Genomic DNA, 55,791 nt, shown 5'->3' with positions numbered 1-55,791 from the left:
GAACACGTCCAGCACCTCGCCGATCAGGATGCCGGCGTCCAGCGCCACGGCCTCGCCCGGCTCCAGATAGACCTGAACCCCATGACGCGCCTGCAGATCGCGCACGAAGGCGATCAGGTCGTCCCGCTGATAATCGGCGCGGGTGATGTGGTGGCCCCCGCCCAGGTTCAGCCATTTGATCCCGCCCAGCAGCGGCTGGAGCTTGGGCTCCACCGCCGCCCAGATGCGCGACAGGGGTTCGAAATCCTGCTCGCACAGCGCATGCATATGCAGGCCATCGACGCCGATCAGATGCTCGGCCGTCAGCTGAGACACCGGAAAGCCCAGGCGCGAACAGGGTTGGGCCGGATCGTATTTGGCGACCTCGCCTTCCGAATGTTCGGGGTTCAGCCGCAGGCCGATCTCGAACACTTGGCCGTCTGTCCGCGCCGCCGCGATCAGGTCGGCGAACCGGGCGATCTGGGCCGGGTTGTTGAAGATGACGTGGTCCGACAGACGCAGGATCTCGGGCAGGTCCTCCGCCGTATAGGCCGGCGAATAGGTCGTCAGTTCGCCCTTGTAGAACTCGCGCGCCAGCCGCGCCTCCCACAGGCCCGAGGCGCAGACCCCGTCGAGGTATTCGCCGACCACATCGGCCAGCGACCACATCGAAAACGCCTTCAGCGCCAGAAGTACGCGCGCCTCCGCCCCGTCGCGCACGCCCTTCAGCACGGACAGATTGCGACGGATGGCCGCCTCGTCCACCACGAAGGCGGGCGAGGCGACGCGGTTCAGGTCGAAATGCGCAAAGGCGCCCGGATCGCCGGCCTGGGTCTGCATTCAGCGGCTCCGATCAGAAGTCCAGAGGGGCGTCCAGGTCCTGAACCTTCCACGGCAGGCCGTGCTGGTTCAGCATGTCCATGAAGGGATCGGGGTCCAGCTGCTCCATGTTGAACACGCCGTCGCCCTTCCACTGGCCCGTCACCATCAGGGCCGCGCCGATCATGGCCGGAACGCCGGTGGTATAGCTGACGGCCTGGTTGCCGGTCTCGGCATAGGCCTCTTCGTGGTCGCAGATGTTGTTGACGTAAACCGTCTTCCTGACCCCGTCCTTCAGGCCGGTGGCGATGACGCCGATATTGGTCTTGCCCTTGGTGATCGGACCCAGCGAGGCGGGTTCCGGCAGCAGGGCCTTCAGGAACTCGATCGGAATGATCTCGCGGCCCTGGAACGCCATCGGCTCGATCGAGGTCATGCCGATGTTTTCCAGCACCTCCAGGTGCTTCAGATAGCTGTCGCCGAACGTCATCCAGAAGCGGATGCGCTTGATCTCTGGATAGAATTTCGCCAGCGATTCCAGCTCCTCATGATACATGAGGTACATGTTCTTCTGACCCACGCCCTCGAAGTCGAAAGTCTGTTTGTGGCTCAGCGCCGGGCCCTCGACCCACTGGCCGTTCTCCCAGTGACGCGAGTTGGCGGTCACTTCGCGCAGGTTGATCTCGGGGTTGAAATTGGTCGCGAAGGGCAGGCCGGTGTCGCCGCCGTTGCAGTCCAGGATGTCCAGCGTCTCGATGGAATCCAGCAGGTGCTTCTTGACGTAGGTGGTGAAGACCGAGGTCACGCCGGGGTCGAAGCCCGAACCCAGCAGCGCCATCAGGCCGGCGTCCTTGAAGCGGTCCTGATAGGCCCACTGCCACTTGTATTCGAACTTGGCCTCGTCGCGCGGCTCGTAGTTGGCGGTGTCCAGATAGTCGACGCCCGCCGCCAGACAGGCGTCCATGATCGACAGGTCCTGATAGGGCAGGGCCAGGTTCACGACCAGTTGGGGCTGGACCGACTGGATCAGCGCCGTGGTCGCCGCCACGTCGTCGGCGTCGATGGCCGCCGTGTCGATGGTCACGCCGAAACGCGACTTCACGGACTCGGCGATGGCGTCGCACTTGGACTTGGTGCGGCTGGCCAGGGTGATATGCGAGAAGATGTCCGTATTCATCGCCATCTTGTGGACGGCCACCGAACTGACGCCGCCTGCGCCGATAACCAGCACCTTGCTCATTCGTGCTTCTCCCGAAGTCTGAAACCCTGGCGACAACGCCGCCCCTATAAAGGGCGCGGCTCTTAGCACGATGATGACAATCCGCTAAATGCCTTGGCGCGCACCGGGCTTATAGCGCGATTGACTCGCCGTGGTTGCCTTCTCGCCTGTTTTCCTTCATAAGCCGCCGCTTCCGACGCAAGTGAACCTCGCGTCTCCACCCACACGACAGCTTTTTTGTCGTGCTACCGCGCTTCGCGCTGCTTGAGCACAGCCCTCTCGGGCTCAAGCAGGCCGCAAGGCCGATAGCCCGCAAAAAGGAACGAGGTGGGCGAGAACCCTCCGCCGACGTGATCGTCGCCGGGGGCCGTTGTCGTATGGAGCCGTTTCACCCGTCGATATGAGGTAGTGAATGTTCGAGGCTCTGAACGAGCGGCTGACAGGCGTCTTCGACCGGATCACCGGCCGCGGCGCCCTGTCCGAAAAGGATGTCGCCGAGGCGATGCGCGAGGTGCGCGTGGCCCTGCTCGAGGCCGACGTCGCCCTGCCGGTCGTCAAGGAATTCATCGCCTTCGCCACCGAACGCGCCACCGGCGAAGAAGTCATCCGTTCGGTCAAGCCCGCCGACCAGGTGGTCAAGATCGTCTATGACGGCCTGATCGAGATGCTGGGCGGCGAAGAGCCTGTCCCTCTTAATACCAACGCCAATCCGCCCGCCGTCGTGCTGATGGCCGGTCTGCAGGGCTCGGGCAAGACCACGACCTCGGCCAAGCTGGCGCTGCGCCTGACCAAGTTCGATCGCAAGAAGGTCATGATGGCCTCGCTCGATACGCGCCGTCCGGCCGCGATGGAGCAGCTGGCCACCCTGGGCAAACAGATCGAGGTCGCGACCCTGCCCATCGTTCAGGGCGAGAGCGCGGTCCAGATCACCAGGCGCGCCCTGACCGCCGCCAAGCTTCAGGGCTTCGACGTTCTGATCCTGGACACCGCCGGCCGCATCACCCTGGACGAAGGGCTGATGAACGAGGTGGCCGAGGTCGCCGAGATCTCCAAGCCGGTCGAGACCCTGCTGGTCGCCGACAGCCTGACCGGCCAGGACGCGGTCCGCACGGCCAAGGCCTTCCATGAGCGCCTGCCCCTGACGGGTCTGGTCCTGACCCGCGCCGACGGCGACGGGCGCGGCGGCGCCATGTTGTCGATGCGAGCCGTCACCGGCCTGCCGATCAAATATCTAGGCGCCGGCGAAAAGGTCGATGCGCTGGACGTCTTCGACGCCCGCCGCGTCGCCGGCCGCATCCTGGGGCAGGGCGATATCGTCGCCCTGGTCGAAAAGGCCAGCCAGGACCTGGATCAGGCCAAGGCCGAGAAGATGGCCAGGAAGCTGGCCAAGGGCCAGTTCGATCTGGACGATCTGGCCGGTCAGCTTCAGCAGATGAAGAAGATGGGCGGTCTTCAGGGCATCATGGGCATGCTGCCCGGCGTGGCCAAGATGAAGAACCAGATGGCCGACAGCGGCATCGACGACCGCATGATCCTGCGTCAGGAAGCCATCATCTCCTCCATGACCAAGGCCGAGCGCAAGAAGCCGGACCTGCTGAACGCCAGCCGCAAGAAGCGGATCGCGGCGGGCGCAGGGGTCGATGTGCAGGACGTGAACCGGGTTCTGAAACAGCACCGCCAGATGGCCGATGTGGTCAAGTCGATGGCGCGCGGCGGACCCAAGAAGATGCAGCAGATGGCCGCCATGCTGGGCGGTCTCGGCGGCGGAATGCCCGGCATGGGCGGCGGCGGCCCCGACATGGCCCGCCTCAAGGCGCTGGGCGGCGGCAAGATGGCCGAACCCTCCGCCGACGATCTGAAAGCCATCCAGGACCGGCTCGCCGGGCTTGGAAACCCTCTCGGGGGCGGCGGACAACTTCCGGGAGGCCTTCCGGGCCTTCCCGGCTTCCCTCCCAAGAAATAACGACTTCCTAGAAAGAGACTTGAAATGCTGAAGATTCGTCTGGCCCGCGGCGGCGCCAAGAAGCGCCCCTACTACCACATCGTCGTCGCCGACTCGCACTCGCCCCGCGACGGCAAGTTCATCGAGAAGGTCGGCTCCTACAACCCGATGCTGCCCAAGGACGGCGCCCAGCCGCGCGTCGCACTGAAGGTTGAACGCATCGCCGAATGGCTCGGCAAGGGCGCCCAGCCGACCGACCGCGTCGCTCGCTTCCTGTCGCAGGACGAGACCCTGGGCCAGAAGGTCAAGTGGACCCAGTCCAACAACCCGAACAAGGCCCAGCCCGGCAAGAAGGCGCAAGAGCGCGCCGCCGAGCGCGCCCAGCGCGAAGCCGACCGCCTGGAAGCCGAAGCCGCCGCCAAGGTCGAGGCCGCTGAAGCCGCCGCCCGCGCCAAGGAAGAGGCCGCCGCCGCCGCCGAAGCCGCCAAGAACGCCCCCGCTGCTGAAGACGTCCCTGCCGAAGAGGCCCCGGCCGCTGACGTCGCCGCTGAAGAGGCTCCGGCTGCCGAAGCCACCGAGGAAAAGGCCGAAGGCTAAGCCTTTCGGTTCGACGATGATCGAGGCGGCGTCTTTCGGCGCCGCCTTTTTCATGCGTTAAGGACAGAGATGACCACGGACAGCAGATTGATCCTCGTCGGCCAGGTCGGCGGCGGTTTCGGGGTGCGGGGCGAGGTGCGGGTGACCGCCTTCACCGCCGATCCCCTGGCCCTGACCGCCTATGGCCCGCTGCTGCGCGCCGATGGTTCCGTGGCCCTGACCTTGACCTCGACCCGGCCCGACAAGAACGGCGTCGTCGGCCGCGCCAAGGAGATCGCCACAAAGGAACAGGCCGACGCCCTGCGCGGTCTGAAGCTGCACGTGCCCCGCGACCGCTTTCCTGAGCCGGAAGAGGACGAGTTCTATCTCGCGGATCTTCTAGGCGTGGAGGTACGCGATGTCGCCGGCGCCGTGCTGGGCGCGGTGAAGTCGGTCCAGAACTTCGGCGCCGACGACATGCTGGAGATCGCGCCCGAGACGGGCGGCCCGACCTGGTATCTGCCCTTCACCAAGGAAGCCACGCCCGAACTGCATCTGGCCGACGGCTGGTTAATGGCGGCGCCGCCGACCGAGGTGGGCGAGCGCGAACCCGACTAGGGCAGGCTGCTTCGTCCTTATGCGTCCTCGACCGGCGCGTCGCCGACATGTTTCTTGATCGATTCGATCGCCCGTTTGGCGCCCGACTTGTCGGAATAGCCTTCGGTCGAGAAGATGATCTCGGAATTGTATTTGAAGCGGACGCGGTATTCGCCCGCCTTGTCCTTATAGACTTCGAACTTGTGCGCCATCGGGCGTCTCCATGACTTCGACCGACTGTCGGTCACGGCCAAGCTGGCGCCGCTGCGTGTGCGGTTCCAGACACAAGCGCGCGATCAAAACGGCGCCCAACGCGGTTGCTAAAGCGCGGCGCCCTACCGACATGGGAGGTTCAACCGCCAAAGGTTCGCCCCCATGACCGACCTGTCCGTCTTTCCGATCACCCGGCGCTGGCCCGCCCAGCATCCCGACCGCATCCAGCTCTATTCGCTGCCGACGCCCAACGGGGTGAAGGTCTCCATCATGCTGGAAGAGATCGGCCTGGCCTATGAGCCGCACCTGATCGACATCATGGCCAATGAAACCTGGGGACCGGAGTTTCTGTCGCTGAACCCCAATGGCAAGATCCCCGCCATCATCGACCCCGATGGTCCCGGCGGCCAGCCGCTGGCCCTGTTCGAATCCGGCGCCATCCTGATCTATCTGGCTGAGAAGAGCGGCAAACTGCTCTCGGCCGATCCCGCGACCCGCTACGAAACGATCCAGTGGCTGATGTTCCAGATGGGGGCCGTCGGCCCGATGTTCGGCCAGTTGGGCTTTTTCCACCGCTTCGCCGGTCGCGAATATGAGGACAAGCGCCCGCGCGATCGCTACGTCGCCGAATCCCGTCGTCTGCTGGGCGTGCTGGAGACGCGGCTGGCCAACGAGGGCGGCGCGCCCCGCGACTGGATCGTCGGCGACTATTCCATCGCCGACATCGCCACCCTGGGCTGGGTCCGCAACCTGATCGGCTTCTATGAGGCGGGCGATATCGTGGGGTTCAAGGATTTCCCGCACGTCGCCGCGTGGCTGGAGCGCGGGCTGGCCCGGCCGGCTGTGAAACGCGGGCTTGAGATTCCGTCACGAACATGAACCATACTGTTCCGGTTGCGTTAGTCCGCAACCTCAACAGGAGCCACTCCCCAATGGGCATCTTCTCTTCGATCTGGAACAAGATCACCAACCACAAGCCTGCGGCGGCTCCGGCCCCTGCACCGACCGCCGCGCCGGCAGGCGCTGCGCCGACTGCTGCGCCCGCGGCCCTGCCGCCTGTCGACGTCGAAGCCGTTCTGAGCGGTCTGGCGGCCAACAAGGGCGGCGGCGGCAACTGGCGCACCTCGATCGTCGATCTGCTGAAGCTGCTCGACCTCGATTCCAGCCTGTCTGCCCGCAAGGAACTGGCCGAGGAGCTTAACGTCCACGCTGGGGAACACGGCTCGGCCGAACAGAACATCGCCCTGTCCAAGGCGGTCTGGCGCAAGCTGGCCGAAAACGGCGGCCAGGTCCCGGCCTCGCTGCGCGACTAAGCCGGCCTCAAGCAGCGCGAAGCGCGGTAGGCCAAATAGTCGGCCTCAAGCAGCGCGAAGCGCGGTAGGCCAAATAGCCGGCCTCAAGCAGCGCGAAGCGCGGTAGGCCAAATAGCCGGCCTCAAGCAGCGCGAAGCGCGGTAGGCCAAATAGCCGGCCTCAAGCAGCGCGAAGCGCGGTAGGCCAAATAGCCGGCCTCAAGCAGCGCGAAGCGCGGTAGGCCAAATAGCCGGCCTCAAGCAGCGCGGAGCGCGGTAGGCCAAAGAAAGAAGCGACGCTGGGTCAGGCCGTCGGTCTGATCCAGCGCATCGCCGCCAGGGCGGCGAACCCCACGACCAGCCCCCAGAAGGCGGAGCCGATCCCGAACAGGGCGACGCCCGATCCCGTGGCGGCGAAGGTCAGGACGGCCGCCTCCCGCTCGTCCGGCTTGGCCAGCATGGCCCCCAGCGCCCCGGTCAGGGCGGCGATCAGGGCCAAGCCCGTTATGATCGCCAGCACCGCAGGCGGCATGGCTATGAACAGTCCGGCCAGAGGCGCCGCGAACAGCGCCACCACCACATAAAACCCACCATAGATGACCCCGACAATCCATCGTTTCGCTGGATCAGGATGGGCGTCCGGCCCGGTGCATATGGCGGCGGTGATGGCGGCCAGATTGACGCCGTGGGCCCCGAACGGAGCCGCGATCAGGCTGGTCAGGCCTGTGGCGAAGATCAGGCGGTTGGCGGACGGCTCATATCCGGCGGCTCTTAACACCACCAGTCCCGGCAGGTTTTGCGAGGCCAGGGTGACCAGAAACAACGGCAGACCCAGGCTGACCGCGACTGTCCAGTCGAAGGCGGGCATGACCGGGGACAGACCGCCGAACAAGCCTGTCCCCGGCGGCAGGCCGATCTCCCCCCTGAAACCCAGCGCCGCAAAGGCGACGACCAGCACGGCAGGCAGGGCCCAGGCGGGCCAGATCCGCCGCGTGACGATGAAGACGGCCAGCAGTCCGACCGCCAGGCCCATCTCTTCCGGCGCGACCTTGAACAACCTCAGCACGAACGGCAGCAGCACGCCCGCCAGCATGGCCGAGGCCACGGATGCCGGTATCCTCTGCGCCAGCCGCCCCAACACGGGTAGCAGCCCCGTCAGCACCATCAACAGGGCCGCAAACACGAAGGCCCCGACGGCGTTGGCCCACCCCAGACCCAGCGTGGAGGCCGCCAGCAGAGCCGCACCCGGCGTCGACCAGGCCAGCACGACCGGCATCCTGAACCGCCAGCTCAGCAGCATCCCCGGCAGGCCGATGCCCAGACACAGGGCCGTCACCATCGAAATGATCTGGTTGGGGCTGGCCCCCAGCACCTGACCCGCCTGGACGACCAGAGCGACCGTGCCGCCGAAGCCGATGACGGTGGCCACGGCGGCGGCGGAGAAGCTGGCGGGCGGGGGCAGGCGCGGCGTCGTCATGGCTCTACGGATAGGCGGGGCCGTGGCGCCCCGAAAGCAAAAAGGGCCGTCGGTGATCCGACGGCCCCTCCTTGTTCACCGATCCGTCCGGATCAGGCTTCGATGTCTTCCGGCAGGCCGACGGCGTGGAAGCCCGCATCGACGTGGACGACTTCGCCCGTGGTCGACCGGCCCAGGTCCGAGCACAGCCACAGGGCCGCGCCCGCGACGCCCTCCATCGAGGTCTCTTCCTTGATCAGCGAGAACTGCGCCGACTTGGAGTGCAGGCCGCGTCCGCCCGAAATCCCCGCCAGCGACAGGGTGCGCATGGCGCCCGCCGAGATGGCGTTGACGCGGATGTTCTTCGGTCCCAGGTCGCGCGCGATATAGCGGGTCGCGGCCTCCAGCGCGGCCTTGGCCACGCCCATGGTGTTGTAGTTCGGAATGACCCGTTCCGACCCCAGATAGGTCAGGGTGATCATCGAGCCGCCGTTGGGCATCAGCCTGGCCGAACGCTTGGCCACGTCCACGAAGCTGAAGGCCGAGATGTTCATGGCCAACAGAAAGCTGTCGCGCGTGGTGTTGTCGACGAACGAACCCTTCAGCTCGTCCTTGTTGGCGAAGGCGACCGAGTGGACGACGAAGTCGATCGTGCCGAATTCCTTCTCCAGTTCCTCGAACGCCTTGTCCATCGAGGCGTCGTCGGTGACGTCGGCCTGGATAAGCAAGCGAGCGCCGACGCTTTCGGCCAGGGGGCGCACGCGGCGCTCCAGGCTTTCACCCAGATAGGTGAAGGCCAGTTCGGCGCCCTGGGCGGCCAGTTGCGATGCGATGCCCCAGGCGATGGAGCTGGAGTTCGCGACCCCCATGATCAGGCCCTTCTTGCCCTTCATGAGGTCTCCGGTGGGCATGTCCCAGCCTTCGCTCGTCGCCATTGTATGTCTCCTGATGATTTGTCGGAGGGTTAGCAGGGGCGAGCAGCAGGCTCAACGCCCCACCCTCCCGCCGCAGGTGAGGCGTAAGGCGTGGCCCGGGCCTTAAAGCAGGGCCGAAATCGCCGCCCGCGCCGCTTCGCCCAGATCCGGGCGTTTCAGGGCCAGGGCGACATTGGCGCGCAACAGGCCGATCTTGTCGCCGCAGTCGTGGGTCACGCCTTCATATTCGACGGCGGTGAAGCTCTGCTGATGCATCAGCCGGTCCATGGCGTCGGTCAGCTGGATCTCGCCGCCGGCGCCCCGCTCCTGCGTCGCCAACAGATCGAAGATTTCCGGCTGCAGGATGTAGCGGCCCGCGATGGACAGATTGGACGGCGCCGTGCCCGGGGCGGGCTTTTCGACCATCCCCTTCATGGTGATCCGGTTGCCGTCGCGGCTTTCGGGATCGACGATGCCGTATTTATGGGCATCGGCGATGTCGACGGATTCGACGCCGACCAGATTGCCGCCGGTTTCGGCATAGACATCGACCAGCTGTTTCAGCGCGCCCGGCTGACCATCGACGATGACGTCCGGCAGAATGACGGCGAACGGCTCATGACCGATGATGTCGCGCGCGCACCAGACGGCGTGGCCCAGGCCCTTGGGCTGCATCTGGCGGGTGAAGCTCATCTCGCCGGCCTTGGCCAGTTCGGCGTTCATCATCTCCAGGATGGCCGTCTTGCCCTTGGCCTCCAGCTGGGCCTCAAGCTCGATCTGGTGGTCGAAATAGTCCTCGATGGCGCCTTTGGAGCGGCCGGTCACAAAGACGATGTGTTCGATCCCCGCCTCGCGCGCCTCTTCGACGATGTAGGACAGAATGGGTCGATCGACGACGTTCAGCAGTTCCTTCGGCGTCGTCTTGGTGCCGGGCAGAACCCGTGTGCCGAGACCCGCGACGGGCAGTACGGCCTTGCGCAGACGCGCGGGCGTGGAGGTCATCAATGTTTCCTGACAGTTATCCCGCCCCTTCTAGCCGGTGCGAGCCGGCGAAAGAAGGGGCGGCACGTCTGTAGGTTCCGCCCCTATTTGGCGGGGCGCGCCATCGGAGTCATGGCGGCGGCCAGAGCGCGCTGGGCCTGAAGCTGATCTTCCGGCAGTGGGATCAGGCCGCGATCGGCCAGATAGCCGCCCTTGCCGGCCGAACCTTCCGACAGGAACTCCTGCACGAACTGCTGCAGGCCGGGGATGACGCCGATGTGGGCCTTCTTCACATAGATGTAGAGGCTGCGAGACAGCGGGTATTCGCCGCTGGCGATGGTGTCGGCGGTGGGCGAGACGCCGTCGATGGTCTCGGCCTTCACCGTGTCCAGGTTCTGCTCCAGGAAGGAATAGCCGAACACGCCCAGGGATCCCGGCGTGCGGGTCAGGGTCTGGACGATGGCGTTGTCGTTCTCGCCCGAGTCGATCCAGGCGCCGTCTTCGCGCAGGGTGTGGGCGATGGCTTCGAACCGATCCTTGTCGCCCTCGATGGCCTTGACCCCCGGCACCAGCTTGGCGCCCGGCGTCATGCCCAGCTCCAGGAAGGCGTCGCGCGTGCCCGAGGTGGGCGGCGGGCCATAGACCTGGATGCGCTGGTTCGGCAGGCCCTTGTTCACATCGTTCCAGGTCTTGGTCGGGTTGGCGACGAACTGACCGTTGGCTCCGGGGACTTCCTTGGCCAGACCTTCATAGAGGTCGTTCAGTTCGAAGTTGAAGCCGTTGCCGTTGCGGGCGGTGGCGATGACGATGCCGTCGAAGCCGATCTTGATCTCGACGATGTCCTTGACGCCGTTCTTGGCGCACAGGTCGAACTCGGACGCCTTCATCTGGCGCGAGGCGTTGGCGATATCGGGCGTGTTGGGACCCACACCTTGGCAGAAGGCCTGGATGCCGCCGCCTGTGCCCAGCGATTCGACGCGCGGCGCCGCCCCGCTTGAGGTGCGGGCGAAGGTTTCGGCGACACGGGTGGCGAACGGGAAGACGGTGGACGAACCCGCCGCCCAGATGCCCGAGCGGGTTCCCGAGGACGAACCGCCGCCGCCGCTGCTGTCGCCGCAGGCCGCAAGCGCCAGAAGGGCGGCGGCCGAAGCCGCCAGTTTAAGGGTGCGGATCATCCAAGGCTCTCCTTGAGCATCGATTTCGCGACGCTTTAGAGCAGAGGATTATGACAGTCCCGCGAACGGAACCGCCGCCGTCACAGCAGGCGGCGGCGCATGACCTGCGACAGGGTGTCGATCAGGGTCACGGCGACCACGACGACGATCACGATGGCCGAGACGGCGCGGAAATCGAAGGCGTTCATGCTGTCGAACAGCACCTGGCCGATGCCGCCGGCCCCGATCAGACCCAGCACCGTCGCCGAACGGCTGTTGGATTCGAAACGGTACAGGGCGAACGAGGTCCATAGCGGCGCCACCTGCGGCAGCACGCCCCAGACGATCTCGTGCAGCTTGCCTGCGCCGGTGGCGCGCACGCCCTCGACCGGCCCCTTGTCGATGGATTCCACGGCTTCCGAGAACAGTTTGGCCAGCACGCCGGCCGTGTTCAGGGTGATGGCCAGCACGCCGGCCAGAGGCCCAAGGCCGACGGCCGTCACGAACAGCAGGCCGATGACCAGGTCGGGCACCGAACGCAGCAGGTTCATCACCCAGCGCACCGGCGTCACGATCCAGACGGGGGCGATATTGCGCGCCGCCGCCAGACCCAGCGGAATGCCCAGGATCACGGCCAGGAAGGTGCCCCAAAGGGCGATCTGGACCGTCTCCCACATCTTGGCGACGAACATCTTCCAGTCGGCGAAGTCGGGCCGCATCAGGTCGTGGACGAACAGTTTGGTGCTGTCGTTGCCCGCGAACAGGCGCGAGATGTTGCCCAGATCCACCGCGTCGATGCTGTAGAGCAGGACGGCCGCCACGCCGCCCCAGACCAGAATGTCGGCGACCCAGGCCAGGGTCGATTTCTTGGGCGCGGCCGGAATGGCCAGCGCGGGCGACGCGGCTGCGGTCAAGGCCGGACCTCGCGCAGGCTGCGCAGGCGTTGCAGTTCGCGTTCGGCGGCGGCCGTGCCGGCGGCATCGCCCTTGGCGCGGGCCTCGCCCAGCTTCTGGTCGGCGATCATCTCGCGGATCGGGTCCAGATAGCTGTCGTCGGCGGCGGCGAAGCGCGAATATTCCAGGTCCGCCAGGATTTTGCGCTGACGCTCGGCCTCGGCGCCTTCGCCCTGGCCATAGGTCAGGAAGAAGCTGCGGATTTTTTCCTTCAGCGCCGGGTCCAGATCCTCGCGCACGACGATGCCGCTCTCTGGGATGGGGGGTGAGGTCCAGATGTCCTCCACCTGGGCGGCCAGCTGCGGGTTCTCCTTGCGCATGAACAGGGTGTTGACGCTGTTGGAGGTGGCCACGTCGATCACGCCGGTCGCCACGCCGAAGGCGTTGGCCTGGTGGTTGGCCGAGCGCACCGTCTTGAAGCACTGGCTGGGAACCACGCCGCGAGGATTGAACAGGAAGGTCAGCGGCGCCAGCGTGCCGGACGTCGACTGGGCGTCGCCGATGCCGAAATTGTACTGCTTGCCGCACGCCAGAACCTTGTCCAGCGTAATGCCCGAACCCTTCTTGACGATCAGGGTCGACTGATAGCTGTCCAGACCCTCGCGGTTGACGGTGCGGGCGATGACCTCGGCGTTGGCGCGGTCGATGGCCTCGACCTCAGGCTTGGCCGAGAACCAGCCGACCTGGGTGTGGTTGCCGCGCATGGCCTCGACCAGGACCGTGTAGTTCGAGCCGAAATAGGGTTTCACCGGCACGCCGACGGCCTTGGACATGTCGTCCAGCAGCGGCTGCCACAGCGGGCCGGCCGAGGCCTGGCCTTCCGCCGACAGAATGGAGAAGGTCAGTTCCGTGGGCGCGCCGCCTGCGGTCTTCTTGTCGCCGCCGCCACACGCGGCCAGGCCCAGGATCATCACGGCGGCGCCGGCCGCCGCCATCAGACGGCGGGTGGGGGCAATACGGGACAGGCTCATGCCTTGGTCTCCCAGAACGCGTCCTCGAACTCGGGACCGTAGATTTCGATCAGGCGCTTTTGGTCCAGCGCCGTGGAAGGGCCGTCATAGACGATCTTGCCGCCCTGCAAGGCGATGACCCGGTCGCAGTAGCGGATGGCGTAGTCGACCTGGTGCAGGGTGACGATCACGCCCAGGCCGTCGCGCTTGTTCAGCTCGACCAACAGCTCCATCACCTTGCGGGCGGACACCGGGTCCAGCGAGGCGACCGGTTCGTCGGCAAGGATGGCCTTGGCGCCCTGCACGATGGCGCGGGCGATGGCGCCGCGCTGCTGCTGGCCGCCCGACAGGGTGTTGGCGCGCTGGGCGGCGTAGTCGCTGACGCCGACGCGGTGCATGGCCGCCATGGCCTTGTCCTTGTCCGCCTGCGGCCACATCCCCAGAAGTCCCTGCCACGACGGCAGGCGGCCCAGGGCGCCCAGCATGACGTTGGAGAACAGGCTGAGGCGGCCGACCAGGTTGAACTGCTGGAAGATCATGCCCAGCTTGCCGCGCGCCTTGCGCACGGCGCCGGTGACGCGGCCGTCCTTTTGAACGGTTTCGCCGAAGACCTGGATGGTTCCCTTGCCCGCGTCGATCGACTGCAGACCGGTGATGGAGCGCAACAGGGTGGACTTGCCCGACCCGGACGGCCCGATCAGGGCGACCATCTCGCCCGAGGCGACCGAGATCGAGACGCCGTCCAGCGCCTTTCGCGATCCGAAGGTCTTCGACACGTCACGCGCCTGGACTAGCCCGGGGGCGACGGCGGCTGCGGATGAACTCATGAACTCGCTAGGAGGCTGTGGCGAAGGGGCGCCGCATGACGCGACGAAGGCGTTTGGGCAAGTCTTAATCGCACGGCGCGAGGGATTTCGTCTAGCCTGCCCTTGTCCGGCCCCCGCCGCCGCAACGCCGCAGCCGTTCCATGTCCGCGACGTTGGCGAAATCCGCATCCTGCATCAGCCGCGCATCCATGGCCTGCGCGGCGTTCGACAGGACCGGATGAACGGACAGGGAGGTCAGCGCCTTTCGCAAACGAACCGCGCTGGTCAGATCGTGGGCGCCGTGGCGCACCACGGGGCCGAAGATGTCGTCCAGCAGATCGTCCGCCGACAAGGGCTCAGCCAGCACGCGGTCGCAGGGCGCCCGATCGTCCGGCGTCGTTTCGGCCCACAGGTCCAGAAGCCGCACCCCCGAACCGATCACGCCGACGACAGTGCCGATGTCGTTGACGGCGGCCGACAAGGCCTTGTCCGCGATCTCGCCCAGCACGATCAGGCCGTAGCGGGGATCCTGGTCGAACGACCGTTCGCGCCCCAGGGAGAAGGCCGTCTGCACCGCGTCCGCATCGACGGCCTCGCCGCTCAGCCGGGCCAGAGGCTCGCCGCGCATGACGAAGGCGCCGGGGCGGGCGATCACCTGTATCCGCCCCTCGGCCCGCTCGGCCGTGGCTTGCAGACGTTGAACGTCCACGTTCAGCACATAGCCGGTCTGGGGCGCGGTCACGACCGGCCCCTGGTCCAGGACGCCGGACGAGGCCCCCATTCGGGGTCGTCTCGCCTCGGCCGTCAGGGCGGCCTGGGCCTCGGCCTCGATCCGCTCGACCGTGTGGCTTAACCGCGCCAGCCGCGTCAGTCGGCTGACCCAGGTCAGCAGGCGAAACGCGACCAGGGCGACCACGACCAGGCTGAACACGAAGATGATCGCCCGGCCGCCCGGCCCGTAATACTGCGCATTGATCGCCGTGACCCCGACGATGGCGTAGAGAAAGGCGCCGACGAAGGTGGCCAGCGCCTTCTGGGTGCTTTCGTCGCCGGTGATCAGAGCGGCGGCGCGGGGCGTCGCGGCGCTGGATACGCTGGTATAGGCCGTGACCATGGCCCCCAGCGAAAAGGTCGCCACGGCCAGCAGGCTGGACGCCAGTATGGTCAGCACCGCCTCGACGGAATCGCCGCCGAACCGCTCGGCCAGCACCGGCGGCGCGAAGGGCGCGCCCCAGGCCGCGGCCAGGGCGGCGACCACGCCCAAGGCGGCGTACAGGCTGGCGCGCCACCACAGCTGGCGCGACATGCGTCGAAACAGGAATATCCAGCGGTTCATTCAGGCCTCCCCTGGTCTCAACGATGGCCAAAGGCCAAGGTTGCCCTTCGCGCACCATTACGAGGGTGGACGGACATTTGTGACAGTCCGGGCCGGGCCAAACCCAGGCCCTGCCATGAAATTACCGCTTTACATGACAGTCCACAGCCCCCATATCCCCGTTTCCGGCGGACCCCGTAGGTCTAACCGTTACGCGCTGCTAACGCCGGTCTGGGTTAACAATTAGCAGGGGGCTACGTGAATTGCGCACGTACCAACTTCCCCTGGACCTGGTCCGTGAGCGGCCTCCTGAACGTCCCGTCGCACTCGTGCGGCCGCGTTCGGTTTCCGTAGCGGCGCGCTGGTTCCAGGATAATTTAAAAGCCGACGTCTTCTATGCGGTGAAGGCGAACCCGTCGCGCTGGGTCATCGAGACCCTGGTCGAGGCAGGCGTTCGCGCCTTCGACGTGGCGTCCATCGCCGAAATCGAACTGGTCCGTTCGGTCAGCGATGACGCGCGCCTGGCCTTCATGCATCCGGTCAAGAGCCGCTCTGCGATCACCAAGGCCTATTTCGACCACGGCGTCCGCACCTTCTCGCTCGACTGCGTGGAAGAGCTGAACAAGATCCTCGACGCCACCGGCGGCGCGGACGACCTGAATCTGATCGTGCGTATGGCCGTTTCGGCCGACGGCGCCGCCTATACCCTGTCGGGCAAATTCGGCGTCTCGTCGGACCAGGCTCCGGCCCTGCTGCTGGCCACGCGCCAGGCGGTAAAGGAAGGGCTGATGGGCGTCAGCTTCCATGTCGGTTCGCAGTGCATGCGCCCCACCGCCTATCAGGCGGCGATGGCCCAGGTCGGTCGGTCGATCAGCCGCGCAGGCGTGATCGTCGACGTGGTTGATGTCGGCGGCGGTTTCCCCTCGGTCTATCCGGGCATGGTCCCGCCGGACATGAGCGAATACGCCGACGCCATCCATCGCGGCTTCAACGAGATGCCGGTGTCGGAAACGACCGAACTGTGGTGCGAGCCCGGCCGGTCGCTGGTCGCCGAATCCTCGTCGATCCTGGCGCGCGTCGATCTGCGCAAGGGCGACGCCCTGTATCTGAACGACGGCTCATACGGCTCGCTGTTCGATGCGACCCACTCGCGCTGGCCCTTCCCGACCAAGCTGGTCCGGGACGGGGAAAGCTCGGGCGAGCTGAAGGCGTTCCAGTTCTACGGTCCGACCTGCGATTCCATCGACCATATGCCGGGACCCTTCTGGCTGCCGGCCGATGTGCGCGAAGGCGACTTCATCGAGATCGGCATGTTGGGCGCTTACGGCGTCGCGATGTCGACCGGCTTCAACGGCTATGGCGAGCACGATCTCGCCGTGGTCGAGGACGCCCCCATGGCTTCGCTTTATGGTCTGGCCCCGCGCTCCATCCCCACCGTGCGCACCACGGCGGAAGAGAACGCCCGCAAGGTCGTGCGTCTGTCACGTCCCAAGGGTAAGGCCGGTCAGCGCAAGTCGCGCCGGAAGTAGGGCGCTTCAACCCAATCCGTCATCCTCGGGCTCGACCCGAGGATCGGGCCATCCGCGTCTTCTCTGTCGGAAGTCATGCGGCTGCGTATCCGACCCTCGGATCAAGTCCGAGGGTGACGGCTTGAGGTTGGGAGTCTATCGGTCCTGTCGGTCGCTCCGTCCCGGCACGTCTGCTTGTTCGACGGGCGCTCAAATCACAGGGTAACCGCCGAAATGAACGCTCCCGCCTCGTCCAACACCAAGGCGCAGTTGCTGCAGAACATCGTCGAGCATGTCGACATCACCAGCTTCGATGCGCGTCCGATCATCGATTCCATGCGCAAGATGTCGTTCAGCAGCCGGGACACCGCCCGCGCCGCCGACATCTTGTCGATGGCCATCGAGGATGCGGACTGCTCGCCCTGGCTGATCCTGGCCGGCTCGACTTCGGCCGGCGGCTGCATGGACGTGTACCGCGACATGGTGAAGTTCGGCATGGTCGACGCCGTGGTCGCCACCGGCGCCTCCATCGTCGATATGGATTTCTTCGAGGCCCTGGGCTTCAAACACTATCAGGCCGCCGGTCAGGTCGATGACAACGTGCTGCGCGAAAACTACATCGACCGCATCTACGACACCTATATCGACGAGGAAGAGCTTCAGGCCTGCGACCACACCATTCTGGAGATCGCCAATCGGCTGGAGCCGCGCGGCTATTCCAGCCGCGAGTTCATCTGGGAAATGGGCAAATGGCTGAGCGAGGGCAACGCCAAAAAGCCCGGCTGCCTGATCCAGACCGCCTATGAAGAGGGCGTGCCGATCTTCTGCCCGGCCTTCGTCGACTCGTCCGCCGGTTTCGGCCTGGTCAAGCACCAGAAGGAACGGGCGGCCGCCGGTCAGCCCTATCTGATGCTGGACGCCATCGCCGACTTCCGCGAACTGACCGACATCAAGATCGCGGCGGGCGTCACCGGCCTGTTCATGGTCGGCGGCGGCGTGCCCAAGAACTTCGCCCAGGACACCGTCGTCTGCGCCGAAATCCTGGGCGTCGAGGCCGAGATGCACCGCTATGCGGTCCAGATCACCGTCGCCGATGTCCGCGACGGCGCCTGCTCGTCGTCCACGCTGAAAGAGGCGGCGTCTTGGGGCAAGGTCCAGACCACCCACGAACAGATGGTCTTCGCCGAAGCCACCACCGTCGTCCCCCTGATCGCCTCCGACGCCTACCACCGCGGCGCCTGGAAGGCCCGCGACAAGCGCCGCTGGAACAAGCTGTTCGGCAAATAGTCGAAGATAGAAACCGCTGGAGCGATCCGGCGGTCTTAGCGTTTCCTCAGCCTTGGCCGCCATGCGTTGCGACCACGGATGACCAGAGCTTGGCGACTTCGCCCAGGCCGTCTTCGAACGCCTTGCGTTCGGCCCTCAGGCGCGCCGCCTCGATAGCGTTCTCGCTGCCCCAGACATTGGAACGCTGATCCTCGGTCGCCGTCGTCTCGCCTGTTCCGTAAACAAAGCCGGTTCGCACATCGATGAGGATGAAGGCGCAGGTGGCGTTCACGACCGCCTTCTTGCTGGGCAGAAAACCGAGAGCGATGGTTTGCAGGGGCCCCAAAGCTGCGCTCTCGGTGCGGAAGCGGGTGTCGATCGTATAGATGAGTATGACGTCCGCCCTCAGCTGGGCGGCGGCGGCGCGCAAGTCGCGGGTGTCCTTCAGGTCTGGCGAGACCAGAAGACGACTTACCGGGGCGACGCCGGAAATCCGCGGCATCTGCGCCAGCCGCGCGAGACTTTCGTCCGTCTCGATATCCCGTGTCGTGACGATGCCGAACGCGCCATTGCCGATGCTGCTGTTGGATGCGGTTCGATAGCCGGCTGAAGCGACGCGCGCGACGGCCAGCCGAGCGGGGAAGACAACGGCCGGTTGACGCGCAAAAGCCGCAGCGATGTCGCCATCCGCCTCGGTGATCGCGCCCAGTTCGACACCGGCGCCGGGCGTCGTATAGGTCGAACAGCCGCACAGCAGAGCCATGCAGGCCGCCAGAATCAATCGCTTCATGGTTTCTCTCCGCCTAACTCCAGGCTGCGGAGAGAGTGGGGCGGAAAAGTGGCGGGGCCGTTAGGCCGCGCAGGCTTCGAACCCCTTGCGCAGTTCGGCTTCGTCCAGATCACGGCCGATGAAGACCGCGCGGCTCCAGCGGCGTTCGGCGACGCCCCATTCGCGTTGCAGATCGCCTTCCAGGATCATGTGAACGGCCTGGAAGACCAGGCGGCGGTCCTCGCCCTTCAGGTCGATTATGCCCTTGGCGCGAAGGATGTTCTGGCCCTGCTCGCCCAGCAGCTTGTCCAGCCAGGCCGTGAACTTGCCCCCGTCCAGCGGGCGGTCCAGCGACAGGGAGATGCCCTTGATGTCGTCCTGGTGCGCGTGACCTCGCGCCCCATGAGCGTGGTCGTGGTCGTGGTGATCATGCCCATGGTCATGGTCATGATGGTGGTGGTCGTGGCCGCAGTGTTCGTCATGCACATGGCCGTCTGCGCCGTGGGGTGGGTTCACCCAGTCGGGCTTCACCTCCAGAATCCGGTCCAGGTCGAAGGCGTGCAGGCCCAGCACCTGGTCCAGCGGCACGTTGGAGCGTTCCGCGCGCACGATGGGGGCCAGCGGGTTCAGCGCCCGCAGACGCGCCTCGACCGCGTCCAGTTCGTCCGCCGTCGCCAGATCGACCTTGTTCAGGATGATCCGGTCGGCGAAGGCCACCTGTTCGCGCGCCTCTTTCGAATCGTCCAGCCGCGCCATCACATGTTTGGCGTCGACCAGGGCGGTGACGCTGTCCAACTGGGTCTTGGCCTTGACGTCCTCGTCGACGAAGAAGGTTTGGGCCACCGGGCCGGGGTCGGCCAGACCCGTCGTCTCCACGATGATGGCGTCGAAGGCGGGCTTTCCGGGGCGTTGACGCTTCATCAGGCCCGCGACGACGCGGATCAGGTCGCCGCGCACCGTGCAGCAGACGCAGCCGTTGTTCATTTCGAACACGTCCTCGTCGGCGCCGACCACCAGGTCGTTGTCGATGCCGATCTCGCCGAACTCGTTGACGATGACGGCGTATCGCTTGCCGTGGTCCTCGGTCAGGATCCGGTTCAGCAGCGTCGTCTTGCCCGCGCCGAGATAGCCGGTCAGGACGGTGACGGGGATTTTTCCGCTGGACGCAGCGGTCGAGGCGGGGGCGGCGAGGGTGTCGGTCATAGGCCGCTAGATGGCGGCTGCGTCCCCGCTTGAAAAGGGGGCTTTAGGCCTTCTTGACGAACTCGGTGCGCAGGACCAGGCCGCGCACCTTTTCCACATTGGCCTCGATCTCGTCGGGATCGCCGGTCAAGCGGATGTTCTTGACCATCGTGCCGCGCTTCAGCGTCACGCCGCCCGACCCCTTGACCTTCAGGTCCTTGATCAGGGTCACGCTGTCGCCGTCGGCCAGGATGTTGCCGTTGGAGTCTTTGGTCACGTCTTCGGTCATGGCCAAGCTTCTAGCGCCCGGCGGTCCGAATATCCATACGGCAAGCGCGGGATTTCGCCTCAGGCGTCAGGAACGTTCGCGTCCAGTTCGTCCAGCCACACCCGCGCATTGCCGTCCGACGGCGCCCGCCAGTCGCCGCGCGGCGACAGAGAGCCGCCGGTCACCACCTTGGGGCCGTTGGGCAGGGCCGAGCGTTTGAACTGGGCGGTCTGGAAGAAGCGGATCAGGAACTTCCTCAGCCAGGCCTTGATGGTCGCCAGATCATAGTCGACCTTTTCGTTCTCGGGCGTATTGGCGGGCCATTCGCCCACGGTCCGGTCGCCCCAGGCCTGATGCGCCAGGAAGGCGACCTTGGACGGCGCCAGGCCGAACCGGCTGATGTAGAAGAGGAAGAAGTCGTTCAGCGCATAGGGGCCGACCGTTCCCTCGGTCGACTGGATCACCCCGTCCTTGGCCGGCACCAGTTCGGGCGAAATCTCCGTGTCCAGAATGGCGTGCAGCGTCTCGCGCGCCGTGTCGCCGATCAGGTCGCCCCCCGCCACCCAGCGGATCAGGTGCCGGATCAGCGTCTTCGCCACCCCGCCGTTGACATTATAGTGGCTCATATGGTCGCCGACGCCATAGGTGGCCCAGCCCAGCGCCAGTTCCGACAGGTCGCCGGTCCCCAGGACGAACGCCTTGTTCTGGTTCGCCAGCCGGAACAGATAGTCGGTCCTGAGGCCCGCCTGCACGTTCTCGAAGGTGATGTCGTGGACCGGCTGACCCTCGGCGTAGGCGTGGCCGATGTCCTTGAACATCTGTTCGGCGGCGGGGCGAATGTCGATCTCGGCGCCCGTCACGCCCAGCGCGTTCATCAGCGCCCAGGCGTTGGATTTCGTCCCGTCCGATGTCGCGAACCCCGGCATCGTATAGGCCAGGATGCTGGTCCTCGGCAGGTCCAGCCGGTCGAAGGCGCGGCAGGCGACCAGCAGGGCCTGGGTCGAATCCAGCCCGCCGGACACCCCGATGACCAGCGACCTGGCCCCCGTCGCCGTCATCCGGCGCATCAGCCCCTGCACCTGGATGTTGAACGCCTCGTAGCAGTCCTGATCCAGCCGCCCGGCGTCGTCGGGCACGAAGGGGAAGCGGTCCAGCGGCCGGATCAGTTCGCTGGCCTCATGGTCCTCGCGCGCCAGGAAGGGCACGACGGTCGCCGCCTCGCCCTCGTTCCGGGCGCATTCGCTGAAGGTGCCGTTCCGCAGGCGGTCCAGCCCGATCCGGTCCACGTCCACGTCGGCGATCGTCAGATGGTTCTCCAGCGCGAACCGCTGCCCTTCCGCCAGTTTGGCGCCCAGTTCGTGGATCGTCGCCTGACCGTCCCAGGCCAGGTCTGTGGTCGATTCGCCCCAGCCCGAGGCGGCGAAGACATAGGCTGACAGGGTGCGCGCCGAATGGCTGGCGCTCAGCATCGCCCGCTCGTCCGCCTTGCCGATGACGATGTTGGACGCCGACAGGTTCAAGAGGATGCGCGCGCCCGCCAGCGCCGCGCGCGTCGAGGGCGGCAGCGGCGCCCAATAGTCCTCGCAGATTTCGACCGCGAAAACGAAGCCCGGCCGGTTCGCCGCCTCGAAGATCAGGCCCGGCGCGAAATCCACCGTCTCGCCGTTCAGACGGATCACGTCCTCGGTCCGCGCCGTCGCCGGGGCGAACCAGCGTTTCTCATAATATTCGCGATAGTTGGGCAGATAGGTCTTGGGAACCACGCCCAGCACCTCGCCCCCGCCCATCACCACGGCGCAGTTGAACAGGGCGTCGCCGCTGCGGATCGGCGCGCCGACCACGCAGATCAGATCGGCGTCCGCCGTCGTCTCGGCCAGCACGGCGATCTGCCGTTCCACCTCGTCCAGCAGGGCCGCCTGCATGTGCAGATCGTCGATGGCGTAGGCCGACAGCGAAAGCTCGGGAAAGACCATCAGGTCCGCGCCCTGTTCACCCGCCTGCCGGATCAGGGCGATATGTTCGGCGGCGTTGGCCCTGGGGTCGCCGACGTGGCTGATCGGGGTCGCCGCCGCCACCCGTACGAAGCCGTGGGTCTTGGGCGAATGGAAGGCGTGGGGTTCGGACATCGGGCTTTTCCGTTGATCCCGGCGCGCGCCGGTCCTCAAGCCCTCATATAGGCGAGAAACGGGCGCGCGGGCGAGATGCCCCACAGGCGGAAACGCCCCCCGGCCGAAACCGGGGAACGTCGGATCAATCCGCCAGCTCGGTGATGAAGATGGTGGCCGAGACGGGTTTGTCGGCATAGGCGCCGACCCAGATTTCATAAACGCCGCTGTCGGGGTTGTTCAGCCGGATGGCCGGGTCCACGCCGCCGCCGCTGTCGTCGTCGCAGTACCAGCGGCCGTTGGCGCCGTTGATGACCAGGGTGGTGTCTTCGCTGGAGCCGACCTTGATGACCAGGGGCAAGGAGCCGGCGTCATAGGTCAGGCGCATCCTTGGGGAAGAGGGCGTGGCGAAATGCCTCTGGCGCGCTATGTCCGTGCGGTCTTCTCGCGAATGCGGATGACGCGCGGCTCCGTCATCGCTAAAGCCATCCCATGACCGACACGCCGAAAAAAGGCTGGTTCCAGCGCCTGTCCGCTGGGCTCTCGCGCTCCTCCAAACAGATGACCGATCAGGTCGTCGCGACCTTCGTCAAGGAACCCCTGTCGGAGGCCTCGCTGGAGCAGTTGGAAGAGCATCTGCTGGAAAGCGATCTTGGCCCCGCCGCCTCGGCCCGCATCGTCGAGCGTTTTCGCGGCCTGAAGTTCGGCAAGGATGCGCCCGAACGCGAGGTCAAGGAGGCGTTGGCCGAGGCGGTCGCCGCCGAACTATCGCCGCGTCAGGCGACCTTTGACCCGCTGAGCGGCCCCAAACCCTATGTCGTCCTGTTCGTGGGCGTGAACGGCTCGGGCAAGACCACGACCCTGGGCAAGATCGCCGCCGACCTGACCGGCAGGGGCGCCAAGGTGATGATCGTCGCCGGCGACACCTTCCGCGCCGCCGCGCGTGAGCAGCTGAAGGTCTGGGCCGAACGGGCCGGGGCCGATTTCGAAAGCCGTCGCGACGGAGCGGACGCCGCCGGTCTGGCCTTCGACGCCTATCAGAAGGCGAGGGCCGAAGGGTACGACGTCGTCCTGATCGACACGGCCGGACGGCTGCAGAACAAGTCGGCCCTGATGGATGAACTGCTCAAGATTGTCCGGGTGCTGAAGAAGGTCGATCCCGAGGCGCCGCACGACACGCTTCTGGTCCTGGACGCCACCGTGGGCAGGAACGCCCTGGCCCAGGAGCAGATTTTCGGCCGCACGGCCTTCGTCACCGGCGTCGTCATGACCAAGCTGGACGGCACGGCGCGCGGCGGGGTGCTGGTCCCCGTGGCCCAGGCGTCCGACGCGCCCCTGATGCTGATCGGCGTGGGCGAGGGGGTCGAGGACCTGCAGCCGTTCGACGCCCGTGCATTTTCCCGCTCGCTGGTGGGACTGGAAGACTGAGATGACTGACGCCGCCCCCGTTCCCGCGCCCCCGTCCGCACCCAAGAACCGCCAGTGGATAAGGCAGGTCGTCGACTTCGGCGCCCTGGCCGCCTTCATGGTCAGCTATTTCGTCACCCGGGACATGATCCTGGCGACCTGGGTGCTGGTCTTCGCATCGGCCGTGGCCCTGGCGGTCGGGTTCGCGGTCGAGCGCCGGTTCGCGCCCCTGCCGCTGATCACCGGCCTGTTCGCCCTGGTGTTCGGCCTGCTGACCGTCTTCACCCACGACGACCTGTATGTGAAGCTGAAGCTGACGGTGCAGAACGGGCTTCTGGCCGTGATCCTGCTGGGGTCGATCCCGTTGAAGAAATATCCGTTCAAGGCGCTGCTGGGGTCGGCGATCAAGGTCAATGACGCGGCGTGGCGCAAGCTGACCCTGCGCTATGGGCTCTATTTCCTGACGGTCGCCATACTGAATGAGATCTTCCGCAGCCCCGCCGCCGTGACCGCCATCTGGCACGCCCTTGGCCGCGATACGCCGAACCCGAACGACGTCTGGGCCAGCTTCCGCGGCGTGCTGTGGATTTCGGCCTCGGTCTTTGGTCTGTCGCAGGTTCCGTTGATCATGAAGAACATGATCAAGGACGAGCAGCCGGGCCCCATCTCTCCTGACACCGGACTGTGAAATCCGCGTGCTGAAGGTCATCGCCCAGGACTTCATCAGGCCTGAACATATCGAGGCGGTCCTGCCGCTCTATCGCGAATTGATCGAGCGGACGCGGCAGGAGCCGGGCTGCATCGCCTATGATCTGTTTGTGGATCACAAGGACCCCGGCCATTTCGTCTTCATCGAGGAATGGTCGGACCGGGCGGCGCTGGACGCCCACTGCCGGACCGACCATTTCACGCGGCTGGTTCCGATGGTCGACGCTCATCAGTCCAAGCCCGGAACCTATATATTGATGGACAGGTTTGACGCCTGACGTGAGGTGGGACGGCTGCGACGCGCCTACAGACAAATTGTCGCACAACCTACATACTTCCCCCGTCAAAACGTAAAGCGTCGCTGGTACGGGTTCGGACGAAACATTCGGGGACGGTCTCATGGTCAAGGCGGGTAAGCTGGCGAAACGGGTGGGGCCGTTGGGAACCTCGCCCAGCCATCTGATGCATCGCGCCCTGCAGTTGGCGCTGGACATCTATTCGGAAGAGACGGGACCGGACGGGCTGACCCAGCGTCAGTTCGCCGTGCTGGAGGCGGTGTCCCTGAAAGCGGGTCTGACCCAGACCGAACTGGTCCGCATGACCGGCATCGACCGTTCGACCCTGGCCGATCTGGTCACCCGCATGACCGCCAAGGGCCTGCTGGAGCGCGAACGTTCGACCCTGGACGCGCGCGCCAAGGCGGTTCGCCTGTCGACGGAGGGCGCAGAGCGCCTGGAGGCCGCCCGTCCGCTGGTCGAGGCGGCGGACAAGCGGATCATGGGCCTGTTGCCCAAGGGGCAGCGCGAGAGCTTCCTGGCGCAACTGGCCGAGTTGGCCGCCGCCGCCGACGCCGCCCCCGACGCCGCCAAGGCCGAGGCCAAGGCCGCCAAGAAGGCGTTGAAGACGGCCGAGAAGGAAACAAGGAAGGCCGAAAAGGCGGCGCGCAAGGCCGACCGCCCGGCCAAGGCGCCCAAGGTCAAGAAGCCCAAGCTGAAGCTGGTGGAGCCGCTCTAGCTCGACCGCACATCCTTCCGGCGCCGAGCATCGCCGGGAAGCCGGGCTGTCGTCGCCCTGCCGACCGCTTCGGGCGCCCTGGAATGACGACCAGCCGAGCTGCGACGATTTCGACGCCGTCAGGTCTTCCTGCGCAGCCGTTTGGCGTTGGCCGTGGCGGTCTTGTGGATCGGCGCGACCGCATCGGCCTGGGCCCTCATCAGGGCGTCGTTCAACGTCAGGGCCTGGTTCGCCGCGCGGTTCCACCATCCCAGGGCATAGCGGAATTGCGCCTCGGCCGCCTGGGCCGGCGTGCGTGCGCCGCCGATCGCGGCGGCGGCCTGCAGCGCCAGGGCGCCTTCGTCCATTGCGGCTTGACCCAGACGTCGGCCGATGGCCCCGGCGCTGGCGGCGACGGCCCCGGCCGAGGCGGTCAGGGCCTCGGCCTTCTCGGAACCCATCAGCGACAGTTCCTTCAGGTCCTGACCCTTGGCGCTGGTCAGCCCCTGCGCCATCCGTCCGGTGCGGGCCGCGATCACCTCGGCGGAGGCGGCCAGCAGTTCGGCCCCGACGACGGCGGCGTCAGCGACGGTGGGGGTCCGGCGGCTCAGGACGCGACCTCCGGCTGGACTTCGGCGGCGAAGGCCGCGACGTCGCCGAGCAGGGCGGGGATGGCTGAATCGATGATCTGTCGGCCCTTTTCCGGGCTGGCCTGGGCGGGGTCCGAGCCGATCCGGCCGTCCGGGAAGCGGGCGCGATAGTCCAGGGCGTCGCGGATCGGGCCGCTGGGCGCGATCCGGGGGCTGTAGTCGGCCGTCTTGATGCGGTCGGGATAGGCGGCCTGCGTGACCGCGATCTCTGACGGGGTGGCGTGCATCCCATGGCCGGTCGGGAACAGGCGGTTGCACAGCCCATGCACGCCGGGCAGGTCCCACCAGTTCTTCAACTTGAGAATGAAGGGGGGTTGGTCCTCGACGAAGCTCCACTCGGCGTAGATTTCCGAGAGGGTCGCCTCGATGGTGGCGACGTTGCCGCCGTGACCGTTCAGGAAGTAGATCCGCTCGAACCCGTGTCGGCTCAGCGACGAGACCCAGTCGGTGATCGCCGCCATGAAGGTCGAGGGGCGCAAGGATATGGTGCCGGCGAAGGCCAGATGGTGCTGGGCCATGCCGATATTGAAGGTCGGGGCCACGATCAGGTTGGCATCGGTCTTCTCGGCCTCGTGGGCGATGATCTCGGGACACAGCCAGTCGGTGCCCAGAAGACCGGTCGGCCCGTGCTGCTCGTTGGAGCCGATCGGCACGACCACCGTCCTGGACAACGGCCCGCCATCGTTCAGTCGCGCGTCGATCTCGGGCCAGGACGACAGGTGGATCAGCATGAAGACGCTCTCAGGCTACAGGATGGGCGGAGTCTAGCGCGCCGGGATCAGGAAGTCTTCGCCTTGGACGACGGCTTATGGGCGGCCACGAAGATGCGCGCCGCCTCCCTGGCCCGCGCCGCGCGCTTGTCTGGCGCCAACTGCGGCACGTCCAGCATGGCGCGCAGATGGCCGTGGCCCAGCACCAGGCCGGAGAACATTTCGGCCGCCTGCTCGGGATCGGCCACATCCAGCCGGCCCAGCCGCGTCTGCTCGGCCAGCCAGGCCGCCATTTCCCTCAGGCTTTGGCGCGGCCCGGATTCATAAATGGCGCGCGCGATGTCCGGCGCCTCGACCGACACCAGGGCCACGCCGCGCATCGAACCCACCTTGTCGGCGCTGCACACCCGGTTCAGCAACGTCAGGGCCAGGTTTTCCAGCACCGTCTGCGGATCGCCGGCGGTGCGCAGGGGCGCCACGATGTCCTCCACCCGTTTGGCGGCCAGGGCCTGGGCGATCTCCAGCTTGGAGGCGAAACGGTTGTAGACCGTCTGTTTGGACACGCCCGCCCTTGTGGCGATCTCGTTCATCTTGGCCTGCAGACCCTTGTCGGCGAACAGGGCGGCGGCGGCGTCCAGGATCGCCTCGCTCTTCTTCTCGTCCACCTGTCCGCGACGGCGCGCCATCAGTGGGCGTCCGAGGGCGGGGCGCCGGCCTGGGCCTTGACCGGCTGGGCCAGCAGGGTGACGAAGGCCGCCCCCGCGCACATCACCCCCAACAGGGCGAAGGCGTCGCCGAACGCCATGGTCGTCGCCTGACGCTGCAGGATGCCATAGATGGCCTTCATCGCCGAGGCGGCCGGGTCGATGGTGCCGGCGAAGCGCTGGGTCATGCCGGCCAGCATCTGACGCACCGCCTGGTCGCCCTGGCCTATGGCGCTGGTCAGTTCGGTCATGTGCAGGGCGGTGTTGGAGGTCAGGCTGGTGTTCAGTATGGCCAGGCCAAAGGCCCCGCCGACGTTGCGCGCCAGATTCACCAGCCCCGATGCGTTCTTGATCATGTGCGGCGGCAGGGTGGCCATCGTCACCTGCTGCGAGGCGATCATGGCCAGCATTACCCCTATGCCTCGGAAGGCCTGGACCGAGGCGAACTCCCAGAAGCCCCAGGTCTCGGTGACGAGCCGCGCCTCCCACATGCCCCAGGCGCACATCATGAAGCCGCCGAACATCAGGATACGGGCATCCATCTTGCGCACCAGCCGTCCCGCAAAGGGGGCGGTGGCGAACATGGCCAGGCCGGAGACGACCATGGTGGTGCCGACCTCGGACGAGGAATAGTGCAGCACCCGACCCAGGAACAGCGGCAGCAGGAAGGTGCCGCCGAACAGGGCGAACCCGACGATGAAGGTCATGATGAAGCCGACCAGGAAGTTGCGGTTGGCGAAGGCGCGCAGCTCTACGATCGGCTGGCGATAGGTCAACGAGCGCCAGACGAAGATCGGCCCGGCGACCGCCGCCACCACCGAAAGCAGCAGGATGTGGGTGTCGTCGAACCAGTCGTTCTTGGCCCCTTCCTCCAGCACGAACTGCATCGACATCAGGAAGGCGGCCATGAAGCCCAGCCCCCACCAGTCGAACCCCTTGGCCAGGGACGGATCGCCCTTGTCGAAGTTGGCGTAGCGGCCGACCAGGAACAGCACGATCAGGCCCGGCCCGACATTGATGAAGAACAGCCAGCGCCAGCTCAGCCATTCGGTCAGGTGCCCGCCCAGCGTCGGGCCGACCGTGGGGGCCAGGGTGACGATCAGCCCCATGACCACGCTGGCCGTGACCCGCTTGTCGGGGGGGAAGGCGGTGAAGGCCACGGCGAAGACCGTCGGGATCATGGCCCCGCCGACGAAGCCCTGGATGGCGCGGAACAGGATCATCGTGTCGATGGACGACGACAGGCCGGTGGCGATGCTCATCAGCACGAAGCCGGCGCACGAGGCCAGGAACAATCGCTGCGTGCCCCATAGGCGCGACAGGAAGCCCGACAGCGGGATCATCACCACCTCGGGGATCAGATAGGCGGTCTGGATCCAGCTGATCTCGTCGGCCGAAGCGCCGACGCCCGCCTGGATCTGGGGCAGGGAGGCGGCGACGATCTGGATGTCCAGGATGGCCATGAACTGACCCACCACCATGCCGGCGAAGCCCAGCAGCAGCATGGTCCAGTTGATCTCGGGATGGCCGGCGACGGGGCCCTTGGACGCGGCGGGGGCCCCGCCTTCAGCGGCGGGGGCGGCGGCGGTCACTGGCCTGCGGCTCCTGTCGTCGTGGACGGGGCGGCGGCGGAGGCGACTGCGCCGGTCGCGGCTTCGGCGAAGCTCTGGCCGCCCTGGCTCTTCAGGTCGATCTTGACGTCCACCGACAGGCCCGGTCGCAGGGCCAGGTTCCGGTCGTCGCCGCTGACCACGATCCGCACGGGCACGCGCTGGGTGATCTTGGTGAAGTTGCCGGTGGCGTTCTCGACCGGGATCAGGGCGAATTCCGAGCCGGTGGCGGGGGCGAAGCTGTCGACCCGGCCCTGGATTTTGCGGCCGGGGAAGGCGTCGGCGGAAATCTCGACGGCCTGACCCAGGCGCACCTTGTCCAACTGCGTCTCCTTGAAGTTGGCGACGATATAGGTGTGGGTCAGGGGCACGATGGACAGCAACTGAGTTCCGGCATTCACATACTGGCCGGGGCGGACGCTGCGCGCGCCGACGACGCCTGCGGCGGGGGCGCGGATCACCGTGCGCTCCAGGGCGATGCGCGCCTGATCGACGACGGCGCGGGCCTGTTCGACGGCGGCGACGCTCTGCTGGCGGGTCGAGCCCAGCACGCCGGCGGTGCGCTGTTCGGCGACCAGGGCGGCCTGGGCCTGCTGCACGCTGGCGGCGGCGGTGGCGGCCGAGGCGCGTTCGGTCTGGATGCGTTGTTGCGAGACCCAGCCCTGTTCGGCCAGCCTGCCGTAACGGTCGACCTCGGCGCTGGCCAGGCCGGCCTGTGCGTGGGCTTGGCTGACGGCGGCGGCGCGGGCGGCGATGGTCGCCTGTTCCTGCTCGGCCTGGGCGTCGACGTGCCCCACGGCGGCGAGGGCGGCGGCCAGATTGGCCTCGGCCTGGGCCAACTGGGCCTTCTGGTCGGAATTATCCAGCTTCACCAGAATCTGGCCGGCCTCGACCCGCTGGTTGTCGCCGACCAGAACCTCGGTCACGCGCCCCGACAGCTGCGGGCTGACCAGGGTGGTGTCGGCCTGGACAAAGGCGTTGTCGGTGCTCTCCCACCGCTGGCCGTTCAGCCACCAGATCGCGCCGCCAACGATCAGCGCGAGGCCGACGATCACCGCCGCGATCAGCGGCAGACGTTTCTTGAGTGCAGGCGACATGGGGAAATCCGGGGGAGGGGTGCGACCGATTGAAGCGGCGCTAAAATGGACTTCATCGTCCAGAAATCAATGACCCTTGATGCGAATGTTTTGCGTCCTGTCCGGACGGGGCGGATTTCGTGTATCTTTCCCGCCGCATGACCGACTTCGCCAAGGCCGCCAATCCCCTTCCGTCCCAGGTGGACGTGGTCGTGGTCGGCGCGGGCGCCGCGGGCATCGCGGCCGCGCGCCGCCTGATGCGGCCCGGCCTGTCGCTGCTGGTTCTGGAGGCGCGAAGCCGGATCGGCGGTCGGGCCTTCACCCAGCGGATCGAAGGCGAAGGCCTGGACATGGGCTGCGGCTGGCTGCACTCGGCCGACGACAATGTCCTGGCGGACCGCGTGGAGGCCGAGGGGCTGACGCTGGACCAGACCCCGCCGCCCTGGCGCAAACAGGCGTTCGACCACGAGATGACGCCGGCGGATCAGGCCGCGTTCGGCGAAGCCTTCGCCGCCTTCGATCAGCGCGTGGCGGAGGCGGCTTCTCTTTGCCGGGCCGGTCAGGGCGAGGACCGCCCGGCGGCCGACCTGTTCGAGCCCGACTGCCGCTGGAACGCCCATATGGACGCCATCTCCGGCGCCCTGAACGGCGCGCGTTTCGCCGAGGTCTCGACCCTGGACTACGACGCCTATGGCGACACGGGCGTAAACTGGCGTGTGCGCGAGGGCTATGGTCGGCTGATCGCGCGCCTGGGCGAGGCGGCGGCCCCGGTCACGGTGACGGACTGCGCCGTGCGTCGGATCGATCGGTCCGGCGCCTCCCTGCGGCTGGAGACCAGCCGGGGCGAGCTGACGGCGCGGATCGTCATCCTGACCACGCCCAACAGCCTGATCGCCAACGAGACCGTCCGCATCGACCCGCCGGTTCCGGCCCTGCTGGAGGCGACCGCCGGCGTGCCGCTGGGCCTGGCGTCCAAGGTGCATATGACGGTGCGCGGCGCGCGCGATTTCCAGCCCGACACCCAGTTATGGACCCGCACCGACACCGCCCAGACCGGCGGTTATCACCTGCGGCCTTTTGGCCGGCCGATGATCGAGGCCTATTTCGGCGCCGATCTGGCCTGGGGGCTGGAGGCGCAGGGACCGGCGGCCCTGGCGGATTTCGCCGTGTCCGAACTGGTCTCGGCCCTGGGATCGGACATGCGTCGGCGGCTGGATGCGGTCGCCGTCAGCGGTTGGGGCGTCGATCCCTGGTCTCGGGGCGCCTATTCCCACGCCCTGCCGGGTCACGCGGGCGATCGGGCGAAGCTGCGCGTCGCCGTCGAGGACCGCCTCTTCCTGGCCGGGGAAGCGACCGCGCCCCTCTATTACGGCACGGCCCACGGGGCCTGGATGGAGGGCGAACGGGCGGCGGACGCGGCCCTGACCGCCTTGGGGATTGACCCGCGACGGCATGACGGCGACAGCGAGGCATGAAGCCCGTCAAGGCTGGAAAGCCCGCCGCCAAACCGGCCAAACGCCCGTCGATCATGACCGGCGCCGCCATCCCCGTGCTGCGCTGGCCCCCCGACGAGGATCGGGTCGAGGCCATCTTCGAACGGCTGGCGGGGGTCATGCCCGATCCCAAGACCGAGCTGAACTTTTCCAGCCCCTATACGCTGGTCGTCGCCGTGGCCCTGTCGGCCCAGGCCACCGACGTCTCGGTCAACAAGGCGACAGACCGTCTGTTCCAGGTCGCCGACACGCCGCAAAAGATGCTGGCGCTGGGCGAGGAGGGGCTGATCCCCTACATCGCCTCCATCGGCCTTTATCGCGGCAAGGCGCGAAACGTCATCGCGCTGAGCCGCATCGTGCTGGAGCAGCATGGCGGCCAGGTCCCCTTGAACCGCAAGGACCTTCAGGCCCTGCCCGGCGTGGGGCGAAAGACCGCCTCGGTGGTGCTGAACGAGCTGGGGATCGAGGCGGCCATCGCGGTGGACACCCACGTCTTCCGCGTTTCGCACCGGCTGGGTCTGGCCAATGCCGGAACGCCCGACAAGGTCGAGGATCAGCTGTTCAAGGTCGTGCCCGAGGACTGGCTGCCCAAGGCGCACCACTGGCTGATCCTGCACGGCCGCTACACCTGCACGGCGCGCAGGCCCAAATGCCTGTCGTGTCTGATCGCCGACCTGTGTCCGTCGCGGGCCGGGCTGATCGCCCTGGGCGAGGCGGCCTAGGCTTTCAGGCGCGCCGCCACGGCGGCGGCGAAACCCGCGCCGTTGGCCGGATCATAATCCAGATAGAAGTCGGGCTCGATCAGTTCGGCCTCCATCAGCACCCAGCGCCCGGCGTCGTCGCGCGCCATGTCGATGCGGGCGTAAAGCAGCGGCTCGGCGATGGCCGCCAACACCTGTTCGGCCAGGGCCATCGCCTCGGCGTCTGGCGTCACGGTCTGGTACAGGCCGCCGAACTGCATCTGGATGCGGAAGTCGCCCGGCACGGGGCGTTTGTTGACCGCATGGCTGAGGCACCCGCCGAAGACCAGCAGCGAGGTCTCGCCCTCGGTCTCGATGGATTTCAGATAGGGCTGGATCATCGCCGCCCCTTCCGGCGCCTCGGTCAGAGCCTCGCCCGGCGACAGGCGCAGGGTGCGGAAGGCGCCGGCCGACACCGTGGGCTTGACAATCAGGACCTGCGCCCCGGTCTCGGCGAAGACGGCGTTCACCTGATCCTGGGTCACGCCGTCGGTCCAGCGCGTCGGCGGGATCGGCACGCCCTGGTCCGCCAGCCGCGCCAAATAGGACTTGTCCGAGTTCCAGCGCAGCACCTCGGCCGGATTGGCGACCGGCAGGCCCGCACGGCTCCACGTCTCGCACGCCGCCAGCCAGCGGTCGTGATCGCGGTGATAACCCCAGGTGATGACCGGCAGGATCAGATCGTGCGCGGCCAGCCCCGAGGCGTCCTCCACATGATCGGTCCAGGGCGTGGCGACCACGCGCGCGCCCGTGTCCTGCAGCACCGCCGTCAGCCGCGCCAGCACCTCGGGCCAGCGTCCGATGTAGGATTTGTCCTGGGGGTCGGGCGTCAGAACGGCGATCTGGGTCATGACGTCCTCATAGCGAAGCCGGGGCGGGCATATAAGGGCATCCTTATATGATTTCGGGTGACGCGCGGCCTTCCAGCCGCTAAGGCGCGATCATGATCCAGAACACCGCCCAATACGATGTCTGCGCCGTCGGCAACGCCATCGTCGATGTCCTCAGCCCCTGCGACGCCGCCTTCCTCGCGGCCCAGGACCTGGCCCCCAACTCGATGCAGCTGGTCGACGCCGAACGCAGCGCCGCCCTGTACGACGCTATGGCGCCGGGCGTGGAGGCTTCCGGCGGCTCGGCGGGCAACACCGTGGCGGGCGTCGGTTCGTTCGGCGGGCGCGCGGCCTATATCGGCAAGGTCGCCGACGATACGCTGGGCCAGGTCTTCACCCACGACATCCGCGCGGCGGGCGTCCATTTCGACACCCCGGTCCTGACGGGCGGCGCCGACCAGGGCTTCGGCACCGGCCGCTGCCTGATCAATGTGCTGTCCGACGGCGCGCGCACCATGGCCACCTTCCTGGGGGCCGCGAACCAGCTTTACGCCGACGACATCGATCAGGCCCTGATCGGCGCCAGCCAGATCGTCTATCTGGAAGGCTATCTGTTCGACCCGGCCCCGGCCCGCGCCGCCTTCGAACGCGCCGCCGCCGCCGCGCACCAGGCGGGCCGCAAGGTCGCCATCACCCTGTCCGACACCTTCGTCGTCGCCCGCTGGCGCGCCGAACTGCTGGACTTCATCACCCAGTCCGCCGACATCGTCCTGGCCAACGAGGCCGAGCTGGGCGCCCTGTTCGAGACCGACGACTTCGACGCCGCCGCCGCCCGGCTGGCCGCCATCGTCGACATCGCCGCCGTCACGCGCGGCGAACACGGCTCGGTGGTGATCCGGGGCGATCAGCGCGTCACCGTCGCCGCCTATCCGGTCGCCAAGGTCGTGGACACCACCGGCGCCGGCGACCAGTACGCTGCCGGCTTCCTGCTGGGTCTTGCGCGCGGCCTGCCTCTGGAAGACGCCGCCAGGCTCGGCTCGCTGGCCGCTTCCGAAGTCATCGCCCACTGGGGCCCCCGCCCGATGGTCAAACTGGCCGACCTGGCCGCCGAGCACGGGTTGAAGATCTGAACCCATGATCCTTCTCCCATTGGGAGAAGGTGGCCCGAAGGGTCGGATGAGGGTCGGCCGGTGGGCCGACTCGCAGGAACGACCCTCACCCTTTCGCGCGAGGACGGCGGCTGCGCCGCCGTGCGCTCAAGCCCTCTCCCAAAAGGAGAGGTTTTTTGACTCAGCTCTTCCACCTCAGGGTCGTCGGCTGGATCGGGTTGACGAATGCGCGGTCCTCGGCCCGGCTTCTGACCCATTCCCGTTTCAGCTGCTGATACCATTTGGCCTGTTTGTCGGCGTCGTCGATCCAGATCAGGGCGGGGTCGTAGCGCAGGCCCTCGTTCTGCAGGTTCACCATGCCGCCATCCTGTTTCAGGAAGGCCACGACGCCCATCCGCAGGAAGGGTTTGGCGATGTCGAACACCCAGTGGTCGGACCAGAACATCTGGGTGATGCGGGTCTTGGTCTCGGTGATCGGCGTCAGGCAGGTCAGGGCCAGAACCTGTTTTTCGCCCACCTGGATATGTTCCCAGCGATAGCCCGGCAGGCGGAAGGTGATCTCCGTCGCCGGCGCCCCGCCCAGAATCTTGTAGAGGCGGCTGTTCGACGAGGGGGCGTGGCGCACCATGGCCCAGCCGGCCTCGGTCGGGGCGAAGGCCTTGGCCTTTTCGTGCATCGAATGTTCGGACCGCCACCACCATTGCTGGTGGACATAGGGGCCGTGCGCCGGGTCCATCAGGCCGACGACGGCGTGGTCGATATGGCTGTCGAAATCCATCGCCTCGACCAGCTTGGCCTCGCCGCCCACCACGCCGGGGAAGACGGGCGGTTCGTGGTCCGGCTCCATCGGATTGCGGGCGTCAGACGCCATCCAGACGAAGACGATCCCCTGGCTTTCGCGCACCGGATAGGACCGCACGCGGATGCGGTTCGCCTCGAACGCCTGCGCCTCGACCAGCGAAGGAATGGCGGCGCAGACCCCGTCGGGCCGGAAGCGCCAGCCGTGATAGGGGCATTCCACCGTCTCGCCCTCGCCGGGCTTCTCGACCAGACGCCCCGCCGACAGGGGTGCGGCCCGGTGGGGGCAGATGTCGCGCATCGCATAGACCTGGCCCGCGCGGGTGCGGCCGACCAGGACCGGCTCGCCCATGATCTCGTAGCGTTTCAGGCTGGCGGGCGCGACGTCCCGGCCCAGGGCGACGAAATACCAGGCGTCGGCGATGAACCCCTTGCCGAACGGCTGCGCGCCCACCTTGGCCGGGGCGGCTTCGGCCATGACGGGGGCTTGGGGAGACGAGACGGGAGCGGCGGTCATCCGCGCTGTTTAACAGCGCAGGCGTCACAGCCATAGAGGGCGTGCGCCGAGGCAAGCGGGACGGTTTGTCCAAGCCACGTCTTTCCCTCGGCGGCCGGACGCGATTAACTCCCTTCTGAAGAACGCCGCTCACGGCGTCGAAGGGACGTTTCGCCATGCTCCGCATTCTCGCCATCGCCGCCGCCATCTTGGGCGCGCCTGTCGCGGCCTCGGCCCAGGACGGGCGCGGAACGCATTCCGGCGAAGGTCCTGCGGCCTTCCAGTCCGATCGCATTCAGGTGACGGTCGACGGCGACAGAGCCGGGAATGGGGACGGGTGCGACATCATCCTGATCCCCGGCCTCAGCTCCTCGCCCCAGATCTGGCAGGGGACGGTGGATCATCTGGTCGCGCAGGACGGCGTGGGCTGGCGCATCCACCGCATCCAGGTCGACGGCTTCGCCGGGGCGCCGCCCGCCGCAAACGCCCAGACCGGATCGGCGCCCACGCCTGTCGCCGCGCCCGTCGCCGAGGAGATCGCCCGCTACATCCGCGAACAGGGTCTGACCAGGCCCGCCGTCGTCGGCCATTCGATGGGCGGGACCATCGGCCTGATGCTGGCGGCGCGCCATCCCGATCAGGTCGGACGGTTGATGGTGGTGGACATGGTCCCCTTCATGGGCGCGATGTTCGCCGCCCCCGGCGCGACGGCCGAGACGGCGGCGCCCATCGCCGACCAGATCTGGGCCGCCCAGGCCAACAGCCCGCGCGACGCCTATGTCGCCCAGGCCACGGCCTCCATCACCGGCATGATCAACACCGAGGCCCGCCGCGAACTGGCCCTGCAAAACATGCGCGACAGCGATCAGAAGGTCTCGGCTGCGGCCTTCCGCGAACTGGTCGCCACCGACCTGCGTCCCGAACTGCCCCGGATCACCGCCCCGACAGAGGTGCTGTACGTCAAGTTCAACGACGCGCGCATGACGCCGGAAATCACCGACGCCATCTATCAGGCCTCCTACGCCGGCCTGCCGGGCGCGACCCTGAAACGGATCGACGACAGCGCCCACTTCATCATGTTCGACCAGCCCCGGGCCTTCTACGGCGCGCTGGATGATTTCCTGGCGCGATGACCCATCCGTCCGCCGAACGCATCGTCGGCCTGTACGGCGATCGGGCCGCCGACTGGATCGCCGATCGGGGCGCCGTCCTGCACCCCGGCGACGGCGGCGGCCTGAACGAGGCGGCGTGGATCGAGCGGTTCTGCGATGGTCTGGCGTTGGGCGCCCATGTCCTGGATGTGGGGTGCGGATCGGGTTGGCCGATGGGGGCGGCCCTTCTGGCGGGCGGCTTTCGGGTGCGGGGCGTGGACGCCTCGCCCGGCCTGATCGCCCACGCGGCCGCGACCCTGCCGCAAGGGGAGTGGAGCCTGGGCGACATGCGCCAGGGTCTGCCTCAGGGCGCGTTCGACGGCGTTCTGGCCTGGCACAGCCTGTTTCACCTCAGTCCCGACGACCAGCAGGCGGTCCTGCCGGAACTGGCGCGCCGCGTCGCGCCAGGCGGGCGGCTCATGTTCACCTCGGGCCATGCCCATGGCGAGACGATCGGCGACTGGCGGGGCGCGCCGCTGTATCACGCCAGCCTGGACCCCGGGACCTATCGCGCCATACTGTCGGCCGCCGGCCTGGACATCGTGTGCGACGGGGCCAAGACGGGCGTCTGGCTGGCGCGGCGCGCCTTTCTTTCGGCGAAATAGCCGATCACGGTCGCGTTATCTCGGCGGGGACGTTTCGGCGGCGACGCTTAGGGGATATGACAGCGATATAGGCGAACCGCGTCGCTCCCGGCGCGGCATCTGAAGGACGGACATGGCGGGACCAGTGAACGCGGGCGGACCACAGGCCCAGGGCAAGCCCCGCCGGTCCGCGTTGCAGCGGCTGCTGTATTGGAGCGCGGTTCTGGCGGTCTGGGGGCTGATCTTCCTGGTCGTCTTCTTCGCCGTCTTCGCGCGCGGCCTGCCCGACACCTCCAGCCTGTATCGGGTCGATCGCCAGCCCTCGATCACCTATCTGGATCGCAACGGCGCCCTGATCGCGACGCGGGGCACTCAGATGGCGCCGCCCGCCGATCTGGACGCCCTGCCGGACTATGTGCCCGCCGCCTTCATCGCCATCGAGGATCGGCGCTTCTATCACCATCCCGGTTTCGACCCGATCGGCATGACCCGGGCGATGGTTCGGAACCTGCGCGCCGGGCGGGTGGTGCAGGGCGGTTCGACCCTGACGCAGCAACTGGCCAAGAACCTGTTCCTGACCCCGGACCAGAACCTGCGCCGCAAGGTGCAGGAGCTGATGCTGGCCGTCTGGCTGGAGATGAAATTCTCCAAGAAGGAAATCCTGGCCCTGTATCTGAACCGGGTCTATTTCGGCGCCGGCGCCTATGGGATCGAGGCGGCGTCGCAACGCTATTTCGACAAGTCGGCCAAGGATCTGACGGTCGGAGAGGCGGCGCTTCTGGCGGGCCTGCTGAAGGCCCCTTCGCGCTATTCGCCGGTGTCCGAGAGCGAGCGCGCCGCCGCCCGCGCCACCGTCGTCCTGAACGAGATGGAAGAGGCGGGCGTCATCACCGCCGCCCAGCGCGAACAGGCCGTGACCCAGCCGGTCATCGTCTCGCGCACCCTGGCGACCCAGCACGCCCAGTATTTCATCGACTGGCTGGACAAGTCGATCCGCGGCCTGGTCGGCGAGCCGACCGAGGACATGGTGGTCGAGACCACCCTGGACCTGACGCTTCAGACCGCCGCCGAACGTTCGGTGCGCCGCATCCTGGACCGCGACGCGGGCAAGGGCGTGCAGCAGGCGGCCCTGGTCGCCCTGGACGGCGACGGGCGGGTCCGCGCCATGATCGGCGGCTCGTCCTATGCCGACAGCCAGTTCAACCGCGCCGTCGACGCGCGTCGTCAGGCCGGTTCGGCCTGGAAACCCTTCGTCTATCTGGCGGCGATGGAGGCGGGCTTCACGCCCCAGACTCCGGTGGTCGATCAGCCGATCACCATCGGCAACTGGTCGCCCAAGAACTATTCCGGGACCTTCCACGGGCCGATGACCATCGCCCAGGCCGTGGCGCAATCAACCAATACGGTTGCGGCTTCGGTCGCTGATCAGGTGGGGCGCGACAGCGTGGCCCGCGCCGCCCGACGCCTGGGCATCGAAAGCCGCATCGGTCTGGAGCCGGCCATGGCGCTGGGCGCGGTCGAGGTTTCGCCGCTGGAGATGGCCACCGCCTATGACGCCTTCGCCAATGGCGGCCGTCGGGTCCAGGCCTATGGCATCAGCCGCATCCGCACGCCCCAGGGCCGCGTCATCTATCAGCGCGAAAGCGGCCAGAGCGGCCAGGCCATCAACAATCCTCCGCTCTATTACATGAACCAGGTGCTGCGCGGCGTGGTGACCGGCGGTTCCGGCCGGGGGGCGGCGATCGCGGGCCGCGACCTGGCGGGCAAGACCGGCACGACCTCGGATTACAAGGATGCCTGGTTCGTCGGTTACACCGGCGGCTTCGTCGCCGCCGTCTGGGTGGGCAAGGACGACAACACCGCCATGCGCGGCGTCACCGGCAGTTCGTCCCCCGCCGCCATCTGGAAGGGCTTCATGGAGGCGGCCCTGCCGCGCCTGAATGCGCCCAGCATCCCCAACGGCCCGCCCATGCCCGAGGGCTGGGTCGCGCCCGATCCGGTCGGCGATCTGATGAGCGGGCTGGATCAGGGCGGGGCGCTTGTCGAGCCGGTCGATCCCGACCAGGGCGAACCCTATCTCGACCAACCCGGCGCCGTCGTCCAGCCGACCCAGCCCAAACCGCTGGCGCCCCAGCAGCCGACCCGTCCTTCGGGCCCGCCGCCCGGCTATCGCGATCCGTCGAACAAGCAGCCGGAAGGTCGTCCCCAGCCCGAACGCAAGGGCGAGGCCCTGTTCTTCTGATCGGCCGAACGCGGCTGGACAAAGATGAAGGCAGGCGGCCCGGCGGCCGCCTGCCTTTTTCATTTCGGGTTCTACGCCGGCGTCAGCGCGGACAGGACAGGTCGCCCTCCTGACATTGCGCCAGGGTGCGCAGTTGTTGGGTCCGTTCGTTGGTCAGCCGCGCGACGCAGGTCGAATGCACCATGGGATAGGCCGATCCGCCCTGCACGCCAGAAGCCTCGAAGCGGCACTGCTGGTCGCGGAAACTGATCCAGGTCCGCTGGGCGGTGCGCAGCAGCGTGCGGCTGGCGGGCGACAGCCGGCCCATCGTCGCCGTGTACTGGCTGTTCAACGCGCGGTCGGCGCGCTGCAGGTCCTGGGCGGCGTTGGCGTTCATCGTCGTCTGGGACTGCGCCGAGGCCGACGACGCGGCGGCGACCGCCAGTCCGAGGGCGAGGGACAGGGAGAGCATGGTTTTCATGGAGCGTTCCTAGAAGGGAGGGCGCCGATGAAACGCGCCGGACGGCCGGAGTTTCCGTGGTCCGTCGTGATCGCCTCAGCGCCCGACGGCGTGCAGGGCTCCGCCGTAGTCCTTCAGCCATTTCCGCCAGGGCTTGTGATCGCCGACCAGCCGTTCGACCACGGACCAATAGGCGGGGCTGTGGTCGGCGTGGACCAGATGGGCGACCTCGTGGGCGGCCAGATAGTCGATCACCGGCGGCGGGGCCATGATGACGCGCCAGGAATAGCGAATGGTGCGGTTGTGCGGGCTGCACGAACCCCACCGCGACCGGGTGTCGGCGATGGACACCGTGACCGGCGCCTGGCCCAGGGCGCGCAGGTGATGATCGGTGCGTTCCAGCAGCGTGTCGCGCGCCTCGCGTTTCAACAGGTTCTCGACCCGACGCGCATAGGCCTCGTCCTCGCCGCCCGAGCGGATCACGGTTCCCTCTTCGACCAGGCGCGCGGCCCCGGCGCCGAGCGTCGCCTCCAGCCGCACGGGGCGACCGCGCAGGGAAATGACCTGCCCCGGCGCCAGCGGCCGGCTTTTCGGCCGCACCGCCAGCCGTTCGCTGATCCACACGGCCTTGGTGCGGGCGAAGGCCACGGCCTGGGTCAGGCCACGTTCGCTGGGGGCGATCACCACCGCCTCGCCCGCCCGCGCATCGATCCGCACCGACAGGCGCCGGGCGCGCGGATTGACGGACAGTCTCAGGGTCGGGCCGGAACCTGAGTTCCCGCCCGTTTCGTCAAGCGGCAGCCGCTGACCGTTGCGGTACGCCACCGAAAGCCTCGTTCTGGGCGATGAAATCGCGGACGCGGGGATAGATTTCGTCGCGGAAGCGACGGCCGTTGAACACGCCGTAATGGCCCACGCCCGGCTGGACATAGAGCACGCGGCGATCCTCGGGGATGTTGGAGCACAGGCCGTGCGCCGCCTGGGTCTGGCCGACGCCGGAGATGTCGTCCTTCTCGCCTTCGACGGTCATCAGGCCGATGTCGGTGATCCGGGCCAGATCGACCTTGCGTCCGCGATGCTCCAGCAGGCCGCGCGCCAGCAGGTGCTGCTGGAAGACGATGTCGATGGTCTGAAGATAGAATTCTTCGGTCAGGTCCAGCACCGACAGATATTCGTCGTAGAATTCCTCGTGCTTCTCCACCCCGTCGCCGTCGCCGGCGATCAGGCTGTTGAAATAGTTCCAGTGGGCGTCGCGGTGGCGATCCTCGTTCATCGACATGAAGCTGTAGAGCTGGACGAAGCCCGGATAGACCCGCCGCCCGAACCCCGGATAGGGCAGGGGCACGGTGTGGATCATGTTCGACTTGAACCAGGTGAAGGGTTTCTCTTCGGCCAGATGGTTCGTGACCGTCGGCGACAGGCGCGCATCGATGGGCGAGCCCATGAAGGTCATGGACAGGGGCCGGTTCTCGTCGCCGTCCTCGGCCATCACCGCGCCAGCGGCCAGCACCGGCGGGCCGGGCTGGCACACGCCGACGACATGAGCGCGCCCGCCGATCTCGGCCAGCATCAGGCGGATGTGGTCGATATAGTCGAAGAAGTCGAACCGTCCCTCCAGCACCGGAACCTGACGGGCGTTGATCCAGTCGGTGACATAGACGTCGTGGTCCTGAAGAAAGGCCTCGACCGTGCCGCGCAGCAGGGTGGCGTAGTGGCCCGACAGCGGCGCGACGATCAGGACGGCGGGCCCGGCGGCGGGCTTTTTGGCCCGCTTCAGGTCGCCGATGTTGCGCGCGAACCGGACCAGGCGGCACCATGGGCTCTGCCAGATCACCTGTTCGGTGGTGCGCACCGTCTTGCCGCCGATCTCCAGCGTCTCCAGCTTCCAGGCCGGCTTGCCGTAACGCCGCGTCACGCTCTCGAACAGTTCGGCCGAGGCGTAGGCGGTGCGCCCGATGGCCGTGTCGGCCGCCGGGTTCAGCGGCGAGGTCCAGAAGCTGCGGGCCATCTGCGCTCCGATGCGGAAGGGCAGGGCCGACTGATAGGCGAGTTCATGAAAGGCGTAGAGCATGACGATCCGTTGCGGCCTGTCGCCGTTTGTGCAGGGCAACATATAATGCCTCGCCCTGCAAAAGGATTATGGGATCGTCCTTATCCCCGCGCCATGGCGTCTTCGATGATCTTGGTCGTCTTGTCCGGTCCCATCCCATAGGCGACGGCGGTGCGGAACCGGCCGTCCGGCCCCATCAGATAGACGGTCAGGGAGTGGTTCATCGTATAGGTCTCGCCCTCGCCGACCTTCTGATAGAAGGCGCGATAGGCCCTGGCCGCCGTCGCCACCTGATCCGGCGTGCCGGTCAGGCCGATGGCGCCCCTGGGGAAACCGTCCGACGACAGATAGTCCTTCAGCATCTGCGGCGTGTCGCGTTGGGGGTCGATGCTGACGAAGACGATCTGCAGATCGTTGGCCTTGTCGCCCAGACGCTGCTGCACGGCGGCCAGTTCGGCCAGGGTCGTGGGGCAGAATTCGGGGCAGTAGGTGAAGCCGAAGAAGACCAGGCTCCATTTGCCGTTCAGCATCGTCTGGTCGACCGTCCGACCGTCCTGGTTCACCAGCTGGAAGTCGCCGCCGATCAGCGGCTGGCCGGTCGAGGTGGTCTCCATGGCGTTCGACGGGGCGCTGCGTCCGCTGACCACGACCACGGTGATGATGGCCAGCGCCGCCGCCACGGCGATACAGGCGCCGGCGAACAGCAGGACGGAACGACGCGGCATGACGACCTCTCACGAAATGGCTCTGGTCGGTCTATAGAAGTCGCGTGACCTCGACAGAAGCCCGCATTGCGCCGCATGGCGCGCCATCTTCCCCTGGTCCGGCGCCCCATGCCGCGCCGCCTGGTCCGCTGGACGGCTGGCGCGACGCGCCGCGACGAGGGCGGGGATTTTCGCTCAGGACGCTGATCGTGCTGCGCTGGCTGACCATCCTGGGTCAGAGCGCGGCGATCCTGACGGCCCATCAGGGCCTGCATTTTCCCCTGCCGCTGTGGCCCTGCCTGATCGTGATCGCGGTCAGCGCGGCGGTGAACCTGGGCGCCATGGCGCGGGTGCGCCGGCTGGAGTCCAGCCTGCCCGACGGCAAACAGACCGCGATCCATCTGGGCTTCGACATCTTCCAGCTCGGCGTGCTGCTGGCCCTGACCGGCGGGTTGGAGAACCCCTTCTGCCTGTTGCTGGTGGCGCCGGTGACCATCGCGGCGGCGGCCCTGCCGGCGCGCCAGGCCCTGATGCTGGGCGTGCTGGCCCTGTTGGCGGTCGGCATCCTGTTCTTCTGGTCCGAGCCGCTGCCGTGGCGCCCCTATGAGGATTTCCACCTGCCGCTGCTCTATCGCCTTGGCATGGCCATGGCCCTGGTGACGGGGGTGGTGTTCACCGCGGGCTACGCCTGGCGGGTGGCGGCGGATGCCGAGAAGCTGGAGCTGGCCCTGGCCACGACCCAGGATGTGCTGCAACGCGAGCAGCGGCTGGCGGCGCTGGGCGGCCTCGCGGCGGCGGCGGCGCACGAACTGGGCACGCCGCTGGCCACCATCCAGGTCGTGGCCAAGGAGCTGCAGCGCGCCTCGGCCCCCGACAGCGACGCCGCCGAGGATGCGGCTCTGATCCTGCAACAGGCCGAACGCTGCCGGGGCATCCTGACCCAGCTGTCGCAACAGCCCGAGGGCGACGACGCCCTCTATGCCGACGTGTCGCTGAAGGCCCTGCTGGAAGAGGTGGTCGAGCCGCACCGGGGCTTCGACCTGGCCTTCGACGTCCTGGTCAGGACCCCGCCCGGCCAGCCCGCCCCGCGCGTGCGTCGCCTGCCCGAGGTGATCCACGGCCTGTCCACCCTGGTCGAGAACGCCGCCGACTTCGCCGCCGCCACCGTGCGGGTCCAGGCGGTGGTGGACGCCGGCTGGATCGAGATCGACATCCTGGACGACGGGCCGGGCTTTTCCAGCGATATCTTGCCCCGCCTGGGCGAGCCCTATGTGACCAGCCGCCCCCAGGGCAAGGCGCGCCAGGCCCTGGCCGCCCAGATCGCCGCTGCGACCCGCCCGACCAAGAGGCGGGCGCCCGTCGCTGGAGCGGCCGACGCCCCCATCGCCCCCAGCCAGGGCGGCATGGGGCTGGGCTTCTTCATCGCCCGCACCCTGTTGGAGCGCACCGGGGGATCGGTCAGCGTCGGCCAGGGCCTGCCCCAGCCGGGCGCAGCGCCCGAAGCCAAGGCCGTCCCGCGCGGCGCCCGCGTCGCCGTGCGCTGGGCCCGGCCCGCGCTTGAGGTCGCGGCCTGAACGCCGCTGGGTCGAAGCGTCGCAGGCGGAACCTCGGCCTTGACCCGCGCGCTACCGCTCCCGACTTGAAGGGGCAGGAGAAACCAAGACAATGTCCGAACTCGAAACCCGCATCGCCGCCCTGCCCGACAGGTCCCTGTTGCTGCTGGACGACGATCAGGCGCTACGCACCCGCATGGGACGGGCGCTGGAGGCGCGCGGCTTTCAGGTGACGACCGCCGAATCCGTCGCCGAGGCGACCCAGTTGCTGCGCGACAAGGCCCCGGCCTTCGCCGTCCTGGACATGCGGCTGGAGGACGGCAACGGCCTGAAGATCGTCGAGGCGGTGCGCGAAAAGCGTCAGGACGCCCGCATCGTCATGCTGACCGGCTATGGCGCCATCGCCACGGCGGTCGCGGCGGTCAAGGCCGGCGCCGTCGACTATCTGTCAAAGCCCGCCGACGCCGACGACGTGGTCAAGGCCCTGCTGGCGACCGGCGAGATCCCCGAGCCGCCTGAAAACCCCATGAGCGCCGACCGCGTCCGCTGGGAGCATATTCAGCGCGTCTACGAACTGTGCGACCACAATGTCTCGGAAACCGCCCGTCGCCTGGGCATGCATCGCCGCACCCTGCAACGCATCCTGGCCAAACGCGCGCCCCGGTAGGGGCGATCGTCATACGGTTTGGCGACCGCCCAGCTCGTCCTTCCGGGGCGTCCGAAGGACGAACCCGGAATCCAGGAGGCGTGCAGCCGGCGTCGGATACCTTCACCACAGCGCCTGCGGCCCCTGGGTTCCGGCTTCTTCGCTGCGCTCAGCCCCGGAATGACGGGCGCCGACCCATCTAATCCTCGTCGTCGTCCTCGGACGCGTCGGGGATTTCGGGAGTGACGACGGTCGGGGCGATGGTGCGGATCTCGCCCAGCTTGGCGCCGGGGAAGGCCAGCAGGACGGCCTGGACGAAGGGATTGGCCTCGACCTCGGCGCGCTCGGCGATGCGGGCCTTCTTCTGAAGCTCGATCACCGTCTCGGCGCCGCCCTGACCATTGGCGGCGATCAGCCAGGTGCGGCCGGTCCATTCGCGCAGCCTCGCGGCTAGTTTGCGCGCCAGTTCGACCGGCGCGCCCTGAACGCTCTCATAGACGATGGCGCCGGGCTTGAACGAGACGGGCTTCACGAACCGCTCAACATCCATCTGCAGCCCGACCTCGCGCTTTTCACCGATCAGGGCCACGACCTGTTCGAAGCTTTGCGGATCGGGCAGGGCCGGGGCCATCACCGGCCGGGCCGCCAGTTGTGCGGAGGTTCCGCCGCCGCCGCCGCCTCCACGCGGCGCAGATCCACCGCCCATCGGTTCGCCCGATTGCAGCCGCTTCAGCGCCTCTTCCGGCCCCGGCAGATCGGCGGCATAGGCCAGTCGCACGATGGCCATCTCGACCGCATCGGCCGGATTGGGCGCGCGCCGCACCTCGTCCAGCGCCTTCAGCAGCATCTGCCAGGTCCGCGACAGGGTCGCCGCCGGAATGGCCGCGCCCAGGGCCGCCAGCTTCTGCGCCTGATCATTGGGCAGGCGCGTCGCGTTCGGCCCCAGCATCTTGGCGACCGAAGCGGCGTGGCAATGTTCCAGCAGGTCGTTGGTCACCTGCACCGGATCGGCGCCGAAGCCGTAAAGCGTGCGGAAGCTCTCCAGCGCCTCGGGCGTGCGGCCGGCCATGATCGATTCGAACAGGGCGATGGTCTGGGTCCGGTCCGCCAGACCCAGCATGTCGCGCACCGTCTCGGTCTTCACCGTCTCGCCGCGCTCGCCCTGGACCAGGGCCTGATCCAGCAGCGACAGGCCGTCGCGCACCGATCCCTCGGCGGCGCGCGAGATCAGGGCCAGGGCGTCGGCCTCGATCTTCATGCCCTCGCGGTCGGCGATACGGCCCAGATGCTCGACCAGGATTTCCGGCTCGACCCGGCGCAGATCGAACCTCTGGCACCGGCTCAGGATCGTCACCGGCACCTTGCGGATCTCGGTGGTGGCGAAGATGAATTTGGCGTGGGGCGGCGGCTCCTCCAGCGTCTTCAGCAGGGCGTTGAACGCCTGCGTCGACAGCATATGGACCTCGTCCAGCACATAGACCTTGTAGCGCGCCTCGACCGGCGCATAGCGGACGCTTTCCAGAATATCGCGGATGTCGTTGACGCCGGTGTGCGACGCCGCGTCCATCTCCATCACGTCCATGTGCTGACCGGCCATGATGGCCGCGTCGTGCCGGCCGTGGGCGGTCAGGGCCAGCGACGGCCGGTCGATGACATCGGTCTCGTTGTTCAGGGCGCGGGCCAAGAGGCGCGCGGTCGTCGTCTTGCCGACGCCCCGCACTCCGGTCAGCATGAAGGCGTGCGCGATCCGCCCGGTGGCGAAGGCGTTGGTCAGCGTCCTGACCATCGCCTCCTGGCCGATCAGATCCTCAAAGGTGCGCGGGCGATATTTGCGCGCCAGCACCTGATAGGCGGCGCCGTCGTCGGCGGGCGCTTCCCCCTCGGCCTGCACGGGCTTGGCGACGACAGGGGCGACCACCGGCTCAGCGACCGGCTCGGGCGCCGCAGCAGGCGCGCCGAACATGTCGTCGGTGTTCTCGTCCCGCTCTACGACCTCGTCCTCTTCCCAGGGCGGGCCGTCCATCGTCGTGTCGCTGTCCGTCATGGCGATAGTCTTAGCGCGCACACGCAATCCCGCGAAGCGATTCCCTCGCCCGAATCGCGCGTCCGCATGAGATGGATGCCCCCTAGACTCGATACGCCCACGACGATCTGTTCATCCAGCGCATGGCAGTGACGACATCTTCAACCGCCTTATGTCTGACACCGCTTTCGGGTCAGTCCCGCAATCTCAGCTCGCCAAAGAGATATCTGATCGCGTGAATGGAGCTTCCTCCGGCTTATCCCGGCCGGGCGTCAAAGCTAGAGGGCCATAGAAAGGTGGTGCCGCTTAGGTGACTCGAACACCTGACCCCCTCATTACGAATTCGATGGAAGCTTACCCACCAAACTCAAGGCGTGCTTAGCTTCTGGCACCGTTTCGCTCAGGCTGAAAGCTTCCAACCCACAGGCTTCCCAGTCTGGCCCGAAGGGGTCGATGGGATGTTTCCTAGTTAAAGATCGTTAGCGTGGGAACGCAATAGATTCCGACCTGCGCCAGACCTGCGAAGCCCGCGTTGTGAGTACCACCTATCGCACTTGGTTTGTGCTGCTTCCGGTGGCCTATGTCACCCATCGAACGTCCTCCAAGAGAACGGCGAAAGCAATTTCGTCTACAACCTCCAACTGAACGCTTGGTCCAATGCAGGTGCTGTGACAGAAGGGCACAGGGGAGCTCTAATGTATTTGAATGGCAAGAAACCTACCGCGACAGCAGCTGTCGAGGGAGTTGTAGCGGCAGAGGCACCAGCAGTCCCGACGCCGATCACCACCACCGAGGCGCGCAAAGAACCGCCAAAGTCCCGCTTGTGGCTTGTGGTGGTCGGAAGCGCGGTCGTCCTTGGGTGCTTTGTCGCTTATCAAATCTACCTGCTCAACACGGCCGCGAACGATGGGGTCATGGCTCTGCTTGGCCAGAGAGGAGACTTCTTCGGCGGCTTCCTCAATCCGATTTTGACTGCTCTGACTCTCGGCGGATTGTTTTACACCCTTCACCTGCAGCGTGTTGAGCAGCAGGAAGCGCGAATTCAGTTTCTCGATACCTCCGCCGCTCTAACGGCGCAGAACGCAGCGATCGAGTCTCAGAATTATCAAACCAGCTTCTATCATCTGTTGGGCACGCACAATGACATCGTCAACTCGCTAAAAACCGTCGATACAAACGAGGAGGATCAGATTGTCACCGGGCGCGATGCTTTTGCCGTCATGTACAGCCGGCTGACGCGCATCTATCGCGCCAAGCGCAGACAGTTTCCAGACGCTGAGGACGGGCGGATCTTGATTTTCGCTTGGGACGAAGTTTTTAAAGAAGAGCAATCCCAACTCGCTCACTATTTTCGCTATCTTTACAACACTATTCGCCTAGTCTCCAGAGGTGTTGATAGCGAAAAATACATACCGATTCTGCGCGCTCAGTTGTCTAATCAAGAGCTGCTCATGCTTTATTATAACTGCGCAGTCGGACAGTATGGTGCGCCATTTGCTGATTTGGCCGTGCAGCACCAGTTGTTCGACAACATCCCGGCGCGGCTCATTGAGCCTAAGCATGGGAAGCTGTTACCAGACGCTGTATTCGGCAAGGGCGGCTATGCGGAGGTTCTTCGCCTCGCCAAGCCGCGAGTGAAGGGTGACATGACTGACGGTGGCGAGTTGCAAGCCAAGAGGGCTCCTCGACAATCACCAACTGTGGCGGTTTCAGGAAACGTAGCTTCCTCGTCGGCTAAGGCATCAAGTCACCGCCCGTCTGGGCCGATCGCCAAGCTTCGCTCATCATCTCCGCCAGAAGATGTACCGGCCAAGGTGTCGGCCCCTACGCGCGACCGCCATAAGTCTGGCGGCCAAGCTCGCGGCGAGGCTACTGCGAAATCTGAGGATGCACCAGGCATCCCTCGCCCACCTAGACCTCCGAAGGCCAAGGGCTGAATCCGATGCAGTACCAAGTCTAAGGACCCTTCTGGTCTCCACGGGCCGAGATGGAAGCCACCGGCGTGGCGCTGAAGGCTTTCTGGGACGGGATCGAAGTGATCGAGCCGGGGCTCCCGCGGGCCGTGGGGATTTATGTCTTTTCGACCTGCCACGGAGAGACTTACACCCCTTGGTATGTCGGCAAGACCAATGCAAAACTGGGTTTCCGCGGGGAGATTTTTCAAGAGCACAAGCTCAACCATTATGTCAGCGCTGGGCAACGCAAGCGGGGCTATCCAGCTATTCATCTCATTGCGAAAGTGGAGCCGGTCAGGGGGAATTTCTGCCGATCATCGCAGAAGTCTGGTCGTGAGATTGACGAGCTTGAGACTGTTATGATCGGTATGGCGCTTCGCGCAAATCCAGACGTTCGAAATTCCAAGAAGACGTGGTTCAATAAAAACTGCCACGTGCCCGGGATAATAGGCCAAGCGTCAACAGGCCGACGTTCAGAGGCCGTTGCCACATTGAGGAACACGCTTAAGCTCTGAACTTGAAGAGCCGATTGGCGGTTCGGCGGATCGAGGGACGGGCAAAAAAATAGCGCCACCCGCACCCCGACGTGATGCCAGGAGGCGGATGAAGCGCTGTGGTTCAGAAGGCGGCCTGCTTCGCCGCTCCGGCCTCGACGGCCTTCAGCAGCGTGTCATTTGCCAAATGGGAATACCGCTGGGTGCTCTGGTAGCTGGCGTGGCCCAGCACTTTGCCAACGGCGAAGAGATCGACCCCGCTGTTGACCATGAACGACGCCGCTGAGTGTCGCAGGTCATGAAGGCGAAGACCCGGCAGCTTGGCCTCCCTTATCGCCCGCTGCCAACCGTGCTTGATCGATACGAAGGGAAGGCGGGTTTCCGGGTTCGGCACGAGCCACGGACAGCCTTTGAAGCGCGGCAATTGTTCGATGATGGCCAGGGCGGCCGTAGAGAGCGGCACGTGACGCGGCTTGCCGGTCTTGCTCGTTGGGATCAGCCAGGACCGACGTTCGATGTCCACGTGGTCGATTCTGGCATCGAGCAACTCGCGCAGCCGTGCTCCTGTGAGAAGAAGCAGGCCGACGATGTGCTGAAGCTGTGGGTTCTGCGACGCCGCTACGGCCTCCCTCAACCGTGCGGCTTCCTCGGCCGACAGGAAGCGTTCGCGGCCGTTGTTGAGCCGCTTCCCAAGTCCACGCGTTGGATTCTTGTCGGTACCCGGCACGTCCCAACTGGAGCCTAGAACGAAGGATCGGCCTAGCAGCACCCTCAGCTTCTCCACCGAAGCAGGCGACAACCCCTTTGCCCGCTTCTCGGTCAGCCACTGGGCCACCGTCCGGCTGTTTATGTCCGTCAGGCGTGTCTTCCCCCACCTTGGGACGATGTGGACGCGCATGCACATCTCGATGCTGGGGTACGACTTCTGGTCCTTGACGGACTCTAGGTGCATGGCCGCCAGTTCGCCGTAGAGGGGGACGGACTTGACCAAAGCCTTTTGCGCGCCGGGATCGCCGCCCATCACAACTTCTGAGCGGAGCTGTTGAGCCTTCTTCTTAGCTGCGGCGAAGGTGACGTCGTTAGAGCCGCCGATCTTATACTGCTTCTGACGACCGGCCTGATCGACGTAGCGGAGGTAGTAGGTCTTGCCTCCAGTAGAGCGGCACTCCAGCACGAAGCCGGTGATGGTTGTGTCGTACCAATCCGTCTTCTTCTTTCCGACCTCGCAGCCGGCGTTGGCGACGAAGGCTTGGGTCAGGTGGGCCTTGGGCATTGTTGTTCTCCTTGCATGGTTGAGGGTGTCGGCGGGCATGCGCCGAGGAGCCGCGCCTGGGCGCGACGGGAGGGTGGTGGCTGGGGTAGACTGGAGGCGGGGGCTGACCCGCGAGGCCGACGGCCGGCTGTCTGTTTGGTGGCGCGTCTGGAAGGCGGCGGTTGATCGCCGGCTCGATCACTCGGCGCTGGGCGGGGCGACGATGTGAAATGCCTAGAAATGCCCCAGAGACGGCCGCCGGGGTGCTGTGCCGGTGGCCCCGATGAGGCGGGTCATCGGACGCCCGAAGTGGCCCTCAGCGGGCCGCGTTATCGGCAAGACTGTTAGATGCAGGCCAGCGCAATGGCTGAGATCAGCCGTCACGCTTCCCGCCGAGAAGCAACTGAAGTGCCACGAATGGCGGCGCAGGCTGACGGCAGCGAGGGGGCGGGGGGGGAGGAAAAGTCGGTGCCTTGATCGGTCTTTCGGACCGATCATCTCAACCATTCCCCCACCCCCTCCCACCCCCTCTCGGCGCCCTGGCGACTGATCAGGACGGTTTTACCCACGGCTTGGGAGGGCTGAAGCCGTCGTCGGTTCGGATCGGCACCCGCCATTTCATCGCGCCCTTGATCTTCTTCGGATCGCCCAGCAGGCCCCGTAAGGCAGCTCCCGCTTCGCGCGCCATTTGGTTGGTCTGCGGGAGTTGAAGCCATTCGAGAACTTGGGTGGCCGACATTGCATCAAGACCTTCCGACCCAATTCGATCGATATCGACCATCTCCGCTAGGCGTTCAGCAACGGGGCTGGCCGTGCTGTGGCGCGAGTTCAGCTCGTTGAGCTGGCGTTCCTCATGGTCTGCCAACCACCATGTCTCGCCGCCCTCTACTTCCTGAGCGAGTTGGGCGAACACCTGCTGCATGTCGATCTCGTGTCGCCAGTTCAGAGAGGCGATCGGGATCGTCCAGAACCGCGTGTTCCCGGTAGGATCCTGAAGGAACTGGTGTTCGTTCACGGTTGCAGCGAACACCGTCCGCCTAGGGTAGCTCGACTCCCGACGATCGTAGGGCCGGCGAACCCGATCTGTATCGTCGGTCAGGAAGCCCTTCAGCCGAGCGATGTCCTTTTTGAACGAGCTGTCGAGTTCACCGATCTCTGTGATCGCGAACCCGATGGCTCCGATCAGGGAGTCCTTGTTCGAAGGATCCATGTGATGACCGAGCTTGATCATACGATCGGCTAGGTCCGGGTCGGAGATCAGGGCTTTAATCCAGCTGGATTTTCCAGCCCCCTGTGCGCCCTGAAGGGTTAGGACGCCCCGGCTCCGAAAACTGGGTCGGGTCGCCGCCGCAGAGACGCTACGGAGCCATTTGCGGAGGATCACGTGTTTCAGGCTGTCAGGATACCCTGCAGCCTGAACCACAGTCTCGTAGACGGCAGGCAGTCGATCTAAACCGTCCCAGCGACGACTGTTTATCCAATCTCTGATCGGGTTGTACGCATTCTTGTTGGCGATGGCTTCCACAAAGCCAGGGACATTGCCAGTGGGGATGTGGTGCTCGGCAGCCAAGCTGATGATGTAGGTGAGGGTGACATTATCGACGTTGTCCTGTGATCCCTGTTTTCCGGGAATCAGGATTTCATCGCGTTTGCTGACCTCGTTGTAGCGCACTCTGATGCCGGCATACTTCAGCAGGTGTTCGACGTTTGCGATTGTGGCCGGTGGGCGATCCGATCGCGGGGGCGGACGGTCCGGGAACGGTCCGATGTCGTTTCTCTCGCTCATTGGTCGTGGCATGCTAGGTTCCGCAGAGACGTCTGCTTCCTAACTCTGTTGGCTAATCCACCCTGACCGCCCTGCTGATTGAGCTCCCATTTTTGGCTTCCTGTTGGCTTGATCATACGACCTCGCAGACTGATCCCCGCCCTATGCGGAGATGGGTTAAGTAAACGGGTTTGCCGGGTCGGATAAAAAGACGTTTAATATTCGTAGTTTAGAGAATTTGGGCGGCTGGGCGGGGACAACCTCAAAATCGGTCGAAATTGCCCCCACCATGACGTCTTGAAACCTCCGTCCCGGAACTCCTCAAGCCGGCGATCAGAACGGGGACCGAGGCCGCTCTTCCGGCTCCAGTGGTCGATGTTCCCGCCCATAGGATAGAACTCCGCGCCGAGGCTTTCGCGGCACATGGAGGACGACGGCCGTGAGAACGACAACACCAAGCGTGACTATGAAAGCAGTCGGCTGACCTACCGTTAGGGCAGACAGGGCAAGGGTGCCCAAGAACGCCAGCGTTTGCTTCGGCTGGGTCACGAAGCTGACGACCAGGCCCAAAACTACAGATGCGATCAGGACGATGGCGACTGCCCTGAGAACGGCCAACCCCACGCAAAGGATGACCAGCATAAGGATTCTGTTCGTCATCGACCGCCCACCTCGGTCCAAAAGTGGGCGAGGCAGAGATAGTGGATGCCGAGCTCGGTGCCTGAACCGTTCTCTACGAAGACTACGGAGTCTCGCCCACACCGGCCCCGATAGACGATCTCAAACCAGAGGCCGTGCTCCTCTAGACGGTCGTAGCTCGGGTCCTCGGCATCGTCGCCGGTGATAGGCCAGCCCAAGGCCGTATTAATCACGTCGGGGGTGTCGCCGCCCTGGACGACGACAATGCGGGTGTCTTCGCTAAGGCACGAGGCATGATCAGCGTAGGCCTGCCATCCCCGGTGGGCGATCAGGGTGCGCAAATCGTCGTCTAGGTCAGGGTCGCTGATCACGCCGGCGACGTCGGCGAGGGTGTTTAGGCACAGCATGAGATTGGTGTCCTTCAGGCATGAAAAAGCCCTCTCGACGGGGTGTCGGAGGGCGCGGGTCGGATGGGTTTTTGAAGAGGCTCAGTCGGCGTCGGAGACCGGATAGCGGTCGGCAAAGCCGAGGCAGTTGAAGCGTAGGGTGTCGTTGGTTTCGGGATGGTCGGCCACGAAGACCAGCATCCCGAAGTCGTCGGTCAGGACGTAAGCCAGCTCGAACCATGAGCCGTGGTCGTTGAACCACTCCCAGCCGGGCTGCTCGGCCTGGTCCCAGCAGATGGGAAAGCCCACGGCGGCGTGGATGGCCTCGGGTGGATCGCTTGGCTGGATCACCACGATCTGGAGGGTTTCGCCAAGGGGACGGCGACGATCGATATCAACCTGCCAGACACGAAGTCCGATTAGGGCGCGAAGGACAGAGTCGAGGCTAGGGTCTGTGAGCGCGGCCGTAACAGCGTCTCGGTCGGTGAGCGAAAGCATGGTCAGGGTGTCCTTTCGGGCATGGAAAAACCCCCGCAGCGGAGGCCACGGGGGTCGATTGAGGTGGGTGTTTGGAGGGCGTCAGGTCGCCCTAGTGATCGGCCTTGAAGTCGATGACGGGCATCGGCTTTTTAGACGTCTTACCGAGGGCGGAGACGATGGTGTCCAGGGTCTGACGCTGACCAACCGAGGCGTGATCTACCGAGCCGACGGGACGGTTGACGAAAGGGCCGTCGCGGCGTTGTTGAGTTGGTCCTTCAAGCGCTTTGAGCGGGTGATACCGGAGAGGGGCATGGTGCCGCTGTGGGAGACGGTGAAGTAGAAGCCGTCCTGCACCGTGCCGTCAGCCTTCCGGCCTCTGGAGGGGACCATCGTGCCGACGATCTGGTGGCTGTCGAACAGGAACTTGATGGTGGCCTGATACCCCTTGTTCGGATGCTCGACGCGCACGATCGGACTGGTGCCGAACTCGGCGTTCATGGCGTCCACCAGGATCTGATCGGCCTGAGCCTCGGTGATCAGATAGACGGGTTCGCTCTGGCTGACGTAGGTGCCGGGCGTCCGCGCGGGTGATGATGCACAGCCGCCGACGACCAGAGCGCCAGCGACGAGTCCGGTATAGACGAGGCGCTTCACTGGGCGGCTCCCTTTGCGGCTTGGATGCCCCGGCCCCGCATCAGGAAGAGGACGCCGCTGCCTACGCCGATCGCCACCGTGCCCCAGATGAGCAGGGACCTGTAGAAGGCCACCCGTCCTTCGGTGACGAGGATGTCCGGATGGCTAAGGGCGTAGGTCGCCTGAGCCTCCTCCGCTGCCTTGTACTCGGCCGACCTGAATGCCGCCGGGTAGCCGAGATTCTTGGTGATGGCGTCCTTAACTTCGATCTGGTGGTAGAAGTTTTTCAGCGGGAAGTAGTTGATCGCCCACAGGCCGCCGATCACGACGTAGAAGGCGGCGATGGCCGCTAGAGCCATGCGGATTGTATTCTGGTTCATATGCTACGATCTCATTCTGTTTGAGATGCGCAGTTATTTGCACATCATATAAGATGCCGAGTTTTGCGCTCGGCGAGGTATCAGGCGGCGTTGTTGCTTGTGTTGGCTCCGCACCATGCGGCGGCGGCCCCCAGACCGAATAACCGAATCTGGGATATCCTGATTTAGGTTTTAGCGAAAGCGCCTCACCGATCAGGGCCGCGCGTTGCCGTCATCGATTTTTACGCAACGGCATCAGGAGTTCATCGCCTTCATCGCGTCGGTGCGAAAGGCGGCCGATGTCACGCAGGTTGAGTTGGCGGAGCGCCTGGGGAAGCCTCAAAGCTTCGTATCGAAGGTAGAGCGAGGAGAGCGCCGGCTCGATGTAATTGAGTTCTGCCAAGTCGCCGAAGCGCTCGGTTGGAATTCAGCTGAGCTGCTCAGAAAGTTCGTTGACCGAAGCCTGTGACACTGCCGCGACGACATGAACGAGGGGGGCACGCGAACTGATCGGCCCCATTCACCCGTCCTCGTAGGCTCGTTGAAATAGGGGCTGTGCTTTAGCGAGATCATCTAAACTCCGCATGGTGATCTCAAGGTCGCCCGTACCGAAATGCCCGATCTTACGAACGTCCCGTGTAAAGCCGGCCTCAAGCGACACTGTGTCGGGATTGACCTTCACGTAGGCCGCGACTGTCTTGGCGCTGGGGTAAAGCTCAAGGCAGACGAAGTTTTTGATGCGCTTGAAGGCATAATAGAATTTCAATTCTTTCATCTGAACTTCGTCGCCCAGCGCCATCAAGAAGCTGCTGGTTGCGTCCCAAAGATCGCGAAGCTCGCCGGTCGAGT

57 protein-coding genes and 1 tRNA gene (2 of these 58 cut by a window edge) are annotated in these 55,791 nt (G+C 66.2%); 22 read left to right on the top strand and 36 right to left on the bottom strand.

Annotated elements, in window-relative coordinates; genetic code table 11:
* Both P0Y50_02915 and P0Y50_02910 read right to left on the bottom strand, forming a co-directional pair.
* Positions 1–819 carry the 5' portion of a carboxynorspermidine decarboxylase gene (locus P0Y50_02915; protein ID WEK40574.1) on the bottom strand. Its footprint begins 354 nt before the window's first position, so the window shows 819 of its 1,173 coding nt (coding positions 1–819); the start codon lies at positions 817–819; its stop codon lies beyond the left edge, outside the window.
* Positions 820–832: 13 nt separating this feature from the next.
* Positions 833–2,038 (bottom strand): saccharopine dehydrogenase family protein, encoded by a 1,206-nt coding sequence (locus tag P0Y50_02910; protein WEK40573.1) that lies wholly within the window; start codon positions 2,036–2,038, stop codon positions 833–835.
* Between the two features lie 391 nt (positions 2,039–2,429).
* On the opposite strand from P0Y50_02910, the gene ffh reads away from it, so the two are divergent.
* The 3 genes from ffh to rimM all read left to right on the top strand — a co-directional run bounded on the left by ffh (position 2,430) and on the right by rimM (position 5,153).
* Complete coding sequence (ffh, locus tag P0Y50_02905) at positions 2,430–3,980, top strand: signal recognition particle protein (GenBank protein WEK40572.1); 1,551 nt, start codon at positions 2,430–2,432, stop codon at positions 3,978–3,980.
* A 24-nt stretch (positions 3,981–4,004) separates the two neighbouring features.
* Positions 4,005–4,556, top strand: a complete 552-nt coding sequence (rpsP, locus tag P0Y50_02900; protein WEK40571.1) for a 30S ribosomal protein S16 — start codon at positions 4,005–4,007, stop codon at positions 4,554–4,556.
* Positions 4,557–4,625: 69 nt separating this feature from the next.
* The gene (gene rimM / locus P0Y50_02895; GenBank protein ID WEK40570.1) at positions 4,626–5,153 is read left to right on the top strand and encodes a ribosome maturation factor RimM; all 528 of its coding nucleotides are present in this window, start codon (positions 4,626–4,628) and stop codon (positions 5,151–5,153) included.
* Between the two features lie 17 nt (positions 5,154–5,170).
* Here the strand turns inward: rimM and P0Y50_02890 are convergent, their stop codons facing one another.
* Positions 5,171–5,344 carry a DUF1508 domain-containing protein gene (locus P0Y50_02890; GenBank protein WEK40569.1) on the bottom strand — a complete coding sequence of 58 codons (174 nt, stop codon included), beginning with the start codon at positions 5,342–5,344 and terminating at the stop codon, positions 5,171–5,173.
* A gap of 163 nt (positions 5,345–5,507) precedes the next feature.
* Here P0Y50_02890 and P0Y50_02885 point away from each other — a divergent pair, with 163 nt between their 5' ends.
* Positions 5,508–6,224, top strand: a complete 717-nt coding sequence (locus P0Y50_02885; GenBank protein ID WEK40568.1) for a glutathione S-transferase N-terminal domain-containing protein — start codon at positions 5,508–5,510, stop codon at positions 6,222–6,224.
* 53 nt (positions 6,225–6,277) lie between these two features.
* Positions 6,278–6,658: a DUF3597 family protein gene (locus P0Y50_02880; protein ID WEK40567.1), complete on the top strand. Its 381-nt coding sequence runs from the start codon at positions 6,278–6,280 to the stop codon at positions 6,656–6,658.
* 282 nt (positions 6,659–6,940) lie between these two features.
* Here the strand turns inward: P0Y50_02880 and P0Y50_02875 are convergent, their stop codons facing one another.
* From P0Y50_02875 to P0Y50_02840, 8 genes are all read right to left on the bottom strand, one after another.
* Positions 6,941–8,113 carry a benzoate/H(+) symporter BenE family transporter gene (locus P0Y50_02875; GenBank protein WEK40566.1) on the bottom strand — a complete coding sequence of 391 codons (1,173 nt, stop codon included), beginning with the start codon at positions 8,111–8,113 and terminating at the stop codon, positions 6,941–6,943.
* A 92-nt stretch (positions 8,114–8,205) separates the two neighbouring features.
* Positions 8,206–9,003 (bottom strand): enoyl-ACP reductase, encoded by a 798-nt coding sequence (locus tag P0Y50_02870; protein WEK41515.1) that lies wholly within the window; start codon positions 9,001–9,003, stop codon positions 8,206–8,208.
* A gap of 126 nt (positions 9,004–9,129) precedes the next feature.
* Positions 9,130–10,008 (bottom strand): UTP--glucose-1-phosphate uridylyltransferase GalU, encoded by an 879-nt coding sequence (galU, locus tag P0Y50_02865; protein ID WEK40565.1) that lies wholly within the window; start codon positions 10,006–10,008, stop codon positions 9,130–9,132.
* An 83-nt stretch (positions 10,009–10,091) separates the two neighbouring features.
* The gene (locus tag P0Y50_02860) at positions 10,092–11,162 is read right to left on the bottom strand and encodes a substrate-binding domain-containing protein (GenBank protein ID WEK40564.1); all 1,071 of its coding nucleotides are present in this window, start codon (positions 11,160–11,162) and stop codon (positions 10,092–10,094) included.
* Positions 11,163–11,242: 80 nt separating this feature from the next.
* Positions 11,243–12,055 carry a phosphonate ABC transporter, permease protein PhnE gene (phnE, locus tag P0Y50_02855; protein WEK40563.1) on the bottom strand — a complete coding sequence of 271 codons (813 nt, stop codon included), beginning with the start codon at positions 12,053–12,055 and terminating at the stop codon, positions 11,243–11,245.
* A complete protein-coding gene (phnD, locus tag P0Y50_02850; protein ID WEK40562.1) occupies positions 12,052–13,065 on the bottom strand; it encodes a phosphate/phosphite/phosphonate ABC transporter substrate-binding protein in 1,014 nt (337 codons plus the stop codon). Before phnD ends, phnE begins: the two co-directional genes overlap by 4 nt.
* Positions 13,062–13,871, bottom strand: coding sequence for a phosphonate ABC transporter ATP-binding protein (gene phnC / locus P0Y50_02845; protein WEK40561.1), 810 nt, complete (start codon positions 13,869–13,871; stop codon positions 13,062–13,064). The genes phnD and phnC overlap by 4 nt, the downstream gene beginning before the upstream one ends.
* A 91-nt stretch (positions 13,872–13,962) precedes the next feature.
* Positions 13,963–15,186, bottom strand: a complete 1,224-nt coding sequence (locus tag P0Y50_02840) for a DUF2254 domain-containing protein (GenBank protein WEK40560.1) — start codon at positions 15,184–15,186, stop codon at positions 13,963–13,965.
* 242 nt (positions 15,187–15,428) lie between these two features.
* Between P0Y50_02840 and P0Y50_02835 the strand changes: the two genes are divergently transcribed.
* A complete protein-coding gene (locus P0Y50_02835) occupies positions 15,429–16,694 on the top strand; it encodes a type III PLP-dependent enzyme (protein ID WEK40559.1) in 1,266 nt (421 codons plus the stop codon).
* A 213-nt stretch (positions 16,695–16,907) separates the two neighbouring features.
* The gene (locus P0Y50_02830; protein WEK40558.1) at positions 16,908–17,960 is read left to right on the top strand and encodes a deoxyhypusine synthase; all 1,053 of its coding nucleotides are present in this window, start codon (positions 16,908–16,910) and stop codon (positions 17,958–17,960) included.
* Positions 17,961–18,006: 46 nt separating this feature from the next.
* Here the strand turns inward: P0Y50_02830 and P0Y50_02825 are convergent, their stop codons facing one another.
* From P0Y50_02825 to P0Y50_02805, 5 genes are all read right to left on the bottom strand, one after another.
* Positions 18,007–18,729 carry a hypothetical protein gene (locus tag P0Y50_02825; protein ID WEK40557.1) on the bottom strand — a complete coding sequence of 241 codons (723 nt, stop codon included), beginning with the start codon at positions 18,727–18,729 and terminating at the stop codon, positions 18,007–18,009.
* A gap of 60 nt (positions 18,730–18,789) precedes the next feature.
* On the bottom strand, positions 18,790–19,911 hold the full coding sequence (locus tag P0Y50_02820; protein WEK40556.1) for a GTP-binding protein: 1,122 nt from the start codon (positions 19,909–19,911) through the stop codon (positions 18,790–18,792).
* A 43-nt stretch (positions 19,912–19,954) separates the two neighbouring features.
* Positions 19,955–20,179, bottom strand: a complete 225-nt coding sequence (locus P0Y50_02815) for an alkylphosphonate utilization protein (protein WEK40555.1) — start codon at positions 20,177–20,179, stop codon at positions 19,955–19,957.
* Positions 20,180–20,238: 59 nt separating this feature from the next.
* Positions 20,239–22,284, bottom strand: a complete 2,046-nt coding sequence (locus P0Y50_02810) for an NAD(+) synthase (protein ID WEK40554.1) — start codon at positions 22,282–22,284, stop codon at positions 20,239–20,241.
* A gap of 124 nt (positions 22,285–22,408) precedes the next feature.
* The gene (locus P0Y50_02805) at positions 22,409–22,651 is read right to left on the bottom strand and encodes a hypothetical protein (protein WEK40553.1); all 243 of its coding nucleotides are present in this window, start codon (positions 22,649–22,651) and stop codon (positions 22,409–22,411) included.
* A gap of 104 nt (positions 22,652–22,755) precedes the next feature.
* On the opposite strand from P0Y50_02805, the gene ftsY reads away from it, so the two are divergent.
* The 4 genes from ftsY (at position 22,756) to P0Y50_02785 (ending at position 25,392) form a co-directional block, all read left to right on the top strand.
* A complete protein-coding gene (gene ftsY, locus P0Y50_02800) occupies positions 22,756–23,691 on the top strand; it encodes a signal recognition particle-docking protein FtsY (GenBank protein ID WEK40552.1) in 936 nt (311 codons plus the stop codon).
* Between the two features lies 1 nt (position 23,692).
* A complete protein-coding gene (locus P0Y50_02795; GenBank protein WEK40551.1) occupies positions 23,693–24,358 on the top strand; it encodes a septation protein IspZ in 666 nt (221 codons plus the stop codon).
* Between the two features lie 7 nt (positions 24,359–24,365).
* Positions 24,366–24,656 (top strand): putative quinol monooxygenase, encoded by a 291-nt coding sequence (locus tag P0Y50_02790; GenBank protein ID WEK40550.1) that lies wholly within the window; start codon positions 24,366–24,368, stop codon positions 24,654–24,656.
* Between the two features lie 121 nt (positions 24,657–24,777).
* Positions 24,778–25,392, top strand: coding sequence for a MarR family transcriptional regulator (locus P0Y50_02785; protein ID WEK40549.1), 615 nt, complete (start codon positions 24,778–24,780; stop codon positions 25,390–25,392).
* A 119-nt stretch (positions 25,393–25,511) separates the two neighbouring features.
* Here the strand turns inward: P0Y50_02785 and P0Y50_02780 are convergent, their stop codons facing one another.
* From P0Y50_02780 to P0Y50_02760, 5 genes are all read right to left on the bottom strand, one after another.
* Positions 25,512–25,910, bottom strand: coding sequence for a phasin family protein (locus tag P0Y50_02780; protein WEK40548.1), 399 nt, complete (start codon positions 25,908–25,910; stop codon positions 25,512–25,514).
* 68 nt (positions 25,911–25,978) lie between these two features.
* Positions 25,979–26,752, bottom strand: a complete 774-nt coding sequence (locus P0Y50_02775) for a creatininase family protein (protein WEK40547.1) — start codon at positions 26,750–26,752, stop codon at positions 25,979–25,981.
* Between the two features lie 47 nt (positions 26,753–26,799).
* On the bottom strand, positions 26,800–27,417 hold the full coding sequence (locus P0Y50_02770) for a TetR/AcrR family transcriptional regulator (protein ID WEK40546.1): 618 nt from the start codon (positions 27,415–27,417) through the stop codon (positions 26,800–26,802).
* On the bottom strand, positions 27,417–29,027 hold the full coding sequence (locus tag P0Y50_02765; GenBank protein ID WEK40545.1) for a DHA2 family efflux MFS transporter permease subunit: 1,611 nt from the start codon (positions 29,025–29,027) through the stop codon (positions 27,417–27,419). Before P0Y50_02765 ends, P0Y50_02770 begins: the two co-directional genes overlap by 1 nt.
* Positions 29,024–30,142 (bottom strand): HlyD family secretion protein, encoded by a 1,119-nt coding sequence (locus P0Y50_02760; GenBank protein ID WEK40544.1) that lies wholly within the window; start codon positions 30,140–30,142, stop codon positions 29,024–29,026. The genes P0Y50_02765 and P0Y50_02760 overlap by 4 nt, the downstream gene beginning before the upstream one ends.
* A 119-nt stretch (positions 30,143–30,261) precedes the next feature.
* Between P0Y50_02760 and P0Y50_02755 the strand changes: the two genes are divergently transcribed.
* A complete protein-coding gene (locus tag P0Y50_02755; protein WEK40543.1) occupies positions 30,262–31,596 on the top strand; it encodes an NAD(P)/FAD-dependent oxidoreductase in 1,335 nt (444 codons plus the stop codon).
* Positions 31,593–32,336 (top strand): endonuclease III, encoded by a 744-nt coding sequence (gene nth, locus P0Y50_02750; GenBank protein ID WEK40542.1) that lies wholly within the window; start codon positions 31,593–31,595, stop codon positions 32,334–32,336. Before P0Y50_02755 ends, nth begins: the two co-directional genes overlap by 4 nt.
* Here the strand turns inward: nth and P0Y50_02745 are convergent.
* Positions 32,333–33,205 (bottom strand): transporter, encoded by an 873-nt coding sequence (locus P0Y50_02745; GenBank protein WEK40541.1) that lies wholly within the window; start codon positions 33,203–33,205, stop codon positions 32,333–32,335. The genes nth and P0Y50_02745 overlap by 4 nt on opposite strands.
* Before the next feature lie 92 nt (positions 33,206–33,297).
* On the opposite strand from P0Y50_02745, the gene P0Y50_02740 reads away from it, so the two are divergent.
* Positions 33,298–34,314, top strand: coding sequence for an adenosine kinase (locus P0Y50_02740; protein ID WEK40540.1), 1,017 nt, complete (start codon positions 33,298–33,300; stop codon positions 34,312–34,314).
* 160 nt (positions 34,315–34,474) lie between these two features.
* Here P0Y50_02740 and P0Y50_02735 read toward each other — a convergent pair whose 3' ends face one another.
* Positions 34,475–35,569, bottom strand: coding sequence for an aromatic ring-hydroxylating dioxygenase subunit alpha (locus P0Y50_02735; GenBank protein ID WEK41514.1), 1,095 nt, complete (start codon positions 35,567–35,569; stop codon positions 34,475–34,477).
* Positions 35,570–35,763: 194 nt separating this feature from the next.
* Here P0Y50_02735 and P0Y50_02730 point away from each other — a divergent pair, with 194 nt between their 5' ends.
* The 3 genes from P0Y50_02730 (at position 35,764) to P0Y50_02720 (ending at position 39,564) form a co-directional block, all read left to right on the top strand.
* Entirely contained in the window at positions 35,764–36,720 is a 957-nt protein-coding gene (locus tag P0Y50_02730; GenBank protein ID WEK40539.1) for an alpha/beta hydrolase, read from the top strand.
* Positions 36,717–37,343 carry a class I SAM-dependent methyltransferase gene (locus P0Y50_02725; protein ID WEK40538.1) on the top strand — a complete coding sequence of 209 codons (627 nt, stop codon included), beginning with the start codon at positions 36,717–36,719 and terminating at the stop codon, positions 37,341–37,343. Before P0Y50_02730 ends, P0Y50_02725 begins: the two co-directional genes overlap by 4 nt.
* 112 nt (positions 37,344–37,455) lie before the next feature.
* The gene (locus P0Y50_02720; GenBank protein WEK40537.1) at positions 37,456–39,564 is read left to right on the top strand and encodes a PBP1A family penicillin-binding protein; all 2,109 of its coding nucleotides are present in this window, start codon (positions 37,456–37,458) and stop codon (positions 39,562–39,564) included.
* A gap of 82 nt (positions 39,565–39,646) precedes the next feature.
* Here P0Y50_02720 and P0Y50_02715 read toward each other — a convergent pair whose 3' ends face one another.
* The 4 genes from P0Y50_02715 to P0Y50_02700 all read right to left on the bottom strand — a co-directional run bounded on the left by P0Y50_02715 (position 39,647) and on the right by P0Y50_02700 (position 42,778).
* Positions 39,647–40,024, bottom strand: coding sequence for a lysozyme inhibitor LprI family protein (locus P0Y50_02715; protein ID WEK40536.1), 378 nt, complete (start codon positions 40,022–40,024; stop codon positions 39,647–39,649).
* A 75-nt stretch (positions 40,025–40,099) separates the two neighbouring features.
* Positions 40,100–40,828, bottom strand: coding sequence for a SprT family zinc-dependent metalloprotease (locus P0Y50_02710; protein ID WEK40535.1), 729 nt, complete (start codon positions 40,826–40,828; stop codon positions 40,100–40,102).
* Positions 40,794–42,074, bottom strand: a complete 1,281-nt coding sequence (gene phaZ / locus P0Y50_02705; GenBank protein WEK41513.1) for a polyhydroxyalkanoate depolymerase — start codon at positions 42,072–42,074, stop codon at positions 40,794–40,796. Before phaZ ends, P0Y50_02710 begins: the two co-directional genes overlap by 35 nt.
* An 80-nt stretch (positions 42,075–42,154) precedes the next feature.
* Positions 42,155–42,778 carry an SCO family protein gene (locus P0Y50_02700; GenBank protein WEK40534.1) on the bottom strand — a complete coding sequence of 208 codons (624 nt, stop codon included), beginning with the start codon at positions 42,776–42,778 and terminating at the stop codon, positions 42,155–42,157.
* Positions 42,779–42,822: 44 nt separating this feature from the next.
* Here P0Y50_02700 and P0Y50_02695 point away from each other — a divergent pair, with 44 nt between their 5' ends.
* Together P0Y50_02695 and P0Y50_02690 are read left to right on the top strand one after the other, a co-directional pair.
* Entirely contained in the window at positions 42,823–44,331 is a 1,509-nt protein-coding gene (locus P0Y50_02695; protein WEK40533.1) for an ActS/PrrB/RegB family redox-sensitive histidine kinase, read from the top strand.
* A gap of 91 nt (positions 44,332–44,422) precedes the next feature.
* Complete coding sequence (locus P0Y50_02690; GenBank protein ID WEK40532.1) at positions 44,423–44,977, top strand: ActR/PrrA/RegA family redox response regulator transcription factor; 555 nt, start codon at positions 44,423–44,425, stop codon at positions 44,975–44,977.
* A gap of 178 nt (positions 44,978–45,155) precedes the next feature.
* On the opposite strand, the gene P0Y50_02685 is transcribed toward P0Y50_02690, so the two are convergent.
* Entirely contained in the window at positions 45,156–47,000 is a 1,845-nt protein-coding gene (locus P0Y50_02685; protein WEK40531.1) for a DNA polymerase III subunit gamma/tau, read from the bottom strand.
* Between the two features lie 276 nt (positions 47,001–47,276).
* Positions 47,277–47,357, bottom strand: a tRNA-Thr gene (locus P0Y50_02680).
* A 317-nt stretch (positions 47,358–47,674) separates the two neighbouring features.
* On the opposite strand from P0Y50_02680, the gene P0Y50_02675 reads away from it, so the two are divergent.
* Positions 47,675–48,916, top strand: coding sequence for a putative phage abortive infection protein (locus tag P0Y50_02675; GenBank protein WEK40530.1), 1,242 nt, complete (start codon positions 47,675–47,677; stop codon positions 48,914–48,916).
* Positions 48,917–48,966: 50 nt separating this feature from the next.
* Entirely contained in the window at positions 48,967–49,449 is a 483-nt protein-coding gene (locus tag P0Y50_02670; GenBank protein WEK40529.1) for a hypothetical protein, read from the top strand.
* Positions 49,450–49,552: 103 nt separating this feature from the next.
* Here the strand turns inward: P0Y50_02670 and P0Y50_02665 are convergent, their stop codons facing one another.
* The 6 genes from P0Y50_02665 to P0Y50_02640 all read right to left on the bottom strand — a co-directional run bounded on the left by P0Y50_02665 (position 49,553) and on the right by P0Y50_02640 (position 54,963).
* On the bottom strand, positions 49,553–50,701 hold the full coding sequence (locus tag P0Y50_02665) for a tyrosine-type recombinase/integrase (protein ID WEK40528.1): 1,149 nt from the start codon (positions 50,699–50,701) through the stop codon (positions 49,553–49,555).
* Between the two features lie 529 nt (positions 50,702–51,230).
* Positions 51,231–52,466: a VapE family protein gene (locus tag P0Y50_02660; protein ID WEK40527.1), complete on the bottom strand. Its 1,236-nt coding sequence runs from the start codon at positions 52,464–52,466 to the stop codon at positions 51,231–51,233.
* A 635-nt stretch (positions 52,467–53,101) separates the two neighbouring features.
* Complete coding sequence (locus P0Y50_02655; protein ID WEK40526.1) at positions 53,102–53,491, bottom strand: hypothetical protein; 390 nt, start codon at positions 53,489–53,491, stop codon at positions 53,102–53,104.
* Positions 53,492–53,572: 81 nt separating this feature from the next.
* The gene (locus P0Y50_02650) at positions 53,573–53,968 is read right to left on the bottom strand and encodes a hypothetical protein (protein ID WEK40525.1); all 396 of its coding nucleotides are present in this window, start codon (positions 53,966–53,968) and stop codon (positions 53,573–53,575) included.
* Positions 53,969–54,166: 198 nt separating this feature from the next.
* Positions 54,167–54,604 (bottom strand): hypothetical protein, encoded by a 438-nt coding sequence (locus P0Y50_02645; GenBank protein ID WEK40524.1) that lies wholly within the window; start codon positions 54,602–54,604, stop codon positions 54,167–54,169.
* On the bottom strand, positions 54,601–54,963 hold the full coding sequence (locus P0Y50_02640) for a hypothetical protein (protein ID WEK40523.1): 363 nt from the start codon (positions 54,961–54,963) through the stop codon (positions 54,601–54,603). The genes P0Y50_02645 and P0Y50_02640 overlap by 4 nt, the downstream gene beginning before the upstream one ends.
* 205 nt (positions 54,964–55,168) lie before the next feature.
* Between P0Y50_02640 and P0Y50_02635 the strand changes: the two genes are divergently transcribed.
* On the top strand, positions 55,169–55,411 hold the full coding sequence (locus tag P0Y50_02635) for a helix-turn-helix transcriptional regulator (protein ID WEK40522.1): 243 nt from the start codon (positions 55,169–55,171) through the stop codon (positions 55,409–55,411).
* Positions 55,412–55,462: 51 nt separating this feature from the next.
* Here the strand turns inward: P0Y50_02635 and P0Y50_02630 are convergent, their stop codons facing one another.
* Positions 55,463–55,791: the 3' portion of a DUF5655 domain-containing protein gene (locus P0Y50_02630; protein WEK40521.1), read on the bottom strand. The gene runs 616 nt beyond the window's last position; the window shows 329 of its 945 coding nt (coding positions 617–945); the start codon falls outside the window, past its right edge; the stop codon is at positions 55,463–55,465.

The sequence above is a fragment of the Candidatus Brevundimonas colombiensis genome (genome assembly GCA_029202665.1).
Lineage (GTDB): Bacteria > Pseudomonadota > Alphaproteobacteria > Caulobacterales > Caulobacteraceae > Brevundimonas > Brevundimonas colombiensis.
The sequence above is the reverse complement of the archived record's forward strand: the minus strand, read 5'-3'. Positions and strand labels throughout refer to the sequence as shown.

Coding starts and splice junctions, on each gene's coding strand:
- P0Y50_02880 (WEK40567.1), top strand. CDS start 6,278: ATGGGCATCTTCTCTTCGATCTGGAACAAGATCACCAACCACAAGCCT.
- P0Y50_02760 (WEK40544.1), bottom strand. CDS start 30,142: ATGTCGCCTGCACTCAAGAAACGTCTGCCGCTGATCGCGGCGGTGATC.
- P0Y50_02730 (WEK40539.1), top strand. CDS start 35,764: ATGCTCCGCATTCTCGCCATCGCCGCCGCCATCTTGGGCGCGCCTGTC.
- P0Y50_02745 (WEK40541.1), bottom strand. CDS start 33,205: ATGACCCAGATCGCCGTTCTGACGCCCGACCCCCAGGACAAATCCTAC.
- P0Y50_02875 (WEK40566.1), bottom strand. CDS start 8,113: ATGACGACGCCGCGCCTGCCCCCGCCCGCCAGCTTCTCCGCCGCCGCC.
- phnD (WEK40562.1), bottom strand. CDS start 13,065: ATGAGCCTGTCCCGTATTGCCCCCACCCGCCGTCTGATGGCGGCGGCC.
- P0Y50_02725 (WEK40538.1), top strand. CDS start 36,717: ATGACCCATCCGTCCGCCGAACGCATCGTCGGCCTGTACGGCGATCGG.
- phnC (WEK40561.1), bottom strand. CDS start 13,871: ATGAGTTCATCCGCAGCCGCCGTCGCCCCCGGGCTAGTCCAGGCGCGT.
- P0Y50_02770 (WEK40546.1), bottom strand. CDS start 27,417: ATGGCGCGCCGTCGCGGACAGGTGGACGAGAAGAAGAGCGAGGCGATC.
- P0Y50_02870 (WEK41515.1), bottom strand. CDS start 9,003: ATGCCCACCGGAGACCTCATGAAGGGCAAGAAGGGCCTGATCATGGGG.
- P0Y50_02810 (WEK40554.1), bottom strand. CDS start 22,284: ATGTCCGAACCCCACGCCTTCCATTCGCCCAAGACCCACGGCTTCGTA.
- P0Y50_02890 (WEK40569.1), bottom strand. CDS start 5,344: ATGGCGCACAAGTTCGAAGTCTATAAGGACAAGGCGGGCGAATACCGC.
- P0Y50_02640 (WEK40523.1), bottom strand. CDS start 54,963: ATGAACCAGAATACAATCCGCATGGCTCTAGCGGCCATCGCCGCCTTC.
- ffh (WEK40572.1), top strand. CDS start 2,430: ATGTTCGAGGCTCTGAACGAGCGGCTGACAGGCGTCTTCGACCGGATC.
- rpsP (WEK40571.1), top strand. CDS start 4,005: ATGCTGAAGATTCGTCTGGCCCGCGGCGGCGCCAAGAAGCGCCCCTAC.
- phaZ (WEK41513.1), bottom strand. CDS start 42,074: ATGCTCTACGCCTTTCATGAACTCGCCTATCAGTCGGCCCTGCCCTTC.
- P0Y50_02820 (WEK40556.1), bottom strand. CDS start 19,911: ATGACCGACACCCTCGCCGCCCCCGCCTCGACCGCTGCGTCCAGCGGA.
- nth (WEK40542.1), top strand. CDS start 31,593: ATGAAGCCCGTCAAGGCTGGAAAGCCCGCCGCCAAACCGGCCAAACGC.
- P0Y50_02830 (WEK40558.1), top strand. CDS start 16,908: ATGAACGCTCCCGCCTCGTCCAACACCAAGGCGCAGTTGCTGCAGAAC.
- P0Y50_02650 (WEK40525.1), bottom strand. CDS start 53,968: ATGCTTTCGCTCACCGACCGAGACGCTGTTACGGCCGCGCTCACAGAC.
- P0Y50_02740 (WEK40540.1), top strand. CDS start 33,298: ATGATCCAGAACACCGCCCAATACGATGTCTGCGCCGTCGGCAACGCC.
- P0Y50_02685 (WEK40531.1), bottom strand. CDS start 47,000: ATGACGGACAGCGACACGACGATGGACGGCCCGCCCTGGGAAGAGGAC.
- P0Y50_02775 (WEK40547.1), bottom strand. CDS start 26,752: ATGCTGATCCACCTGTCGTCCTGGCCCGAGATCGACGCGCGACTGAAC.
- P0Y50_02860 (WEK40564.1), bottom strand. CDS start 11,162: ATGATCCGCACCCTTAAACTGGCGGCTTCGGCCGCCGCCCTTCTGGCG.
- P0Y50_02785 (WEK40549.1), top strand. CDS start 24,778: ATGGTCAAGGCGGGTAAGCTGGCGAAACGGGTGGGGCCGTTGGGAACC.
- P0Y50_02805 (WEK40553.1), bottom strand. CDS start 22,651: ATGCGCCTGACCTATGACGCCGGCTCCTTGCCCCTGGTCATCAAGGTC.
- P0Y50_02690 (WEK40532.1), top strand. CDS start 44,423: ATGTCCGAACTCGAAACCCGCATCGCCGCCCTGCCCGACAGGTCCCTG.
- P0Y50_02840 (WEK40560.1), bottom strand. CDS start 15,186: ATGAACCGCTGGATATTCCTGTTTCGACGCATGTCGCGCCAGCTGTGG.
- P0Y50_02885 (WEK40568.1), top strand. CDS start 5,508: ATGACCGACCTGTCCGTCTTTCCGATCACCCGGCGCTGGCCCGCCCAG.
- P0Y50_02825 (WEK40557.1), bottom strand. CDS start 18,729: ATGAAGCGATTGATTCTGGCGGCCTGCATGGCTCTGCTGTGCGGCTGT.
- galU (WEK40565.1), bottom strand. CDS start 10,008: ATGACCTCCACGCCCGCGCGTCTGCGCAAGGCCGTACTGCCCGTCGCG.
- P0Y50_02665 (WEK40528.1), bottom strand. CDS start 50,701: ATGCCCAAGGCCCACCTGACCCAAGCCTTCGTCGCCAACGCCGGCTGC.
- rimM (WEK40570.1), top strand. CDS start 4,626: ATGACCACGGACAGCAGATTGATCCTCGTCGGCCAGGTCGGCGGCGGT.
- P0Y50_02715 (WEK40536.1), bottom strand. CDS start 40,024: ATGAAAACCATGCTCTCCCTGTCCCTCGCCCTCGGACTGGCGGTCGCC.
- P0Y50_02675 (WEK40530.1), top strand. CDS start 47,675: ATGTATTTGAATGGCAAGAAACCTACCGCGACAGCAGCTGTCGAGGGA.
- P0Y50_02655 (WEK40526.1), bottom strand. CDS start 53,491: ATGCTGTGCCTAAACACCCTCGCCGACGTCGCCGGCGTGATCAGCGAC.
- P0Y50_02795 (WEK40551.1), top strand. CDS start 23,693: ATGACTGACGCCGCCCCCGTTCCCGCGCCCCCGTCCGCACCCAAGAAC.
- P0Y50_02735 (WEK41514.1), bottom strand. CDS start 35,569: ATGGCCGAAGCCGCCCCGGCCAAGGTGGGCGCGCAGCCGTTCGGCAAG.
- P0Y50_02910 (WEK40573.1), bottom strand. CDS start 2,038: ATGAGCAAGGTGCTGGTTATCGGCGCAGGCGGCGTCAGTTCGGTGGCC.
- P0Y50_02700 (WEK40534.1), bottom strand. CDS start 42,778: ATGCCGCGTCGTTCCGTCCTGCTGTTCGCCGGCGCCTGTATCGCCGTG.
- P0Y50_02660 (WEK40527.1), bottom strand. CDS start 52,466: ATGAGCGAGAGAAACGACATCGGACCGTTCCCGGACCGTCCGCCCCCG.
- ftsY (WEK40552.1), top strand. CDS start 22,756: ATGACCGACACGCCGAAAAAAGGCTGGTTCCAGCGCCTGTCCGCTGGG.
- P0Y50_02720 (WEK40537.1), top strand. CDS start 37,456: ATGGCGGGACCAGTGAACGCGGGCGGACCACAGGCCCAGGGCAAGCCC.
- P0Y50_02815 (WEK40555.1), bottom strand. CDS start 20,179: ATGACCGAAGACGTGACCAAAGACTCCAACGGCAACATCCTGGCCGAC.
- P0Y50_02670 (WEK40529.1), top strand. CDS start 48,967: ATGGAAGCCACCGGCGTGGCGCTGAAGGCTTTCTGGGACGGGATCGAA.